53 protein-coding genes (1 of these 53 only partly in view) are annotated in these 56,878 nt (G+C 73.2%); 34 read left to right on the top strand and 19 right to left on the bottom strand.

Annotated elements, in window-relative coordinates; genetic code table 11:
* Positions 1–5: 5 nt before the first annotated feature.
* The 3 genes from ACQPYE_RS14680 to ACQPYE_RS14690 all read right to left on the bottom strand — a co-directional run bounded on the left by ACQPYE_RS14680 (position 6) and on the right by ACQPYE_RS14690 (position 3,282).
* Entirely contained in the window at positions 6–773 is a 768-nt protein-coding gene (locus ACQPYE_RS14680) for an IclR family transcriptional regulator (protein WP_498721730.1), read from the bottom strand.
* A 176-nt stretch (positions 774–949) separates the two neighbouring features.
* Positions 950–1,846 carry a bifunctional helix-turn-helix transcriptional regulator/GNAT family N-acetyltransferase gene (locus tag ACQPYE_RS14685; RefSeq protein ID WP_498721731.1) on the bottom strand — a complete coding sequence of 299 codons (897 nt, stop codon included), beginning with the start codon at positions 1,844–1,846 and terminating at the stop codon, positions 950–952.
* Between the two features lie 38 nt (positions 1,847–1,884).
* Entirely contained in the window at positions 1,885–3,282 is a 1,398-nt protein-coding gene (locus ACQPYE_RS14690) for a bifunctional phosphatase PAP2/diacylglycerol kinase family protein (protein WP_498721732.1), read from the bottom strand.
* A gap of 117 nt (positions 3,283–3,399) precedes the next feature.
* Here ACQPYE_RS14690 and pafA point away from each other — a divergent pair, with 117 nt between their 5' ends.
* The 3 genes from pafA (at position 3,400) to ACQPYE_RS14705 (ending at position 6,286) form a co-directional block, all read left to right on the top strand.
* Positions 3,400–4,758 carry a Pup--protein ligase gene (gene pafA / locus ACQPYE_RS14695; protein ID WP_498721733.1) on the top strand — a complete coding sequence of 453 codons (1,359 nt, stop codon included), beginning with the start codon at positions 3,400–3,402 and terminating at the stop codon, positions 4,756–4,758.
* 99 nt (positions 4,759–4,857) lie between these two features.
* Positions 4,858–5,418, top strand: a complete 561-nt coding sequence (locus tag ACQPYE_RS14700) for an ArsR/SmtB family transcription factor (RefSeq protein ID WP_498721735.1) — start codon at positions 4,858–4,860, stop codon at positions 5,416–5,418.
* The gene (locus ACQPYE_RS14705; protein ID WP_498721736.1) at positions 5,411–6,286 is read left to right on the top strand and encodes an SRPBCC family protein; all 876 of its coding nucleotides are present in this window, start codon (positions 5,411–5,413) and stop codon (positions 6,284–6,286) included. Before ACQPYE_RS14700 ends, ACQPYE_RS14705 begins: the two co-directional genes overlap by 8 nt.
* On the opposite strand, the gene ACQPYE_RS14710 is transcribed toward ACQPYE_RS14705, so the two are convergent.
* Together ACQPYE_RS14710 and ACQPYE_RS14715 are read right to left on the bottom strand one after the other, a co-directional pair.
* The gene (locus ACQPYE_RS14710) at positions 6,273–6,902 is read right to left on the bottom strand and encodes a response regulator (protein WP_498721737.1); all 630 of its coding nucleotides are present in this window, start codon (positions 6,900–6,902) and stop codon (positions 6,273–6,275) included. The genes ACQPYE_RS14705 and ACQPYE_RS14710 overlap by 14 nt on opposite strands.
* On the bottom strand, positions 6,899–7,660 hold the full coding sequence (locus ACQPYE_RS14715; protein ID WP_498721738.1) for a sensor histidine kinase: 762 nt from the start codon (positions 7,658–7,660) through the stop codon (positions 6,899–6,901). The genes ACQPYE_RS14710 and ACQPYE_RS14715 overlap by 4 nt, the downstream gene beginning before the upstream one ends.
* Positions 7,661–7,664: 4 nt before the next feature.
* On the opposite strand from ACQPYE_RS14715, the gene ACQPYE_RS14720 reads away from it, so the two are divergent.
* The 7 genes from ACQPYE_RS14720 (at position 7,665) to ACQPYE_RS14750 (ending at position 12,648) form a co-directional block, all read left to right on the top strand.
* Complete coding sequence (locus tag ACQPYE_RS14720) at positions 7,665–7,877, top strand: heme-binding protein (RefSeq protein ID WP_498721739.1); 213 nt, start codon at positions 7,665–7,667, stop codon at positions 7,875–7,877.
* Between the two features lie 173 nt (positions 7,878–8,050).
* Positions 8,051–9,037 carry a helix-turn-helix transcriptional regulator gene (locus ACQPYE_RS14725; RefSeq protein ID WP_498721740.1) on the top strand — a complete coding sequence of 329 codons (987 nt, stop codon included), beginning with the start codon at positions 8,051–8,053 and terminating at the stop codon, positions 9,035–9,037.
* Positions 9,034–10,005 carry a helix-turn-helix transcriptional regulator gene (locus ACQPYE_RS14730; protein ID WP_498721741.1) on the top strand — a complete coding sequence of 324 codons (972 nt, stop codon included), beginning with the start codon at positions 9,034–9,036 and terminating at the stop codon, positions 10,003–10,005. The genes ACQPYE_RS14725 and ACQPYE_RS14730 overlap by 4 nt, the downstream gene beginning before the upstream one ends.
* Before the next feature lie 18 nt (positions 10,006–10,023).
* A complete protein-coding gene (locus ACQPYE_RS14735) occupies positions 10,024–10,290 on the top strand; it encodes a bacteriophage holin (protein ID WP_498721742.1) in 267 nt (88 codons plus the stop codon).
* A 34-nt stretch (positions 10,291–10,324) separates the two neighbouring features.
* Positions 10,325–10,645 (top strand): Sec-independent protein translocase subunit TatA, encoded by a 321-nt coding sequence (gene tatA, locus ACQPYE_RS14740; RefSeq protein ID WP_498721743.1) that lies wholly within the window; start codon positions 10,325–10,327, stop codon positions 10,643–10,645.
* Between the two features lie 120 nt (positions 10,646–10,765).
* Positions 10,766–11,719 carry a twin-arginine translocase subunit TatC gene (tatC, locus tag ACQPYE_RS14745; protein WP_498722914.1) on the top strand — a complete coding sequence of 318 codons (954 nt, stop codon included), beginning with the start codon at positions 10,766–10,768 and terminating at the stop codon, positions 11,717–11,719.
* A 44-nt stretch (positions 11,720–11,763) separates the two neighbouring features.
* Entirely contained in the window at positions 11,764–12,648 is an 885-nt protein-coding gene (locus ACQPYE_RS14750; protein WP_498721744.1) for a diacylglycerol/lipid kinase family protein, read from the top strand.
* 31 nt (positions 12,649–12,679) lie between these two features.
* On the opposite strand, the gene ACQPYE_RS14755 is transcribed toward ACQPYE_RS14750, so the two are convergent.
* Positions 12,680–13,165, bottom strand: a complete 486-nt coding sequence (locus ACQPYE_RS14755; protein ID WP_498721746.1) for a hypothetical protein — start codon at positions 13,163–13,165, stop codon at positions 12,680–12,682.
* 151 nt (positions 13,166–13,316) lie between these two features.
* Between ACQPYE_RS14755 and ACQPYE_RS14760 the strand changes: the two genes are divergently transcribed.
* The 3 genes from ACQPYE_RS14760 (at position 13,317) to ACQPYE_RS14770 (ending at position 18,264) form a co-directional block, all read left to right on the top strand.
* Entirely contained in the window at positions 13,317–16,082 is a 2,766-nt protein-coding gene (locus ACQPYE_RS14760; RefSeq protein ID WP_498721747.1) for a DEAD/DEAH box helicase, read from the top strand.
* A gap of 128 nt (positions 16,083–16,210) precedes the next feature.
* Positions 16,211–16,921, top strand: a complete 711-nt coding sequence (locus tag ACQPYE_RS14765; protein WP_498721748.1) for a DUF4333 domain-containing protein — start codon at positions 16,211–16,213, stop codon at positions 16,919–16,921.
* A gap of 131 nt (positions 16,922–17,052) precedes the next feature.
* Positions 17,053–18,264: a GNAT family N-acetyltransferase gene (locus ACQPYE_RS14770; RefSeq protein WP_498721750.1), complete on the top strand. Its 1,212-nt coding sequence runs from the start codon at positions 17,053–17,055 to the stop codon at positions 18,262–18,264.
* A 312-nt stretch (positions 18,265–18,576) separates the two neighbouring features.
* Here the strand turns inward: ACQPYE_RS14770 and ACQPYE_RS14775 are convergent, their stop codons facing one another.
* Positions 18,577–19,548 carry a 5'-3' exonuclease gene (locus tag ACQPYE_RS14775; protein ID WP_498721752.1) on the bottom strand — a complete coding sequence of 324 codons (972 nt, stop codon included), beginning with the start codon at positions 19,546–19,548 and terminating at the stop codon, positions 18,577–18,579.
* 359 nt (positions 19,549–19,907) lie between these two features.
* On the opposite strand from ACQPYE_RS14775, the gene ACQPYE_RS14780 reads away from it, so the two are divergent.
* Both ACQPYE_RS14780 and ACQPYE_RS14785 read left to right on the top strand, forming a co-directional pair.
* The gene (locus tag ACQPYE_RS14780; RefSeq protein ID WP_498721754.1) at positions 19,908–21,035 is read left to right on the top strand and encodes a M24 family metallopeptidase; all 1,128 of its coding nucleotides are present in this window, start codon (positions 19,908–19,910) and stop codon (positions 21,033–21,035) included.
* 2 nt (positions 21,036–21,037) lie between these two features.
* Positions 21,038–21,478 (top strand): winged helix-turn-helix transcriptional regulator, encoded by a 441-nt coding sequence (locus ACQPYE_RS14785; RefSeq protein WP_123747832.1) that lies wholly within the window; start codon positions 21,038–21,040, stop codon positions 21,476–21,478.
* 62 nt (positions 21,479–21,540) lie between these two features.
* Here the strand turns inward: ACQPYE_RS14785 and ACQPYE_RS14790 are convergent, their stop codons facing one another.
* Entirely contained in the window at positions 21,541–22,290 is a 750-nt protein-coding gene (locus tag ACQPYE_RS14790; protein ID WP_498721755.1) for an aminotransferase class IV, read from the bottom strand.
* 78 nt (positions 22,291–22,368) lie between these two features.
* On the opposite strand from ACQPYE_RS14790, the gene ACQPYE_RS14795 reads away from it, so the two are divergent.
* Both ACQPYE_RS14795 and ACQPYE_RS14800 read left to right on the top strand, forming a co-directional pair.
* The gene (locus ACQPYE_RS14795) at positions 22,369–23,415 is read left to right on the top strand and encodes a GlxA family transcriptional regulator (RefSeq protein ID WP_498722915.1); all 1,047 of its coding nucleotides are present in this window, start codon (positions 22,369–22,371) and stop codon (positions 23,413–23,415) included.
* A gap of 16 nt (positions 23,416–23,431) precedes the next feature.
* Positions 23,432–24,058 (top strand): DJ-1/PfpI family protein, encoded by a 627-nt coding sequence (locus tag ACQPYE_RS14800; protein ID WP_498721756.1) that lies wholly within the window; start codon positions 23,432–23,434, stop codon positions 24,056–24,058.
* Positions 24,059–24,267: 209 nt separating this feature from the next.
* Here the strand turns inward: ACQPYE_RS14800 and ACQPYE_RS14805 are convergent, their stop codons facing one another.
* A complete protein-coding gene (locus ACQPYE_RS14805) occupies positions 24,268–25,212 on the bottom strand; it encodes an RNA polymerase subunit sigma-70 (protein ID WP_498721758.1) in 945 nt (314 codons plus the stop codon).
* Between the two features lie 99 nt (positions 25,213–25,311).
* On the opposite strand from ACQPYE_RS14805, the gene ACQPYE_RS14810 reads away from it, so the two are divergent.
* The 4 genes from ACQPYE_RS14810 (at position 25,312) to ACQPYE_RS14825 (ending at position 32,818) form a co-directional block, all read left to right on the top strand.
* On the top strand, positions 25,312–26,514 hold the full coding sequence (locus ACQPYE_RS14810) for an MFS transporter (RefSeq protein ID WP_498721759.1): 1,203 nt from the start codon (positions 25,312–25,314) through the stop codon (positions 26,512–26,514).
* A 74-nt stretch (positions 26,515–26,588) separates the two neighbouring features.
* Complete coding sequence (locus tag ACQPYE_RS14815) at positions 26,589–27,743, top strand: MFS transporter (RefSeq protein ID WP_498721760.1); 1,155 nt, start codon at positions 26,589–26,591, stop codon at positions 27,741–27,743.
* Between the two features lie 368 nt (positions 27,744–28,111).
* Positions 28,112–29,437: a GGDEF domain-containing protein gene (locus ACQPYE_RS14820; protein WP_498721761.1), complete on the top strand. Its 1,326-nt coding sequence runs from the start codon at positions 28,112–28,114 to the stop codon at positions 29,435–29,437.
* A 114-nt stretch (positions 29,438–29,551) separates the two neighbouring features.
* Positions 29,552–32,818 carry a tetratricopeptide repeat protein gene (locus tag ACQPYE_RS14825; RefSeq protein ID WP_498721762.1) on the top strand — a complete coding sequence of 1,089 codons (3,267 nt, stop codon included), beginning with the start codon at positions 29,552–29,554 and terminating at the stop codon, positions 32,816–32,818.
* On the opposite strand, the gene ACQPYE_RS14830 is transcribed toward ACQPYE_RS14825, so the two are convergent.
* The 3 genes from ACQPYE_RS14830 to ACQPYE_RS14840 are packed head-to-tail and all read right to left on the bottom strand — an operon-like array spanning position 32,796 to position 35,774.
* Entirely contained in the window at positions 32,796–33,359 is a 564-nt protein-coding gene (locus ACQPYE_RS14830) for a DUF4865 family protein (protein WP_498721764.1), read from the bottom strand. The two genes, ACQPYE_RS14825 and ACQPYE_RS14830, sit on opposite strands and share 23 nt — an antisense overlap.
* A gap of 11 nt (positions 33,360–33,370) precedes the next feature.
* Positions 33,371–34,312 carry a P1 family peptidase gene (locus ACQPYE_RS14835; RefSeq protein ID WP_498721765.1) on the bottom strand — a complete coding sequence of 314 codons (942 nt, stop codon included), beginning with the start codon at positions 34,310–34,312 and terminating at the stop codon, positions 33,371–33,373.
* 10 nt (positions 34,313–34,322) lie between these two features.
* Positions 34,323–35,774: a pyridoxal phosphate-dependent decarboxylase family protein gene (locus ACQPYE_RS14840; RefSeq protein WP_498721766.1), complete on the bottom strand. Its 1,452-nt coding sequence runs from the start codon at positions 35,772–35,774 to the stop codon at positions 34,323–34,325.
* A gap of 19 nt (positions 35,775–35,793) precedes the next feature.
* Between ACQPYE_RS14840 and ACQPYE_RS14845 the strand changes: the two genes are divergently transcribed.
* Positions 35,794–37,089, top strand: a complete 1,296-nt coding sequence (locus ACQPYE_RS14845; protein ID WP_498721767.1) for a carboxylesterase family protein — start codon at positions 35,794–35,796, stop codon at positions 37,087–37,089.
* Positions 37,090–37,390: 301 nt separating this feature from the next.
* On the opposite strand, the gene ACQPYE_RS14850 is transcribed toward ACQPYE_RS14845, so the two are convergent.
* A complete protein-coding gene (locus ACQPYE_RS14850) occupies positions 37,391–39,079 on the bottom strand; it encodes a DEAD/DEAH box helicase (RefSeq protein WP_498721769.1) in 1,689 nt (562 codons plus the stop codon).
* 527 nt (positions 39,080–39,606) lie between these two features.
* Between ACQPYE_RS14850 and ACQPYE_RS14855 the strand changes: the two genes are divergently transcribed.
* From ACQPYE_RS14855 to ACQPYE_RS14875, 5 genes are all read left to right on the top strand, one after another.
* The gene (locus ACQPYE_RS14855) at positions 39,607–39,948 is read left to right on the top strand and encodes a histone-like nucleoid-structuring protein Lsr2 (RefSeq protein WP_498721770.1); all 342 of its coding nucleotides are present in this window, start codon (positions 39,607–39,609) and stop codon (positions 39,946–39,948) included.
* A gap of 315 nt (positions 39,949–40,263) precedes the next feature.
* Entirely contained in the window at positions 40,264–40,971 is a 708-nt protein-coding gene (locus ACQPYE_RS14860; RefSeq protein ID WP_498721772.1) for an AfsR/SARP family transcriptional regulator, read from the top strand.
* Positions 40,972–40,979: 8 nt separating this feature from the next.
* Positions 40,980–41,744 carry an AfsR/SARP family transcriptional regulator gene (locus tag ACQPYE_RS14865; RefSeq protein ID WP_498721773.1) on the top strand — a complete coding sequence of 255 codons (765 nt, stop codon included), beginning with the start codon at positions 40,980–40,982 and terminating at the stop codon, positions 41,742–41,744.
* 167 nt (positions 41,745–41,911) lie between these two features.
* Positions 41,912–42,898 (top strand): Gfo/Idh/MocA family protein, encoded by a 987-nt coding sequence (locus tag ACQPYE_RS14870; RefSeq protein WP_498721774.1) that lies wholly within the window; start codon positions 41,912–41,914, stop codon positions 42,896–42,898.
* Between the two features lie 394 nt (positions 42,899–43,292).
* The gene (locus ACQPYE_RS14875) at positions 43,293–44,327 is read left to right on the top strand and encodes a LysR family transcriptional regulator (protein ID WP_498721775.1); all 1,035 of its coding nucleotides are present in this window, start codon (positions 43,293–43,295) and stop codon (positions 44,325–44,327) included.
* Positions 44,328–44,489: 162 nt separating this feature from the next.
* Here the strand turns inward: ACQPYE_RS14875 and ACQPYE_RS14880 are convergent, their stop codons facing one another.
* A complete protein-coding gene (locus ACQPYE_RS14880; RefSeq protein ID WP_498721777.1) occupies positions 44,490–45,062 on the bottom strand; it encodes a P-loop NTPase family protein in 573 nt (190 codons plus the stop codon).
* 230 nt (positions 45,063–45,292) lie between these two features.
* Here ACQPYE_RS14880 and sbnB point away from each other — a divergent pair, with 230 nt between their 5' ends.
* From sbnB to ACQPYE_RS14895, 3 genes are all read left to right on the top strand, one after another.
* Positions 45,293–46,315 carry a 2,3-diaminopropionate biosynthesis protein SbnB gene (gene sbnB, locus ACQPYE_RS14885; protein ID WP_498721778.1) on the top strand — a complete coding sequence of 341 codons (1,023 nt, stop codon included), beginning with the start codon at positions 45,293–45,295 and terminating at the stop codon, positions 46,313–46,315.
* A 36-nt stretch (positions 46,316–46,351) separates the two neighbouring features.
* Entirely contained in the window at positions 46,352–47,323 is a 972-nt protein-coding gene (gene sbnA / locus ACQPYE_RS14890; protein WP_498721779.1) for a 2,3-diaminopropionate biosynthesis protein SbnA, read from the top strand.
* Positions 47,324–47,534: 211 nt separating this feature from the next.
* On the top strand, positions 47,535–48,125 hold the full coding sequence (locus tag ACQPYE_RS14895) for a hypothetical protein (protein ID WP_498721780.1): 591 nt from the start codon (positions 47,535–47,537) through the stop codon (positions 48,123–48,125).
* Positions 48,126–48,137: 12 nt separating this feature from the next.
* On the opposite strand, the gene ACQPYE_RS14900 is transcribed toward ACQPYE_RS14895, so the two are convergent.
* The 3 genes from ACQPYE_RS14900 to ACQPYE_RS14910 form a co-directional block, all read right to left on the bottom strand.
* Positions 48,138–49,220 (bottom strand): LCP family protein, encoded by a 1,083-nt coding sequence (locus tag ACQPYE_RS14900; RefSeq protein WP_498721781.1) that lies wholly within the window; start codon positions 49,218–49,220, stop codon positions 48,138–48,140.
* Entirely contained in the window at positions 49,217–49,720 is a 504-nt protein-coding gene (locus tag ACQPYE_RS14905; RefSeq protein ID WP_498721782.1) for a SigE family RNA polymerase sigma factor, read from the bottom strand. The genes ACQPYE_RS14900 and ACQPYE_RS14905 overlap by 4 nt, the downstream gene beginning before the upstream one ends.
* A gap of 171 nt (positions 49,721–49,891) precedes the next feature.
* Positions 49,892–50,860: a Gfo/Idh/MocA family protein gene (locus tag ACQPYE_RS14910; protein ID WP_498721783.1), complete on the bottom strand. Its 969-nt coding sequence runs from the start codon at positions 50,858–50,860 to the stop codon at positions 49,892–49,894.
* A 150-nt stretch (positions 50,861–51,010) separates the two neighbouring features.
* Here ACQPYE_RS14910 and ACQPYE_RS14915 point away from each other — a divergent pair, with 150 nt between their 5' ends.
* Both ACQPYE_RS14915 and ACQPYE_RS14920 read left to right on the top strand, forming a co-directional pair.
* Positions 51,011–52,243 (top strand): DUF4032 domain-containing protein, encoded by a 1,233-nt coding sequence (locus ACQPYE_RS14915; RefSeq protein WP_498721784.1) that lies wholly within the window; start codon positions 51,011–51,013, stop codon positions 52,241–52,243.
* Between the two features lie 22 nt (positions 52,244–52,265).
* Positions 52,266–53,264 (top strand): YdcF family protein, encoded by a 999-nt coding sequence (locus tag ACQPYE_RS14920; protein ID WP_498721785.1) that lies wholly within the window; start codon positions 52,266–52,268, stop codon positions 53,262–53,264.
* Between the two features lie 56 nt (positions 53,265–53,320).
* Here ACQPYE_RS14920 and ACQPYE_RS14925 read toward each other — a convergent pair whose 3' ends face one another.
* Positions 53,321–55,171, bottom strand: a complete 1,851-nt coding sequence (locus tag ACQPYE_RS14925; protein ID WP_498721786.1) for a S9 family peptidase — start codon at positions 55,169–55,171, stop codon at positions 53,321–53,323.
* Positions 55,172–55,264: 93 nt separating this feature from the next.
* On the opposite strand from ACQPYE_RS14925, the gene ACQPYE_RS14930 reads away from it, so the two are divergent.
* On the top strand, positions 55,265–55,801 hold the full coding sequence (locus tag ACQPYE_RS14930; RefSeq protein WP_498721787.1) for an ArsR/SmtB family transcription factor: 537 nt from the start codon (positions 55,265–55,267) through the stop codon (positions 55,799–55,801).
* 76 nt (positions 55,802–55,877) lie between these two features.
* On the opposite strand, the gene ACQPYE_RS14935 is transcribed toward ACQPYE_RS14930, so the two are convergent.
* Positions 55,878–56,822: an EamA family transporter gene (locus tag ACQPYE_RS14935; protein WP_498721789.1), complete on the bottom strand. Its 945-nt coding sequence runs from the start codon at positions 56,820–56,822 to the stop codon at positions 55,878–55,880.
* A gap of 41 nt (positions 56,823–56,863) precedes the next feature.
* On the opposite strand from ACQPYE_RS14935, the gene ACQPYE_RS14940 reads away from it, so the two are divergent.
* A protein-coding gene (locus ACQPYE_RS14940) for a MarR family winged helix-turn-helix transcriptional regulator (RefSeq protein ID WP_498721791.1) crosses the window boundary here: on the top strand, positions 56,864–56,878 show its beginning. It continues 483 nt past the right edge of the window; 15 of the gene's 498 nt are visible here — the first part of the coding sequence; the start codon lies at positions 56,864–56,866; its stop codon lies off the right edge, out of view.

Genomic DNA, 56,878 nt, shown 5'->3' on the forward strand with positions numbered 1-56,878 from the left:
CCGCGTCACCAGGGGATGGCGCCGAGCTCGCGCGAGATGGACCGCGCGGCCTCGCGCACGTAGGACACGAGGTCCGTGCGCGGCTGCTTGTCCTCGTCGCACAGCCGCTCGACCGGCCCGGAGATCCCGACCGCGCCCACGGTCACCAGCCGCCGGTCCCGGATGGGTGCGGCCAGCGACACCTCGCCCTCGACCAGCTCCTCGACCTCGGACGCCCAGCCGCGGTGCCTGACCTGCTCCAACGCGTCGCCGAGCCGGTCGAGGCCGGTGATCGTGGCGGCGGTGTAGGCCTTGAGGGGCTCGGCCTCGGCGAGGCCGAGGCCGACCGGGTCGTCGGCGAGCAGGACCTTGCCCAGCGCGCTGGCGTGCGCGGGGAGCAGCGCGCCCACTTCGAGGACCTGCCGCGAGTTGTCCGGGCGGAAGACGTGGTGCACGACCAGCACCTGGTTCTCGTGCAGGGTGCCGATGCGGACGCTCTCCATGCTGCGCGAGGCCAGCGAGTCCGACCAGTTCAGCGCGCGGGTGCGCAGCTCGTTGCCGTCGAGGTAGCTGCTGCCGATGTGGAACAGCGCCGCGCCGAGCCGGTACTTGCCCGTGTCCGGCGACTGCTCGACGAACCCGACCAGCTGCAACGTCCGGAGGATGCCGTGCACGGTCGGTTTGGGCAGCCCGAGGGCACGGGCGAGCTCCGCCACCCCCATCTGCCGCGCGCCGCTCGCCAGCAGCCGCAACACCGCGGCTGCCCGTTCGATGGACTGGATGGGACCGGGCACGCGATCACTTTACCGCGTCACCGTTCGACCATGTCGAACCACGATGCCCGCCTTCGGGTCAGCGGCGTTCCGGGGCCGGCCCGAGCGGGCATCGGCACTCGGGCGGCATGTCGACGCCGTCCGCGATCCGCTCGATCGTGTCCAGCGCGGGCAGCCGCCGGCGCGACGGTGTGGCGTCACAGCTCCAGCGACCAGGTCTGCGCCTCCACGTCGCACCCGAACAAGCGTTCCGGCGTGCTCCCGACCATCCGGAAACCGGCCTTCTCGTAGAGGTGCCGCGACGCCGCCAGTCCCGCCACGGTCCACAGCTCCACCCGCTCGTACCCGACCCGGCGGGCGAAGCGGAGGCACTCCTCCACCAGCCGCGCGCCGATGCCCAGCCCGCGCGCGGCCGGTTCGACGAGGAGCAGCCGGAGCTTGGCGGTGCGGTCGTCCACCCTCACGCAGAAGATCGAGCCCACCGGTTCGCCGTCGACCTCGGCGATCCACGCCGCCTCGTGGTCGGGGGAGTGGCGCCGCCCGTACTCGCCCACCACCCCCGCCACCAGGGCCTCGAAGGTCTGGTCGAAGCCGCACTCCTCCGCGTACCGGACCCCGTGCCGGTTGACCACCCAGCCCAGGTCGCCCGGCCGCAACGGCCGCAGCAGGTACGCCCGGGGCACGCCGGTGAGAAGGCGTTCGACCTTCCGCATCGCCGCCGCCAGCTCGACCCGGTCCGACGGCGGCACCCGGTCCAGCAGCGCGCCGATCTCCGCCTCGGACCGGGCGTCCAGGTCGGCGAACACCGACTCGCCGCGCGGTGTCAGGGCGACGACGTGGCGGCGCGAGTCGCGCTCCGACGCCGTGCGGGTGACGAGGCCGTCCCGGTCGAAGGAGGACAGGATGCGGCTCAGGTAGCCGGCGTCCAGGGACAGCGCGGTCCGGAGGTCGGCCGCCTCGCGCGCGCCCGCGGCCAGCTCGAACAGCACCCGCACCTCGGTCAGCGAGTACGGCGAGGCCAGGTAGCCGCGGTCGAGCACGCCGATCACACCGGTGTAGAAGCGGTTGAACGCGCGGACGTCCGCGACCGTCATCGTTGACTCCCTCAACAAAAACGTTGACAGAGTCAACCTTATCCCTGGGGTCGGTAGATGGCCAGGGCCGCCGGCCGTGACCGGAACTCGAAGGTGGACCCGGTGGGGCCGACCTCGCCGTCCGTGGCGATCGCCACCGCGCCGTCGAGCAGCCGCACGTCCAACCAGCGCGTCTCCAGGTGCGCGTAGGTCCGGCTGCGGTGCAGGGAGCCGAGCATCGCGCCGAGGAAGAACCGCGCCCGCGAGAACCGGGTGTCCGCGCGGATGTACCGGACGTCCATCAGGCCCGCGTCCAGGGCGGGCCGCATGGTCGGCGCGAAGCCCTTCGGCCGGTACGGACCGTTGCCCACGAACAGCATCCACACCAGCCGCCGCTCGCCGTTGAGCTCCACCCGCATCGGCCGCGACGTGCGCAGCACCCGGGCCAGCGCGATCGCCGCCGCCGGCCACTTGCCCCACTTGTCCTGCAACTCCTCCCTCAGCCGCACCATGTCGGGGTAGCCGCCGAGGCTCGCGGTGTTGACGAACCAGCGCGGCCCGTCGCCGTCGACGGACACCGCCGAGAGGTCCACCAACACGCCGTCGCCGTCCGCGACCGCCCGCGCGGTGTCGTCCAGCCCCTGGACGCCCACGTCCCGCGCGAAGTGGTTCAGCGTCCCGGCCGGCACCAGCACCAGCGGCAACCGGTGCGCCGCCGCCAGCGCGGCGACCGCCGCCACCGACCCGTCGCCGCCCGCCACCCCCAGTGCCTGCGGAGCGTGATCGGCGATCACCGTGTCGAGATCCTCGATTCCCACGATCGTGGCTTTGGGCCATTCGTGCACGATCCGGTCCGTCGGGTCGTCCGCGCCCATGCCCGCGCTCGGGTTCACCACGACCACGAGACCCTCGCCGTCGACCAGGGCCGCCAACGACCGGTGCTCGCGCGCCGTCGCGGGCTCGGTCCGCCCCAGCGGCCACCACCGCCTGGTCAGGAGGGCCGCGCCGACCCCGATCGCGGCGCCGGCGGCCACGTCGGACGGCCAGTGCACGCCCGTGTGCACCCGCGAGTACGCCACCGCCGCCGCGACCGGGGCGATCGCCACCGCCAACGCGGGCGACTCCATCGCCACCGCCGTGGTGAACGCCGCCGCCGACGCCGCGTGCCCGGACGGGAACGACGACGACGTGGGGCGCTTGGTCAACCGCCGGGGCGCCGACAGCAGGTCGGCGGCGGGTCTGCGCCGCGGGAACAGGCGCTTCGCGACCAGGCTCGCGGAGAAGCTCGCGCCCCCGATCGCGGCCGCCCCGCGCAACCCCGCCCGCCGCGTCACCCCCTTGCGCACGGCCAGCACGGCCGCCACCACGAGCCACAACGCGCTGTGGTTGGCGGCGCGCGACAACCTCTTCATCCCCACGTCGAAGGAGGAGGCGCGCAGTCCCCCTGTTCGGGTCATCAGGGCAAGGTCCAGGCGGTTCACTCGTCGGAGCACAACAGGAACGTTATCCGCGAAAACGGCGCGACGCCCGATTGGATCACTGAGGAAAGCTCTGAATGCGCCTACTGTTAGGGGATGCAGCGGCGGATCTTCGGCATTGAGACTGAGTTCGGGGTGACCTGCACCTTCCACGGGCAGCGCAGGCTGTCCCCGGATGAGGTCGCGCGTTATCTGTTCCGCCGGGTCGTCTCGTGGGGACGCTCGTCGAACGTCTTCCTGCGCAACGGCTCTCGGCTCTACCTGGACGTGGGCTCGCACCCCGAGTACGCCACGGCGGAATGCGACGACCTCGCCCAGCTCGTCACGCATGACAAGGCTGGTGAGCGGATCCTCGAAGACCTGCTCGTCGACGCCGAGCGCAGGCTCGCCGACGAGGGCATCGGGGGAGACATCTTCCTGTTCAAGAACAACACCGACTCCGCGGGCAACTCCTACGGTTGCCACGAGAACTACCTGGTCGCGCGGGCGGGGGAGTTCTCCCGCATCGCCGACGTCCTGCTGCCGTTCCTGGTGACCAGGCAGCTCATCTGCGGTGCGGGCAAGGTGCTCCAGACGCCGCGCGGAGCGGTCTACTGCCTCTCGCAGCGGGCCGAGCACATCTGGGAGGGCGTGTCCAGCGCCACCACCCGGTCCCGTCCGATCATCAACACCCGCGACGAGCCGCACGCCGACGCGGAGCGCTACCGCAGGCTCCACGTGATCGTCGGCGACTCGAACATGTCCGAGGTGACCACGCTGCTCAAGGTGGGCAGCGCCAACCTGGTGCTCGAGATGATCGAGCAGGGCGTCCAGTTCCGCGACTTCAGCCTGGACAACCCGATCCGCGCCATCCGCGAGATCAGCCACGACCTGACCGGCAGGCGCACCGTGCGGCTGGCGGGCGGCAAGGAAGCCTCGGCGCTGGACATCCAGCGCGAGTACTACGAGCGCGCGGTGGAGCACGTGGCCAAGCGCGCGCCGGACCCCATGGCCGAACGGGTGCTGGAGCTGTGGGGTCGCACGTTGGACGCGGTCGCGTCGGAGGACCTGTCCAAGATCGACCGCGAGATCGACTGGGCCATCAAGTACCGGCTGATGGAGCGCTACCAGGCCAAGCACGACATGGACCTGTCCAACCCGCGCATCGCCCAGCTCGACCTCGCCTACCACGACATCCGGCGCGGCCGGGGCATCTTCGACCTGCTCCAGCGCAAGGACCAGGTGGAGCGGGTGACCGACGACGTCGAGATCGAGGCCGCCAAGGACACCCCGCCGCAGACCACGCGGGCCAAGCTGCGCGGTGACTTCATCGCCGCCGCGCAGGCCGCGGGCCGCGACTTCACCGTCGACTGGGTGCACCTGAAGCTCAACGACCAGGCGCAGCGCACCGTGCTGTGCAAGGACCCGTTCCGCGCCGTGGACGAGCGCGTGGAGCGGCTGATCTCCTCGCTCTAGCCGGGCGGGGCACGACGGGGCGACCCCGGGCCACGTGGTCCGGGGTCTCTCTCGGTCCGATTGACAAAATAGTTTTTTACGTACAAGATAATTTTTGCGATGAGAGACGTCCTGTACCTGGAGCAGATCGAGCAGGCCGAGGCACTGCTCAAGCCGCACCGCATCGACGTGCTGCGGCAACTGGCCGAGCCGCGGTCGTGCACCGAGGTGGCCGCCGCGCTCGACCAGACCCCGCAGCGGGTCTACTACCACGTGAAACGCCTGGTCGAAGCCGGTCTCGTGACGCAGGTGGCCGAGCGTCGCGTGCGCGGCGTCACCGAAGGCGTGTACCAGGCGAGCGCCCGCTCGTACTGGCTGTCGCCGGGACTGGTCGGCCACCTCGGGCTGCGCCGCGCGCAGGACGAGCTGAGCCTGGGATACCTGCTGGACCTCGTGGAACAGGTCCAGGCGGACATCGCGGGCCTGGACCGGACCCGGCCCGAGCTGCCGTCGCTGGGCGTGTCGGGCGAGATCCGGGTGCGGCCCGAGCAGCGGCAGCGGTTCTTCGACGACCTGAAGACGACCTTGCAGGACTTGTTCGCCCGCCACGGCGGCGCGGAGGGCGACGCCTTCCGGCTGGCCGTGGCGTGCTACCCGACGGAGGAGCAGACCGATGAGTGAGACCGTGGTCCAGCGCGCCCGCACCACCGCGCCCGTCGACCGGGTGCGCCGGGCCCTGACCGACGCCGGCGAGCTGGCCACGTGGCTGGCCGAGCACGCGGCCGTCGAGCTGCCCGACCGGTTCGAGTTCTGGGGCCGCCACACCCCCGAGGGCGACGCGCCGCACCAGGCGTTGCGGCACGTGGACGAGGACTCGCTGCGGTTCGACTGGACGATCGGCGGCGAGGACACCACCGTCGAGATCCGCTGGGCCGAGGAGGACGGCGACACCGTGGTCACGGTGTCGCAGAGCCACTTCCCGGGCTGGGACGTGGCCGTCGCGGAGACCAGCGTCCTGGGCTACCTCTACACGTACTGGTGCCTGTCGCTGGCCAACCTGGTCGACCACGTCGAAGGCCGCCCGCTCACGCCGAAGGTGGACTTCGCCACGACCGAGATGCGCGGCGAGGTGCTGATCGGCGCCCCGGTCGACGCGGTGGCCCACTCGCTGGTCGACGCCGAGGAGTACTCGCGGTGGTTCGGCGCGAAGATCGACATCGAGGCGTGGGAGGGCGGCCGGGTCGCCATGGGCGGCTTCGACGTGAACCCGCAGCCCGCGAAGGTGGTCGACTTCGAACCCGGCAAGCGGATGGGCGTCGACTGGGACGGCATGGTGTCGACCTGGGAGCTGGCCGAGTCCGCCGGCGGCACGCGGCTCACGTTCGTGCAGAGCGGGTTCGACACCGGCCGGCCGCCCTACGGCGCGTGGGCGGGCTGGCTGTCGGGCGTGGCGGAGCTGCGCCGGTTCCACGAGCTGGCCGACTGGCGGCCCATCTGGCTCCGGCCGGACGTGCCCGGCCTGCCCGAGGGCATGCTCACCGGGGGCTGAGCCGGATCAGCTTCAGCTCCACGGCGGTCCGCACGGCCGCCGTCCTGGTCTCCGCGCCCAGCTTGTCGAAGATCCGCACCAGGTGCGTCTTCACCGTCGCCTCGCTGATGAACAGGGCCTTGGCGATCTCGCGGTTCGACAGGCCGCGGGCGAGGTGGTCGAGGATCTGCACCTCGCGCTTGGTGACCGCGGGGGTGGCCGCCGGCCGGAGCAGGCGGCGCGCGATGTCGGGGGACAGCACGGTGCGGCCCGTCGACGCCTGGCGGACCGCGGCGGCCAGCTCGTCCGGCGGGCAGTCCTTGAGCAGGTAGCCGGTCGCGCCCGCCTCGACCGCGCGCACCACGTCCGCGTCCGAGTCGTACGTGGTCAGCACCACGACCTGCGGCGGGTCGGGCAGCGCGCGGACGCGCCGGGTGGCCTCCACACCGTCGATGCCCGCGCCCAGCTGCAGGTCCATCAGCACCACGTCCACGTCCCGGGTCGCGGCGAGGCGGACCGCGTCCTCGCCCGTGGCGGCCTCCGCGACCACCTCGAAGTCGCGGGACAGCAGGCCGGCCAGGCCGAACCGGACCACCGGGTGGTCGTCCACCACCAGCACCCGCAACGGCCCGGTCACGGCGTCGGCACCCGCACGGCCAGCGCCGTGCCCTCGCCCGGCGCGCTCTCCACCGCCACCGTGCCGCCCAGCTCGGCGACCCGGTCGCGGATCGCGGCCAACCCGTAGCCGCGGCCCGGCTCCGGGCGGATCGCGGCCGGGTCGAACCCGCGGCCGTCGTCGCACACGTCGAGCGTCACCGCGTCACCCAGGTACGTCAGCGTGATGACGGCGGTGGTGGCCTCGGCGTGCTCGCGGACGTTGGCCAGCGCGCCCTGCGCCACCCGCAGCAACGCCACCTCCACCGGCACCGTCAGCGGGTACGGCTCGCCCTCCACCTCGACCCGGTCGCACAGGGCGCGCAGCGCGTCGGTCAGCGTGCGGCCGGTCAGGGGCGAGAGGTCGCGGACGAACCGGCGCGCCTCGGCGAGGTTCTCCTTGGCCACCTCGCGGGCGCGGGCGGTGTCGCCGAGCTCTAGCAGCAGGGCGATGCTGGACAGGCCCTGCGCCAGCGTGTCGTGGATCTCCCGGGCCAGCCGCTGCCGTTCCCGCAGGGCGCCGGCCTGCTCCAGCAGCAGGCGGCGGTCGAAGAACACGGCGGCGGTGATCACCGCGACCCCGATCGGGCCCAGCACGGGCGCGGCGGTGTCGCGGTGCGGACGGCGACGACGATCACGGTCGACGCGGCCGTCCGGGCGGCCCAGGCGGCGCTGGACGCGGCCGAGGAGGAAGGGCGCCGGGCCGCAGAGCGAGGAGTCGGCGCGCCGCAAGGCGTTCACGTCGGTGTCGTTCAACGCGCCGACGTCGGTGCTGGCGGGTCGCGTCACCGGCGCCGGCGCGACGCTGCGCGACATCCCCGGCACGCTGTTCCTGGCCGGCGGCGTCCCCGTGGTGGCCGACGGCGGGCCGGTAGCGGGCATCGGCGTCGGCGGCGCGCCCAGCGGCGACCTGGACGAGCGCTTCGCCCGCGCCGGCCTCGCCGCGATCGGCGGCTGACCCTGCCCGGTGCCTGACCTGCGCGAACGGGGCGTCTCCCGGGCGGAACACGGCCTGGGTGACGCCCCGAAGGGCGTCGGGGCGCGGTCCGGCAATCGGCTGAATGGACCATTCACCCGCATTCAGGGCGGGGATGGCGTCACCGGGTGTTCGTCCGGGGTTAGGGTTCCGGTGTGGCCATCGCACGTGCCGAACGGCTCGTCAACCTGGTGCTGTGCCTGCTGTCGACCCGGCAGTACCTGACCGCCGAGCGCATCCGCGCCATCGTCCCCGGCTATGCCGACGCCCCGACGGACGAGGCGTTCTTCCGCATGTTCGAACGCGACAAGACCGAGCTGCGCGACCTCGGCGTGCCGCTGGAGACCGGCCGCAGCACGGGCTTCGAGGCGATCGACGGGTACCGCATCGCCCGCCGGGACTACGAGCTCGGCGACATCGACCTGGAACCCGACGAGGCCGCCGCCGTGGCGCTCGCCGCCCGGCTGTGGGACTCGCCGCAGTTCACCGGCGCCGCGCACGGCGCCCTCATCAAGCTCCGCGCCGCGGGCGTCGACGTCGACCAGGACGTCCACGTGCCGGTCGAGCCGAAGGTCCGCACCAGCGAACCCGCGTTCCCGCCGCTGCTCGCGGCCGTGCAGGAGGGGCGCGTGGTCGAGTTCGACTACCGCCGCCCGGCGCCGGTCGAGGTGCGCGCCCGCACCGTCGAACCGTGGGGCGTGGTCGCCTGGCGCGGCCGGTGGTACCTCGTCGGGCACGACCGCGACCGCGACGCGCCGCGCTGCTTCCGGCTGTCCCGCATCGTCGGCGACGTCCGCGTGGTCGGCAAGGCCGGCGCGGTGCGCCGGCCCGACCAGTTCGACCTGCTGTCGTTCGTGGTCCGCAACCAGCCCGCCGCCGACCAGCCGCCCGCCACCGCGAAGCTCTGGGTGGCCCGGGGCCGGGCGCAGGGCGTGCGCCGGCGGGCCGAGGTCGTCGGCGCCCGGGACTTCGACGGCGAGCCCGGCGACGTGCTGGAGATCGAGCTGAGGTTCCCCGACTCGGCCGCCGGGTGGATCGCGGGCTTCGGCCCCGACGTGGTGGTGCTCGAACCGGAAGTGCTGGCCAAGACCGTGCGGGAGAAGCTGCTCGGCGCGCTGCGCGGCGCGGGGGTGCGCGCGTGAACGCCGCCACCGACCGGCTGCCCCGGCTGCTCGCCCTCGTGCCCTACCTGCTGGCCCGCCCCGGCATCCCGATCGACGAGGTCGCCGCCGACTTCGACGTCACGCCCAAGCAGATCCGCAAGGACCTCGAACTGCTGTGGATGTGCGGCCTGCCCGGCTACGGCCCCGGCGACCTGATCGACCTGTCGTTCGAGGGCGAGACGGTCACCGTCACCTTCGACGCGGGCATGAGCCGCCCGCTGCGGCTGACCGCCGCCGAGGCGACGTCGCTGCTGGTCGCGCTGCGCGCGCTGGTCGAGACGCCCGGCGTGGCCGACCAGGACGCCGTGCGGCGCGCGGTGGCCAAGATCGAGGCCGCTGTCGGCCAGGCGCAACCCGCCGGCGTCGCCGTCGGCCTGGCCCTGCGGGAAGCACCCGAGACATCCCGTCTGCGGGACACCATGTCCGACGGTGTGCTGCGCAAGCGCGCGCTGCACCTGCGCTACTACACGCCGTCACGGGACGAGATCACCGAGCGGGTCGTGGACCCGATGCGGATGCTGCTGGTGGAAGGCCGCAGCTACCTGGAAGCCTGGTGCCGCGCGGCGGACGGCGTGCGGCTGTTCCGCCTCGACCGGATCGACGCCGTCGACGTGCTCGACGAGCCCGCCGCCCCGCCGCCGCACGCCACGCCCACCGACACGTCGGAGGGGTTGTTCCAACCGGACCCGTCGCAGCGCACGGCCGTGCTGGTGCTCGAACCGGACGCCCGCTGGGTGGCCGAGTACTACCCGACCGACGGCCTGGTCGAACTCGCCGAAGGCCGGGCCAGGGTGCTCATGCGGTACGCCGACACGGCCTGGATGGTGCGGCTGCTGCTCGGGTTGGGCGGTGAGGCGCACGTGGAACAACCACCCGACCTGGTGGCCGAGGTCACCCGGCAGGCGGAGGCGGCGTTGCGCCGGGCGGATCACCTCCCGGCAACCTAGGGCAAGTACGGTGGTGCCGTGCCGTACTTGCCGAGCCTCGTGCTGATCGTCCTCGGGGTGGCCGTGCTCGTCCCGACGGCGGTCCGGGTCATCCGATCCTTGCGCCGCTTCCGCGTCGCAAGCACTCTGGTGGGTGACAGGGTCGGCGATGGCGTCGGTCTGCTGCGGGCGCGCTCTGCCGCGCTCGGGGTGGCCCTCGCCGAACGGCGTCCGGATCACGCCCGTGAGGGCAAGCCCCGCGTACCATCGGTGGACCGGGGGAGACAGGAGGACAACCGTGCCTAACCTCGGACCAACCGAGCTGATCATCATCGCCGTGGTGATCATTCTGCTCTTCGGCGCGAAGAAGCTGCCCGACATGGCGCGCTCCATCGGTCGTTCGGCGAAGATCCTCAAGGCCGAGACCAAGGGCCTGCGCAGTGAGGACGACCCCCAGCAGCAGGGCACGACGACGGCGCAGCAGGTCCCCGCGCCGCAGCAGCTGCCCGTCGCCCAGCCGCAGGTGGTCCAGCAGCCGGTCGCGCCGCCCCAGCAGGTCGCCCAGCCGGTGGCGCAGCCCGTGCAGCCGCAGGTGACGCAGGTGGCCCCGCCCATCGAGCAGTCCGCGCAGAACTTGCAGAACAAGCAGAACACCAACTAGAGCCGCGTCGACGAGAGCCTAAGGACGGTCCGCACGGTGGGGGCAAGTCCGGTCCGGTGGTGGGCCCAGCGCAGGGAGCGCCGCAAGATCACGAGTCGCCGGGCCAACCCCGACGGCACCATGTCGTTGAAGCACCACCTCTACGACCTCCGGCACCGCCTGGGGTTGGCATTGCTGTTCATCGCGTGCGGCGCGATCTTCGGCTTCTTCTGGTGGAGCTGGCGGCCCCTCGGGCTGCCCAGCCTCGGCTCCATCGTCATCGACCCGTACTGCGAGATCCCGGAGACGCTGCGGCTCACCCAGGAGGGCAAGGGCTGCCAGCTGCTGCAGACCAAGCCGTTCGAGGCCTTCATGATCCGGCTGAAGGTCGGCGCCGGCGCGGGCATGGCGTTGACCGCGCCGCTGTGGCTGTACCAGCTGTGGCGCTTCATCTCACCGGGCCTGTACGCCAAGGAGCGGCGCTTCGCCGTCGTCTTCGTGGCGTTCGCGTCGGTGCTGTTCGTCGCGGGAGCCACGCTGGCGTTCTACGTCGTGCCGCAGGGCCTGGCGGTGCTGATCGGCTTCGGTGACGGGCAGTTCCTCACCGCCCTCACCGCCGGCGAGTACATCAGCTTCGTCATGACGCTGCTGCTGATCTTCGGCGTGAGCTTCGAGCTGCCGCTGGTCGTGGTGATGCTCAACCAGGTCGGCGTCGTCAGCTACGCGAAGCTGCACAAGTGGCGGCGCGGCATCGTGTTCGGCCTGTTCATCTTCGCCGCGGTCGCCACACCGGGCACCGACCCGATCTCCATGGTGGCGCTGGCCGTGGCACTCGTGCTGCTGTTCGAGCTGGCCATCCAGATCGCCCGGGTGCACGACCGGCGGCTGGAGCGCAGGCGCAAGGCCGAGGGCCTGGACGACATCCCGGACGACGAGGCCGCGCCGTTCGACTACACGCCGACGGCGGTCGAGGAGCCCTCGCCCGAACCGGCGCCGTCACCGGAGCCTGTGCCCACGCCGGAGCCTGTGCCCACGCCGAAGTCGGCGTCCGCGCCGGAGCCGCCCGGCCGGGTGCGCTACGACGACGTGACCTGAGCGAGATCACTCGATCCGGTGAAGCCTTTGTAGGCTTCGCGACCATGTCGACGTCAACGCGGGCGGCCCTGCTGGTGTGCCCCGCCTCGGGCAAGGGCAGGGCCGCCCGCATGGCCGGCACCGTCGCGGAACGGTTGCGCGGCGCGGTCGACCGGCTGGACCTGCACGTGGCGCCCACCGCCGAGGGCACCACCGAAGCCGCGCGCCGGGCGGTGGCCGACGGCGTGGACGTGCTCGTGGTCCTCGGCGGCGACGGCGGCGCGCACCTGGCCCTCCAGGCGTGCGCGGAGTCCTCCACGGCACTGGCCGTGGTGCCCGCCGGCACCGGGAACGACCTGGCCACGGCCCTGGGCGCCACCTCGGTGGACGACGTGGTGACCGCGTTGCGCGAGGGCCGCCGCGCCAAGTTCGACCTCGGGCGCGTGGAGCACGGCCCCTGGTTCGCCACCGTGCTGTGCGCGGGCTTCGACTCGGCGGTCAACGAGCGCGCGAACGCGATGCGCTGGCCCGCCGGACCCCGCCGCTACGACCTGGCGATCCTGGCCGAGCTGGCGGCGCTGCGGCCGCGACCGCTCGTCGTCGAGACCGAGGACGACGTGCTCGAACTGGACGCGCTGCTGGTCGCGGTCGGCAACACCACCAGCTACGGCGGCGGCATCCCGGTGTGCCCGGACGCCTCCCCGACCGACGGCCTGTTCGACCTGACCGTGGTGGGGGCCGCGCCACGCCGCACGCTGCTGCGGATGCTGCCCACGCTGCGCACCGGCCGGCACGTGGACCACCCCGCCGTGCGCACGCTCCGGGCCCGTTCCGCCCGGCTGTCCGGGCCGCCCTGGGTGGCCTACGCCGACGGCGAGCGGCTCAGCGGCGTGCCGTTGACGACCACGTGCGTCCCGGGGGCGCTCACCGTCGTCACCGGCGCCGGCTGAGCAGGCGTGATCGGCGCCGGCCGGGCACGCGTCACCGGTGCCGGCTGAGCACGTCGCGCTTGCGCCACGAGGCGTGCGGCTCGACCGTGCCCCGGTCGAACAGCCAGCCGGCGACGGCCAGCACCCCGCCGGCGGCGTCCAGCGGCGTGTCGTACGCCGACTCGACGGTCTCGATCTCGTGCCTGCCGCAGTCCCGGATCGCGTCGCAGCGGACCGAGATCTCGCCGTCCACCTGCCACGGCGGAGGGGGCTTGACCACGTCGCGGTGCGGATCGCGCGGCAGCGAGACGTGCACGTGGAAGGCCACCTCCTCGAACTCGGCGAGGGCCGACAGCCCCGCGTAGGGCGCGCCGGGCAGGTGGTCGAACACCAACCCCGCGCCCGGTCTGCCGAGCCGGTCGGCCAGCCGCTCGATCCGCGACTCGGCCAACCTCAGCACCGCGAGCACCGGGTCGACCTCGGCCAGGTCGGGGAACACCCACCTGAGATCGCCCTCCGACAACGGGATCGCTTCCACGGCTGTCGAGTCTGCCGCATGCCTCGCCCCTATGGTCCCTATAGCTTCAGTGTTGATTAAAGGAAGCCATCGGGGGCGCGTCGCGACGATGTTCCGGGGTCCGCTGCGGATCTGAAGCGATTTTGTCGGTCCCATATGACAGCCTGGACAGGTGTCAAGCACTCCGCGGTCTCCAGCCGACTCGTACGCGGACTTCCGCCGCCGCTCGTCCCGACCCAAGCTGGCCGACTTCCTGGGGGTCATCTCGTTCGAACTCGACCCGTTCCAGGAACGCGCCTGCGAGGCGTTGGAGGACGGGCACGGCGTGCTGGTCTGCGCCCCGACCGGCGCCGGCAAGACGGTCGTCGGCGAGTTCGCCGTCCACCTGGCCCTGTCCGAGGGCCGCAAGTGCTTCTACACGACGCCGATCAAGGCCCTGTCGAACCAGAAGTACGCCGACCTGGTCGCCCGCTACGGCGCCGCCAAGGTCGGCCTGCTCACCGGCGACACGTCGGTCAACGGCGACGCGCCCATCGTCGTGATGACCACCGAGGTCCTGCGCAATATGCTGTACGCGGGCTCCTCCACGCTGAACACCCTCGCGTACGTGGTCATGGACGAGATCCACTACCTCGCCGACCGGTTCCGCGGCCCGGTGTGGGAGGAAGTGATCCTGCACCTGCCCGAGTCCGTGCGGCTCGTCGGGCTGTCCGCCACCGTCAGCAACGCCGAGGAGTTCGGCGAGTGGCTGGTCGAGGTGCGCGGCGACACGACCGTCGTGGTCGACGAGCACCGGCCCGTGCCGCTGTGGCAGCACATGATGGCGGGCGGCCGGATGCTGGACCTCTTCGCCGGAGAGGGCCCCGACGGGCACACCCGCATCAACCCGCAGCTGCTGCGGCACACCGAGGACCTCTCCCGCTTCCACGTGCCGTGGAGCCGCAACCGCAACAACAAGGACCAGCGGGGCCGGCCGCCGCGCGGCTCGGGGTTCAAACCGCCATCACGGGTCGACATCGTGCAACGGCTCGACGGCGCGGGCCTGCTGCCCGCCATCGACTTCGTGTTCAGCCGCGCCGGCTGCGACGCCGCCGTGCTCCAGTGCGTGCGGGCCGGGCTGCGGCTCACCTCGGTCGACGAGGTCGAGCGGATCCGCGAGGTCATCGAGGCGAAGACCAAGGACCTGCCCCAGGGCGACCTGATGGTGCTGGGCTACTGGGAGTGGCGCGAAGCCCTGGAACGCGGCATCGCCAGCCACCACGCCGGCCTGCTGCCCGCGTTCAAGGAAACCGTCGAAGAGCTGTTCGTCAACGGCCTGGTCAAGGTCGTGTTCGCCACCGAGACCCTCGCGCTGGGCATCAACATGCCCGCGCGCACCGTCGTGCTCGAGAAACTGGTCAAGTACAACGGCGAGGCCCACGTCGACCTCACCCCCGGCGAGTACACGCAGCTCACCGGCCGCGCGGGACGGCGCGGCATCGACGTCGAGGGCCACGCCGTGGTGGTGTGGCAGCCCGGCGTCGACCCGAAGGCCGTCGGCGGCCTGGCGTCCACCCGCACGTACCCGCTGCGGTCGTCGTTCCGGCCCGGCTACAACATGGCCGTCAACCTGGTCAACCAGCTGGGCGCGGCGGCGGCCCGGGACATCCTGGAGCAGTCCTTCGCCCAGTTCCAGGCCGACCGGTCGGTGGTCGGGCTGGCCCGGCGGATCGAGCGCAACCGCGAGGCGCTCGGCGGCTACGCCGAGGCGATGACGTGCCACCTCGGCGACTTCACGGAGTACGCGTCGCTGCGCCGCCGGGTTGCCGAGCGGGAGAAGGCGTTGGCGCGGCAGAACACCTCGGCGAAGCGGGCCGAGGCCGCGCAGTCGCTGGAACGGCTGCGCAAGGGCGACGTGATCGCCGTGCCGTCCGGGCGGCGGTCCGGGCTGGCCGTCGTGATCGACCCGGGGCTGGAACCGCTGGGCGAGGCGCGTCCGTTCGTGGTGACCGAGGACCGGTGGGCCGGCCGGCTGTCGTCCGCGGACTTCCCCCTGCCGGTGGAAGTGCTCGGCAAGATGAGGCTGCCCAAGCAGGTCGACACGCGGTCGCCCAAGTCGCGGCGCGACCTGGCGGCGTCGTTGCGCGCCACCGGGATCGTCGCGCCCGCCATGCGCAAGCGCCGTTCGACGGCGGACGACGACGCGGAGCTCGCCACGTTGCGGCGGGCGTTGCGCGCCCACCCGTGCCACGGCTGCGAGAAGCGCGAGGAGCACGCCCGCTGGGGCGAGCGGTACCACCGGCTGCTGGCCGAGACCGAGCAGGTGGAGCGCAAGGTCGCGGCCACCACGCACTCGTTGGCGCGCGAGTTCGACCGCATCCGCGGCCTGTTGCGCGAACGCGGCTACCTGCACGTCGAGGAGAACGGGCCCGGCGAGGAAGTCACCGCCCACGGCAAGCGGCTGACCAGGCTCTACAGCGAGTCCGACCTCCTGGCCGCGGAATGCCTGCGGCACGGCGTGTGGCGCGACCTCGACCCGGCGGAACTCGCCGCGGTCGTGTCGGCGCTGGTGTACGAGGCGCGCCGGGACGGCCCGCTGGAAGCCAGGCTGCCACCGGGCAAGGTGGCCGACGCGCTGACCGCGACCGCGCGGCTGTGGGCGGAACTGGAGGACGACGAGCGCAGGCACCGGCTCGACCGGACCCGGCAGCCCGACCCGGGGTTCGCGTGGGCCGTGTACCGGTGGGCGCGCGGCGAGTCGTTGGAGAAGGTGCTGTCCGCGGCGGAGGAGAACGGCTCCGAGCTGGGCGCGGGCGACTTCGTGCGGTGGTGCCGGCAGGTGATCGACTTCCTGGACCAGATCCGGGACGTCGTCGGCGGCGGTGATCCGGTGGGCGCCGCCGCGCGGAAGGCGGTGGACGCGTTGCGCCGGGGAGTGGTGGCGATGGCCACCGTTTGACAAAGCTTTGCGGGGCGGGTGGGTACTGTCAGCACACCTGTGGTTTGATCGCGCCCGCAAGCCTTGAACAGCTTGTCCAGATCGTTGTCCAGACCGACCTTGTCCAGACCGACCGTCGGAGGCCGAGCATGACCAGTCCGTACGGACCGTCCGGAGGGAACGACCCGCAGCCGCAGTGGGGCCAGCAGCAACAGCCCTACGGTGGTGGGTACCCGGGCACGCCGTCGGGTGGTTTCCCCGCTCAGCAGCCCAATCCTTACGGGCAGCCGGATCCCTCGCAGCAGCAACAGCAACAGCAGCAGTGGGGGCAGCAGCCGGGTCAGCAGCCGTACACGCAGCAGTACCCCGCCGGGTACGACCCGAACAACCCGCAGTCGAACCCGTACGGGCAGCCGCAGCAGGGTCAGTACGGCCAGCAGCCGGGGCAGTTCGGCCAGCCGGGTCAGCCCGGCCAGTTCGGTCAGCAGCCGGGCCAGTACGGGCAGCCGGGGCAGTACGGCCAGCCGCCCGCGCCGAAGAAGTCCAGCGCCGTGCTGTGGGTCGTGGTCGCGCTGGTCGTGCTGGTGGTCGCGGCCGTCGGCATCACCGGTTTCGTCGCGCCGGGGTTCTTCAACACCAAGGTCTTCGACCAGGCGGCCGTGCAGAACGGCGTCGTCGGCGTGCTGAAGGACGACTACAAGATCTCCGACGTCGAGGGCGCGACCTGCCCCGCCGAGCAGGAGGTCAAGCCGAACACGACCTTCGAGTGCAAGGTGAAGGTCGGCGGCAAGGACAAGACGGTCAAGATCACCGTGAAGACCGAGGACGGCGAGTACGAGGTCGGCCAGCCCGCCGGCTGACCTCCCGGTCCACGCCTGAGGCCACCCCCGCTCTCTCGACGCGGGGGTGGCCTCGTGCTCTGTCGTGGACGTGCATTCTCGGGCGATGGAACTCGTTAGCGGTGCGAGCGACTCTGAGGCACCATGCCGGGGTGACCGACCACGACATCCGCGTGCTGGACGACTCCCGGTACCGGACCGCCCACACCCTGTTCCGCGGCACGCTGCACCACACGCCCGCACCCGACGACCAGTGGAAGTTCGCCCAGGAGTCGTACCACGAGGGTCGCGCGTTCGGCGCGTTCGCCGACGGGGAGATGATCGGCACGCTCCAGTCGTTCCCGTCGCGGCTGGCCGTGCCGGGCGGGGCCGTCGTGCCGCACGCCGCCGTGAGCCGGGTCGGGGTTCGGGCGGACTGGACGCGCCGCGGTGTGCTGAGCGCGATGCAACGGGCGCAGCTGCGGGCGCTGCGGTCGGCCGGCGACGTGGTCGCCACCCTGCGCGCCTCCGAGACCGCCATCTACGGCCGGTACGGCTACGGCGTCGCCACCAGGTACCGGTCCCTGCGCATCGACCGGCTCAAGGCCGCGCCGCGCACGCGCCCCGTCGGCCGGGTGCGGCTGGTCGAGGGTGAGGCGGGGGAGCGGATCGCGCGGGGGCTGTTCGACGAGCTGTCGCCGGGCCGGGCGGGCACGATCGCCCGGTGGCCCGCCTGGTGGAGCCTGAACGTCCGGCGCGTGGCGGCCGAGGAGAACGTCAAGATCGCGGTGCGCTCCGGCGCGTCCGGCGACGACGACGGCTACGTGGCGTTCAAGGTCGCGCCCGGCAGGCACGACTCGAACGAGGACAAACCGACCACGCTGATGGTCCTGGACCTGTGGGCCCGCAACGCCGAGGCGTGGGCCGACCTGTGGCTGTTCGTGCTCGGCGTCGACCTGGTGGCGGAGATCTCGGCGTTCGGCAGGCCGCTGGACGAGCCCGTGCAGTGGCTCCTGGGCGACCGGCGCGCGTGCCGGGTCACCGACGAGGCCGACGAGACGTGGCTGCGCCTGCTCGACCTCCCCGCCGCCCTGGCCGCCCGCACGTACCGCCACGCCGAGCCGGTGGTGCTCGGCGTGCGCGACGCGTACCTGCCGGAGAACGCGGGCTCGTACCGCGTCACGCCGGACGGCGTGACGCGCGTCGACGACGCGCCCGAACTGGTGCTGGACGTGGACGTGCTCGGCTCGGCCTACCTGGGCGACGTGTCCTTCACCACCCTGGCCAACACCCGCCGCCTGGACCTCATCGCCCCCACCGCCGCCGCCCGCGCCGACGCGCTGTTCGAAGTCTCCACCCCACCCTGGAGCGGCACCTTCTTCTAACCCCGCCCGCGCCCCGCCCGCTCTTCCAACCCCGCTCGCGCCCTGCCTGCTCTTCCAACCCCGCCCGCGCCCCGCCCGCTCTTCCAACCTCGCCCGTGCCCCACTCGGCCCCGGCCTCAGCCACCACCCGGCCACCGCGCCCACCAACCGCCTCCGCCAGCGCCCCGCCGTCGTCGCGAGCAATCGCGCTCCGGCGCCGGCGGTTCGGGGCCCGCACCGGTGATCGCCGCCCGGTGATCACCGACGCGGCTCGGCACACGTGCTCCGGTGACCGAGGTCCGCTGGGCGGGCTGGTGGCTGGGGTTGGTGCGGCTAGCGGCGGTCCAGCGCGGACAGCAGCCTGGGCAGCGAGCTGCCCAGGCCCCAACGGCGGGTCAGCTCGGCGACGCGGTCCGGATCGGCGGGGGCCGACGGCACGACGTCCGAGCGGTCCATGACGATCTTCGCGTCGGTTGCCACGTTGACCACGGTCGGCGCGACGGCGAGGTAGTCCTGGGCGTTGAGCAGGGCGGTGCGGGCGCGGGTGGTCAGTTTGCGGTCGCGGCCGTCGTGCACGGCGTCGAGGACGGCTTGCAGCGAACCGAACTCGCTGATCAGCTTCGCCGCGGTCTTCTCGCCGATGCCGGCCACGCCGGGCAGGCCGTCGGACGGGTCGCCGCGCAGCACGGCCATGCCCGCGTACGCCCGTCCGGCGTCGTGCACCGGCAGCGCGTACTTGGCGGCCAGCTCCTCCGGCCCGAGCAACTCGGCCTTGGCCCAACCGCGGCCGAGGTACAGGACTCGCACCGGGGTCGGCTCGTCGCGCACGACCTGGAACAGGTCGCGGTCGCCGGTGATCACCTCGACCGGGTCGGCGGCCTCGCGGGCGGCGAGGGTGCCGATGACGTCGTCGGCTTCGTAGCCGTCGGCCTCGGCGGTCGCGATGCCCACCGCGTCCAGCACGTCGAGGATGATCGGCACCTGCGGGGTGAGGGTGTCGGGCACCTCTTCCTCGCCGTCGGTGGCTCCCTCGGCGACGCGGTGCGCCTTGTACGACGGGAGCGCGGCGACGCGGAACTCCGGGCGCCAGTCGGCGTCGAGGCAGGCGACCAGGCGGCTCGCCTTCCGGTCGGTGATGACCTTCGCGATCGTGTCGACGAACCCGCGCACCGCGTTGACCGGTGTGCCGTCCGGGGCGGTCATCGACTCGGGCAGCGCGTAGAACGCCCGGAAGTAGAGGCTGGCGGCGTCCATCAGGACGAGCGGGTTGCTCACCCGGGACAGCTTGCCAGAGACCTCCGACATCGCGGACCGGTCTGGCTGGTCCTGTGGACAACCCCGGATTCCCGGCCCAGCAGGGAAGGAGGGGAGGGCTGATGTGGGGGAGGCGGGGTGGAGGAGGAGGGGGAAGGAGTGGGGAAGGTGTGGAGGTGGGGAGGGGCTTGGGCATGGGGGTGGTCGCGGCGGGCCTCGTTGTTTCAACCGACGTTTCAGGGGGCTGGAAACGGCGTTATTTTTTGTTGGATTTTTAATGATCACCCGGTCGTGGTTGGGGTCGGCGGGAAATGGCAGGTGAGGTGGGGTGCTGCCCCGAAAGGGGGATAGGGCGGGCGGCGCGGTGGCTTGTGGCGTGGGACGGGCGCGGCACCACTAGGCTGCCCTGCATGTCGACCCAAGTTGGGCCCGTCGACGTGGACGCCCTGCGCGCGCGCCTCGACCGGGCTACCGCTGCCGCCGCCATCGCGGGCGTTGACGCGTTGCTCATCGCGCCCGGTTCGGATCTGCGCTACCTCCTCGGCGCGGGCGGCACGTCGTTCGAGCGGTTGACCTGCTTGGTGCTGCCCGTCGGCGGGTCGCCGGTGCTGGTGGTGCCCAAGTTGGAGCAGCCCGGCTACGACGGCGTCCCCACCGACGAGCTCGGGGTCGAGGTCGCCACCTGGGTCGACGGCGAAGACCCGTACGCCCTGGTCGAGAAAGCCCTGAAGGGCAACCGGACCGCTGTCTCCGACATGATGCCCGCGCTGCACGTGTTGCGGTTGCGGGACGTCGTCGGCGCGGAGCAGGTGTTGGCCGGGCCGGTGTTGCGCGAGCTGCGGATGCGCAAGGACGAGGCGGAGGTGGCCGCGCTGCGCAAAGCGGGCGCGGCGATCGACCGGGTGCACGCGCGGATGGCCGAGTGGCTGCGCCCCGGTCGCACGGAGGCCGAAGTGGGCGCCGACATCGCCGCCGCGATCGTCGCCGAGGGTCACGTGCTGGCCGAGTTCGTCATCGTCGGCTCGGGCCCGAACGGCGCGTCACCGCACCACGACCTGTCCGACCGCGTGATCGAGGCGGGCGACGTGGTGGTGGTCGACATCGGCGGACCCGTCGCGGAGGGCTACAACTCCGACTCCACGCGCAACTACGTGCTCGGCGAGCCGCGTGACGCGGACGTGTGGGAGACCTACGCGGTCCTGCAGGCCGCGCAGCGGGCCGCGGTCGAGGCGGTGCGGCCCGGCGTCACCTGTGAAGCGGTGGACGCCGCCGCGCGCGACATCATCGCCGACGCGGGTTTCGGCGAGTACTTCGTCCACCGCACGGGCCACGGCATCGGGCTGGACGTGCACGAGGACCCCTACATCGTCGGCGGCAACGACCTGCCGATCGAGCCGGGCATGGCGTTCAGCGTCGAACCGGGCATCTACCTGCCCGGGCGGTGGGGCGCGCGGATCGAGGACATCGTGATCGCCACCGCCGACGGCGTGGAGAGCGTCAACAACCGACCGCACGAGCTGGTGGTGTTGCCGACGTGACCCTGGAGCCGATCGACCGGGCGATCCTGCGCGAACTGGCCGCCGACGGCCGGTGCAGCTTCACCGACCTCGCGGAACGGGTCGGGTTGAGCGTGTCCGCCGTGCACCAGCGGGTGCGGCGGCTGGAGCAGCGCGGCGTGGTGCGCGGCTACGCGGCACGGCTGGACGGCGACGAGGTCGGCCTGCCGCTGACCGCGTTCATCTCGCTGACCCCGATCGACCCGGCGGCTCCGGACGACTACCCGAAACGGCTGGAGCACCTGCCGCAGATCGAGGCGTGCTACTCCGTCGCGGGTGACGCCTCGTACGTGCTGCGGGTGCGGGTGGCGTCGCCGACGGCCTTGGAGGAGCTGCTGAGGCAGATCCGCGAGGTGGCGAACGTGTCCACCCGCACCACGGTCGTGCTGTCCACGCCCTACGAGGACCGGCCGCCCGCCGTCTGATCCGCGCGGGAAGCCGGTAGTCGATCACGCGCAGAAGGTGCGGCGGGCGTCGGCGGGTCTGCTCAGACGGGGTCGCCGGTGATCGCGTCGTAGGCGGCCTGGACGCGGGCGAGCGCCGAGTCGTCCACGGTGAACTCGACGTCGTCGATGCGTGACACCACGACCACGCCGATCGAGTTGGTCAGGAACGCGCCCCGGTAGCGGCCCACGTCGGCCGACCGCACCGGCTCGCGCCGCGACGGCAGCTCCCGCTCCAGCAGCTGCATGGTGATGCCGTGCAGCCAGTCCGCCCGAGGCCACACCACGCCGTCGCCGTCGTCGAAGAACGCGATGTTGGCGATCGAGCCCTCCACCACCAGACCGCCGGCGGTGAGCAGCGCGTCGTCGTAACCGGCCCGCTCGGCGCGGCGGGCGTGGTGGCGCTGGCCGAAGCCTCCGATGTGCTTCACGTGCGGCAACGGGCGGGTGTAGTCGACGGACATCAGGCGTTGGGGCGTCGTCGGGGGAGTGACCGGCGGGCGCACCACGACCATCACCGACGGCGCGTCCAGGCCGAACACGACGACCCGCACGGCCGCGTCGCGCACGTCGTCGGCCAGCGCGTGCGAGATCAGGGCGCGGACTCGGTCGCCGTCCAACGGCGCGTCGTACAGCTCCCGGTTCGCCTGGTCGAGCCGGCGCAGGTGCAGGTCGAGGCCCTTCACCCGGCGGTCGCGGACCTGCATGGCGGTGAAGTGCCCGTAGTTGGCCAGCAGGCCGGGCACGAAGTCCTCGGCGGTCGGCGGCTCGCCCTCGATCTCGATCCTCGGCACGGGCACGACCGTAGCGTGGCGGGAATCGAGGGTCGGCGGTCGTTGCCGCCGTCCCGGGAGCCGGAGAGGGTGGGCGGTGTGGAGCGCGAGGTGCTGGTGGTCGGGTACGACGGTGCGGCGCTGACCGACATCGGTGGCCCGGCGGACGTGTTCGCCGGGGCGAACCGGGCGCTGGCGGCCGACCGGACGGGCGACGGCTACCGCGGCGACGACGGTCACCGGACGGGCGACGGCTACCGGGACAGCGACGGTCGCCGGGACGGCGGTGGCTACCGGGTGAGGTTGGCGGGGATCGGCGGCGGGTTCGAGGTGACCGGGGGGTTGCGGATGGAGGCCGAGGACCTGCGGGAGGTGTCCGGAGGGGTGGACACGGTCCTCGTGGTCGGTGGCTTCACGTTCGCCGACGCGGCCCGTGACGTCGAGCTGCGGCACCACCTGCGGCGGGTCGCGGGTGGCGCGCGGCGGGTGGCCGGCGTGTGCACGGGCGCGTTCGTGCTGGCGGCGGCCGGGTTGCTGGACGGCGCGCGGGCCACGACGCACTGGGCGTTCTGCGACCGGCTCGCGGCCGACCACCCGTCGGTGGACGTGGTGCCGGACGCGATCTACGTGCTGGACGGGCGGCTGGTCACGTCCGCCGGCGTCACCGCGGGCATCGACCTCGCGCTGGCCCTGGTGGAACGCGACCACGACGCGGCGCTGGCCCGGCTGGTCGCCCGCTGGATGGTGGTGTTCCTGCAACGCCCCGGCGGCCAGTCGCAGTTCAGCGTCCGGTCGCGGGTGCCGCCGGTGCGGGAGCCGGGCCTGCGGGCCGTGCTCGACGCGATCACCGACGACCCGGCGGCCGGCTGGACGGTCGAGGGGATGGCCCGCCGCGCCGCGATGAGCTCCCGGCACTTCGCCCGCGTGTTCCCGCGCCGGGTCGGCGTGTCACCCGCCCGGTACGTCGAACGGGTCCGGGTCGAGGCGGCGGCGGGGTTGTTGGAGGCCGGTGACGAGGGGTTGGACGTCGTCGCCAGGCGCACGGGTTTCGGCTCGGCGGAGACGCTGCGCCGGGCCTTCCTGCGGGTGCTCGGCGTGACGCCGGGTGGTTACCGCGACAGGTTCCGCACCACCGGTGCGGCATGACGACAGGGGGAACGACGTGGACGTGGCTTTCGTGCTCTACCCGAAGATGACCGCGCTGGACCTGGTGGGGCCGTACGAAGTGCTCGGCCACCAGCCGGAGGTGACCTCGCACTTCGTCGCCGCCTCACTCGAACCGGTGACCACCGACGCCGGGTTGACGATCGTGCCGACGACCACGTTCGCCGAGCCGGTCCGCGCCGACGTGATCGTGGTGCCCGGTGGCGGTGGCTGGGCGGAGGTGTTGGCGGAGGGCGTGGTCGCGGCGTGGCTGCGCGTGGCGCACCCGACCGCGACCTGGACCACGTCGGTGTGCAGCGGGTCGACGCTGCTCGCGCAGGCGGGTGTCCTCGACGGCCGTCCGGCGACCACGCACTGGGCGTTGCGCGACGAGCTGGCCTCCCTGGGCGCGGTGGTCAGCACGGACCGGGTGGTGGTCGACGGGTCCGTCGTGACCGGCGCCGGGGTGTCCGCCGGGATCGACCTGGCGCTCACCCTCGTCGGGCTGATCTGGGGTGACGAGCGGGCCCGGTTCACGCAGCTGCTCATCGAGTACGACCCCGAGCCGCCCTACCGGGCCGGTTCCCCCGAGTCGGCGCCCGCCGAGCTCGTCGCCCTCGCCCGCGGCGTGTTCGCGGGGCGTTGACCGGGTCACCGCGGCCAGCACGGCGGGCTGCCCGCCGTGCCGGCGCAGGACCCGCAGCGGCAACCCGGCCAGCGCCAGCACCGAGCCCTCCGCGAACAGCTCGCCGTCCAGGTCGAGCGTGCCGCTGAGCACGATCACCAGCGCGTCGCGCCACTCGTCCGGGTCGTACGGTTCGGCGGTCGCCACGGTCACCAGCCGGACGTCGAAGCTCACAGCGTCGCCGGGAGGCCGAAGAGCGGGAACAGGGCCGACGGGAACGTGGTGATCTCCGCGATCGCGCCGTCCTCGATCCGCAGCACGTCCAGCGCCACCGGCCGGAAGTGCTCCTCGCCGGGCTTGCGGGCGTAGTTGGCCAGGGCGGGCTGCCGGTTCGCCCGCGTCTCGACCACCTTCCACTCGCCGAACGCACCCGGGCCCACCATCACCGACGCGCTGATCTCCACCACGGCGTCGCGGCCGAGGTGCCACTCGGGCTGCGGCGGCATCGTCCAGGTGACGTCCTCGCGCAACGCCGCGGCCATCAGGTCCATGTCGCAGCGCTCGGTGGCCTCGACGAGCTTGCGGACCACCGCCTTCTCCTTCGGGTTCGGCTCGCCCGACCAGTCGGCACGCCGTTGCGGCAGGTGCTTGCGCATGGTGACGCGGGCGCGTTGCAGCGCGCTGTTCACCGCGGGCACCGTGTCCTCCAGCAACGCCGCCGTCTCGCTCGCCGGCCAGCCGAGCACGTCCCGCAGCACCAGCACCGCCCGCTGCTTGGCCGGCAGGTGCTGCACCGCGGCCAGGAACGCCAGCTCGATCGTCTCCCGCGCCACCACCTCCGCGTGCGGCTCGGCGTCCAGCAGGGCGTCCGGGAACGGCTGGAGCCACGGCACGTCGGCCACCGGCACCTGCTCGGTGACGCCGTGCGCGGGCCGGCGGTTGATCACGTCGAAGCACGCGTTCGTGGCGATCCGGTACAGCCAGGCGCGGAACGACGACCGGCCCTCGAACGTGTCGCGGGCGCGCCACGCCTTGAGGAACGTCTCCTGCACGAGGTCCTCCGCCTCGTCGAACGAGCCGAGCAGCCGGTAGCAGTGCACCCGCAGCTCGTGCCGGTGCCGCTCGGTCTCCCGCGTGAAGTCGACCGTCATCCGCTCAACCTCGTTCATGGTCACCCTCCGGGCTTGTACGGTGGCGTGCCGGTCGCACGCCGCACAAGTCGAGACTCGGCGGGCCCGGGAAACTCATCGGTCGGCGCGGGATCGGGGGAGCGGGTGGTCGGGGGCACGGGGTTCCGCGCGGTGTTCGCGGTGCCGGAGTTCCGGGCGCTGTGGTCGGCCGCGGTGCTGTCGACCGTGGGCGACCAGCTGGCCCGGGTGGCGTTGTCGGTGCTGGTGTTCCAGCGCACCGGGTCCGCGGCGTGGACGGCGCTGACCTACGCGTTGACCATGCTGCCCGCGCTGGTGTCGGGGGTGCTGCTGACGGGGCTGGCCGACCGGTACCCGCGCCGGACCGTGATGGTGGCCGCCGACGCGGTGCGGGCCGTGCTGCTGGCCGTGATGGCGGTGCCGGGCGTGCCGCTGCCGGTGGTGGCGGCGTTGCTGGTGCTGTCGCAGCTGGCCGAGCCGCCGTTCGCCGCCGCGCAGGGCGCGCTGCTGCCGTCCGTGCTGGGGGAGGAGTACGAGGCGGGCCAGTCCGTGCACCTGATCACCCACCAGGCGGGGCTGCTGCTGGGGTTCGTGGGTGGCGGGCTGGTGGTGGCGTGGCTGGGCACGTCCGGCGCGCTGCTCGCCGACGGGGTGACGTTCGCGGTGTCGGCGTTGCTGCTGCGGTTCGGTCTGCGCCACCGCCCGGCGCCGGCGTTCGTGCCCGCCGCGCGGGCGCGGATCCGGGCGGGTGCCGCGCTGGTGTGGCGGGACCGCCGGCTGCGGCTGCTGGTCGCCCTGGGGTGGCTGGCGCTGTTCACGGTGGTGCCGGAGGGGCTGGCCGCGCCGTTCTCGGCGGAGGTCGGCGCGGGCGCGGCGGGTGTCGGCCTGCTGCTGGCCGCCGACCCGGCCGGGATGGTGCTGGGCACGGTGCTGCTGCGCTTCCTGCCCGTTTCGACGCGCGTGCGGTTGCTCGGGCTGCTCGCGGTGGCCACCGCGTTGCCGCTGGTCGGGTACCTGTTCGCGCCGGGCCTCGTCGGCGCGGTGGCGTTGCTGGCGTTGAGCGGGGTGTTCAGCGCGTACCAGGTGACGGCGGGCGCGACGTTCGTCCGCCTGGTGCCGGACGAGCAGCGCGGCCAGGCGTTGGGCTTCGCCCGCAGCGGCCTGGTGGCCGCGCAGGGCATCGGTGTGGCCGCGGGCGGCCTGCTGGCGTCCGCGACGGGCTCGGCGGGCGCCGCGATCGCCGTGGCGGGCGTCGCGGGCACCGTCCTGGCCCTCGCCGTGACCACCGCGTGGTCCCGCGTGGCGCCGGCCGCGGTGGCCGAGCGTTGAACTCAGGCGTTCTGAACGTAGGACACGGTCGTTCTGGAGGTAGGACTCTCGAGGGCTGGAGGTAGGACTCTCGCGTGCTGTGGCGCAATCGGTCGTTCCTGGTGCTGTGGGCCGGGCAGTCCGTGTCCCTCGTCGGGTCCCAGGTGACGGTGGTCGCGGTGCCGCTGGTGGCGGCGTGGGCGTTGGGCGCGGGCGCTTGGGAGGTCGGGGTGGTGACCGCGTGCGGGCGGTTGCCGTACCTCGTGTTCGGGTTGCCGGCCGGGGTGTGGGTCGACCGGTTGCCGCGGCGGGTGGTGGCCGGGGTGTGCGCCGTCGGGCAGGCGGTGAGCCTGGGGGTCGTGCCGGTCGCGGCGGGGCGGGGGCTGCTGTCGGTGGGGTTGTTGGCCGTGGTGGCGGCGGTGGCGGGGACGTTCGCGGTGGTCGGCGACATCGCCGGGTTGGCGCTGGTGCCGATGGTGGTGCCCGCCGGGCAGCTGACCCGGGCCCAGGGCGTCGTGGAGGTGGGGCAGGCGACGGCGCAGGTGGCCGGGCCCGCGCTGGGCGGGTGGCTGGTCGGCGCGGTCACGGCGGCGGGCGCGGTGGCGGTCGACGCGATCAGCTTCCTGGTCGCGGCGGTGGCGTTGGCGTGGGTCCGGGTCGTCGAGCGCCCGCAGGCCGGCGCCGGCGTGTGGGCCGGGGTGCGGGCGGTGTTCGGCCACCAGGGGTTGCGGCGGGTCACGTTGTGCACCGCGACGCAGGTCTTCTGGTTCAACGCCTTCACCGTCGTGGTGCTGCTGCACCTGGTGTCGGCGTTGGGGCTGTCGGCGGCGCAGGCGGGGCTGACGCTGTCCGTCGGGGCCGTCGGGGGACTGCTCGGCGCGCTCGTCGCGGCCCGGTTGGGCGAGCGGTGGGGCCGTCGGCGGACGATGGTCGCCGCCATCCTCGTCACCGGCGCGGGGCAGGCGGCGGTCGCGGCGGACCAGCTGGTGATCGGCGCGGTGGCGGTGATGTGGTTCGCGCTCCAGGTCTACAACGTGCACCAGGTGCCGGTGCGCTACGAGGCGACGCCCGCCGCCCTGCACGGTCGGGTCAACGCGACCATCCGCACGGCGGTCTGGGGCACCGCGCCCGCCGGCGCGCTGGTGGGCGGCCTGCTCGGCGACGCCGTCGGCCCGCGGGCGACGCTCGTGCTCAGCGGCCTGGGCGTCGCGACGGCGTGCCTGTGGCTGCTCCGGGCACGCGTCGGGTGAGCGCGCCGGCCGCGGGAGTCGGGGTGCTCGCCGCGGCCCGCGCGTGACCTCGGGTGGTGTCGTTCACCTTCGTGGGAACCCGTCTTCACCAGATCTTGTCGCGCATGGCGGCGCACCTCCCCTCGACGTGGCACTCGGCGGGAACACCGGCAGCAGGGGGATCACCAGATCTTGTCGCGCACGACCACACCTCGCCTCCGTCTCGACACGGCCTCCGAGCAGCGGTCTCACCAGATCTTGTCGCGCACCGCGATCACCTCCAGTGGGTCGCGTCACCCCGGTAGCGGCTGACATCGCCACAGGTCACCATTACCGTGACCCTCCGTCCGGACACCATGACGGTCCGGGTGAGACAGTCGTGAGGAACCATGGGCAGAGCGCGTTCGACGTCGTCGGGCGATCGACGCTGGTCACTATGGTCCCTGCCCGGGCAGGCCCTGGTGTACGTGCTGTCGGTGGATCTGCTCGCCGTTCTCGCGCTCGCCGCGACCACCGCGTGGCCCGTGCCCGCCGGCTCGTGGACCACGTTCGCCGTCCTGGCCGGCTGCGCCGCGCTGCACCTGCACTGCTCGCGCTGGATCGAGCGCATCCGCCGCGACCACAGCCACCTGCCGCACGTCGACCTGTGCAGCATCTGGATCCTGGCCGGCGCCCTCGTGCTGCCGCCCTCGCTCGCCGTCGCGCTCGTCGTGCTGATGTACGCGCACCGCTGGTGGGTCGTCGGCCGCTGGGACGCCTCGCGCCCCCCTCACCGCAACGTGTTCACCACGTCGATGATGGTGCTGGCCACGCTCGCCGCGAGCGGCGTGGCGGGGCTCACCGGCCTGCGCGAGCACCTGCTCGCCGGTCGGCCCGGCGGCGCGCTCGACCTCGTCGGCCTCCTCGGCGCGGGCGCGGCGCAGTGGCTGGTCAACACCGCCCTGGTGGCCGCGGTGATCCTGCTGACCGTGCGGCCCCGCTCGGTGAAGGACGCCATCGGCAGCGGCGCGGACAACCTGCTCGAAGCGGGCCAGCTCGCGATGGGCGGCTTCGTCGCCCTCGCCGTGGCGTGGTGGCCCGGGTTCGCGCTGCCGATGGTCGTCGCGGCCGTCGCGCTGCACCGCACCGTGCTCATCCACCAGCTGGAGCTGGCCGCCCGCACCGACGCCAAGACCGGCCTGCTCAACGCCGAGGCCTGGCACCTGCAGGCGACGCTGGAGCTGCGACGCACCCGGCAGCAGCCGCCCGGCGCGCGGGTCGGCCTGTTCATGATCGACGTGGACCACTTCAAGGACATCAACGACACGCACGGCCACCAGACCGGCGACCTCGTGCTGCGGCGCATCGCGGCGGCGTTGGAGAGCGCGGTCCGGCGGGGCGACTCGGTGGGCCGCTTCGGCGGCGAGGAGTTCGCCGTGCTGCTGCCCGGCGTGGACCACGAGGAGGCGACGGCGATCGCCGAGCGGGTGCGCTCGGAGGTCCACCGGGTGCTCGTGGACGTCGGCGACGGCGGCGTGGTGGCGGGGCTCACGGTCAGCATCGGCACCGCGGTGTGGCCGGAGGTCGCCGAGGACACCGTGTCCGGGCTGCTCGCGGCGGCGGACTCGGCGCTGTACGAGGCGAAGCGGCTGGGCCGCGACCAGGTGCAGTCGGCGGGCGGTCACCGCCGCGCCCGGTGGACGCCCGCGGCCCGCTCCGAGCGCCCCGGGGTGTAACAACCGCGACTACCCGCGCGGATCCGCTACAGGTCAGGCCCTCCGGTGGCGTAGTTTCTGCCCGCCACCTCCGACACGGTGGACACCCTCCTCGCCTGCAAGGGTCGTGAGCCAGTGGACCTCGGTGCCCCGCACGGCATCCGCTTCCGCTTCGAAGCGGGGCTGCTGCGTGCCGTCCTGCTCGACGTGCACGGCAAACCGCCCGTCGACGCGGGCGAGGAGCTGACCGCCGAGGCGGGCGCCCGCGACCTGCTGGTCGAGGAGACCCGGGACGGGCACGTGCGCGCGGTGCTGCGGCAGCGGTTCGACCTGCCCGCGCCCGCGCGGTGGCGGCTCGCCGTGGACGCGCCCGCCACCGAGACCGCCGACGGGGTGTCGTTCGCCCTGCCGGACTCGGTGACGCTGCTGGTGTCCGGCTCGGCGCCGTGCGAGGTCGTGCCCGGCGGCGTCCGCGTGCTGCTGCCCGCCGGCGAGTCCGACCTGGACGTCACGGTGATCAGCGAACCCGTGTTCGAGGTCGGGGACACGGTCGTGGTGTGCCGCCCGGACCAGCTGCGCGAGGCCGCGGTCGTGGTGTCGTGCCTGCCCGCGGACCGCGTCACGCCCGTCGTCGCGCTGAGGCCCGGCGACTCCTCGTCGCACCGGCACGACCGGTTGGTGGCCCACCTGCTCGGCACGATGGGCGTGCGCCGCGTGGTGTTCCTCGCCGAACCGGACGGTGCGCTGTTCGCCGACCTGCCCGACCACCTGCACCTGCCGTGCGAGGACCCGGTCGGGCTCACCGCCAAGGCGTGGGAGCTGCTGCGCGGTGTCGGCGAGCCCGAACGCACGCTCGACGTGGCGCCGGACGCCGACTTCGTCGCTGCCCTGTTCACCGCCCTGCGCGCGGGCGCGGCGCTGCGCGTGGACGAGGACGCGCCGCCGGTGCCGTTCGCCGAGCACAACCCGGACGACGGCGACGAGGCCGTGCTGGTCGAACGCACCGGTGGGGTGGACGGCCTGATGGCCGCCGTCTACGCGCACCACCGGGGCGCCCGGCTGGTGGTCGTCCCGGCGCCGGACCTGGCCGTGGTGGGCGCGGTGGTGGCCGAGGAGCAGGAGCGGGTCACCGCGGCGGCGGGCGCGATCGGCGACGCGGTCAAGGGCATCGGGTTCGTCGAGGCGCTGTGGCGGTACCTGTCCAGCGGCGGGCACGACCCGTACGCGGCGGTGGAGGCCGTGGTCACCGCGCAGGTGCCCGCCGAGGCGGTAGCGGAGGTGGGCGACCGGCGGCTGACCGCGTTCACCGCCGGCCTGCCCTACCCGTTCGTGCACACCGAGGACGTGAACTGGGCGCGCAAGCCGATCGGGCACGTGGTGGCCGACCCGGCGCTGGTCGTGCTCACCGAGCTGCACCGCGCGGGCGTGGCGCGCGAGCCCGGCGCGTTCAGCCTGGTGTTCGACTCCGGCGCGTTCCAGGAGCACCCCGGGACGGCCGCGTCACCGGTCCACCACACCCACCCGATCGTGCTGTCCGAGCGGGACGCCTCGCCGGACGCGCTGCGCGCGCTGGTCGTGGACCTGCCGGTCGAGCTGGTGTTCTTCAACTGCCACGACGCCGACGACGCGATCGTGCTGGGCGGGCACGCGCTGCCGGACGACGACCTCCCGGTGACGCTGCGGCACCGGCCGATCGTGTTCAACAACTCGTGCCGGTCGTGGACGCGGTTGGGCCGCGAGTTCGTCCGCGCCGGCGCGCGCGGCTACATCGGCACGCTGTGGACCATCCCGCCGAACCTGGCCGCCGGGTTCGCCCGCACCGTCGTGCGGCGGCTCACCGCCGAGGAGACGCCCGCCGCGCGGGCCATCGTCAACACCGGCACGCCGGGCGGTCTCGAGCGCTCCTACCTCTACGTCGGCACGGTCAACGGCCGACTGGACGAGTGGCGCGACCGGTCCACCACCGACGTCGAGGCCGCGTTGACGGGGTGCGAGCTGCTGGCCGCCGCCGTCCGCGACCGCGCCGGCCCGCTGGCGCCCGTGCTGCGCCGGGAGCTCTCCGCGCTGCGCGAGGTCGCCGACACGGGCGAGGCGACCGGCACCCCGGCCTACGCCGACGTGCTGCTGGCCGAGCTGGGGCTGGAGGACGACGACGAGCGGGCCGCCGTCCTGGTCGAGCGGGTCGACGCGCTGCTGACCGGGCTCGACCTGCCCGAGGACGAGCTGGAAGCCCTCTGGGCGACCAGGTTCGAGCTGACCGGCGCCCGCGCCGAGCGGCGTGGGGAATACGGGGCCGCGCTCGCGGACTTCGAACGGTGTGTGGGCTTGGGCGACGCGTGCCGCGACCGAGCGGACGTCCTGCTGCGGATGGCGAGGCTGCTGATGCGCGAAGGCAGAACCGACGAAGCCGGACAGGCTGCGCGGCTGGCGTACGAGGAGCACCGGGCGCGGGGTGACGGACCGGGGCAGCTGGAGTCGATCGCCGTGCTCGACGACCTCGGCGACGCCGACCCCGAGACCGCCGTCCGGTACGCCGTCGAGGGCCACGACCTGGCCGAGGAGCTGGGCGACCGCGCCCGGCAGGCCGAGTTCAAGCTCGCCGAGTGCGACCGGCGCCGTGAGCGCGGCGAGCTCGTCGAGGCGATCGAGGCCGGGTCGCGGGCCGTGGAGCTGTTCCGCGACCTGGGCGACGGCCGGCGGGAACTGGCCGCGTTGCGCCGGCTCGGCGCGTGCCACCGCGACCGGGGCGACCTGGAGACCGCGCAGCACTACGCCGCCGTGGGCCTGGCCCGGGCCGAGCAGGTGGGCGCGGCGGCCGAGGTGGCGTCGTTCCACGACGACCTGGGCGGCGTGCTGAGCGCGCGCGGCGAGCACGGCCAGGCGTTGGGGCACTACCGGCACGCCGTGGAGAAGCTGGTCGCGACCGGCGCGTGGGAGCGCGGCGCGGAGCTGCTGCCGCACCTGGCCGTCGGCGCGGTCCGGGCGGGCGACCCGGAGGCGCTGTGGACCGCGGCCCTGAGCGGCGGCCTGATCTGCGAGGTCGCGCCGCGCGAGGTGTGGGCGTCGGTCGTGCCGCTGGTGGTCGACTCGATCAAGCGGGCCATCGAGACCGGGCCGCTGGAGCTGACCGAACGGGGCATGACCGACTTCGCCAGCGCGGTGACCGCGGGCAAGCGGGAGGACATGCCGTTCCAGGTCGGGCTGCTCGCGGACGTCGTGGTCGTGCTGCTGGCGTGGCTCATGGACCGCGCCGACCAGGGCATCGTCGCCTTCGCCCGCGAGCTGGACCGCACCAGCGGCGGTGTGTTCGACCTGGTCGGCTACCTGGCCGTGCCGTACGCCGACCGCGCCCGCAACCCCGGGACCGGCCGGTCGCGGCCTACCAGTGGCGGCCCGCGCTGAGGTCGTCCAGCTCGGGGCGTGACAGGTGCAGCACCTGGAACCGGACCTCGGCCTCGGGCGCGGTGCGCCACAGGCTGAAGTGGACCAGTTCCCAGTTCCGGGGGTCGATCGCCACCGCGGTCGAGTGCAGCGCGGGGTCGTCCTTGAGCCGCGCGAGGTCGTCGAGGGCCTGGTCGATCGCCTCGGTCGGGTCCGCGTCGGCGGCCAGGCGCCACGTGCGCTTGGTGGCCGCGGTGGCGTCGTCCGCGGCGCCGCGCTCGAACGCGAGGCCCGCCCAGTGCTGCACGGTCGGGCGGCCGAAGTCGGCGCTCAGGCCGCGGAAGCCCGGCCCCCACAGGAAGCTGTTCATGCCCTCGGCGGTGCGCCACAGGTAGAACGGCGCGTACTGGTTGACCGGCGAGCCGTCGACACCGCGTTCCCGCACGCAGTAGGCCTTGAGCCCCAGGCCGGGGAACGCGTCCAGCGCCGAGCCCCTGGTGGCGACCCGGGTGCGGATGACGTCCATGTCGTAGTCGGCGGGCAGGGTGATCTCGTAGTGCATCGCTTGCATGGTCAGGTCCCCCGGTACTCGGCTGCGGTGCGTGGGTAGAGCTCGCGGTAGGCCGCGAGGTGGCCCCAGGGCGTGGTGACGGAGTCGGCTCGGAGCAGGCCGTGGACCAGCGCCCGGGCGAACACCGCGCGGGCGGCGGCGAGCACCGGGGCGGGGTCGGCGTCGTGGGTCCCGGTCGAGGCGGCGAAGACCGTGTCGCCGTCGGTCAGGCCGTGGGCCGGGCGGACGGCGGTCGCGAGGCCGTCCTGGGCGGCGTCGGCGAGGGCGAACAGGTGCGGCAGGCGGGCGTTCGTGGCGACCACGCCGATGACCGTGTTGAACGGCTGGGCGTGCCCGTCCCTCCGGGCCGCTCGCAGGTCGTCGCCCCGGTAGGCCGGGAACTCGCCGGGCAGGCCGAGGTGCGCGGCGAACGGCAGACCGGTGGCGACGTCGACCGACGGGCCGACCGCGTTGAGCACGGCCACCGCGCCCACGACCACGCCACCGGGCAGCGTGGCGCTCGCCGTGCCCAGGCCGCCCTTCAGCGTCGCGTTGAGCGCGCCCGTGCCCGCGCCGACGTTGCCCTGGGCGAAGTCCGCGCCCGCGCCGCGCACCGCCTCCGCGCCCTCCTCCTGCCCCGGCCGCGCGTGGAAGTCCCCGCCGCGGCCGAGGTCGAACAGCGCGGCGGCGGGCACGAACGACCCCAGCTCGCGCGCCGCGCCGTCAGCCGCCGCGAGCCCGTACGCGCTACCACCGGTCAACACCACGCCACGCACGTCCCGTCCGCCGTGGCGCGGGTCGAGCGCGGCCGTGTCCCGCGTCGCCGGCGCGCCACCACGAACCTCCACAGTGGACAACGTGCCGGTCGGGAACAGCACGGCCGTCGTGCCGGTCAACGCACCGCCACCGTTGCGCGTGGCGTGCCCGACCAGCACACCCGGCACGTCGGTGATCGCGTTCCGCACGCCGTCGATGCTACTTGTCCACCGTGATCGGGATCGCGGAGGCGAGCAGGCGGGCACCGAGTTCGCGGACGACGGAGGCCAGCAGGTCGACGTCCTCGTCCGTGGTGCGCCAGTTCACGATCGCCGGGCGCAGGGCGACCATGCCCCGGTACGCGGTGGTGCCCGCGTAGACGCGGCCGTCCTCGACCAGGGCTTCGCCCAGCCTGCGGTTGAGGTCGTCCAAGTCCTCCTCGGGCACGCCCGGTGGGCGGTAGCGGAAGCAGACGACGAAGACGGTGATCGGGGCCAGCAGTTCGAGGTCGGGGGATTCCTCGATGCGGCGGCCCAGGCGCAGGGCGAGGTCCTGGTGGCGTTCGACCATGGCCCGGTGGCCGTCGCGGCCGTAGGCGCGCAGCGTGGCCCAGATGGGGAACGCGCGGGCGCGTCGGGACGACTCGGGGCCCAGGTTGTTGTAGTTGACGGACTCGTCGCCGGGCTCGGGCAGGTAGGCGGCGTTCCAGGTGCCGAACGCGCGACCCAGCGCCGACCGGTCCCGCACGAACGCCATGCCGCTCTCGTACGGCACGTTGAGCCACTTGTGGCCGTCCGCGGCCACCGAGTCGGCCCGCTCCACCCCGCGCACCAACCCGGCCGTGCGCGGTGACAGGGCGGCGAACAGGCCGAACGCGCCGTCCACGTGCAGCCACGCGCCGTGCCGCTCGGCCAGGTCCGCCATCTCGTCGAGCGGGTCGAAGTCGCCGCCGTTGACCTCGCCCGCGTTGCCGATCAGCACCGCGGGCCCCGACGACGCCAGCTCGCGGTCCAGCGCGGCCACGTCGAGCCGGCCCGCGTCGTCACGGGCGAACGTCCGCACCGAGTCCCGGCCCAACCCCAGCAGTTGCAGCGCCTTGCGGCTGCTCGGGTGCACGTACCCGCTGGAGAACACCGGCATGCGCGGCAACCCGGCCAGGCCGTCGGCGGTCACGTCCACCCCGTGCCGCTCCGCCCACCAGTGCCGCGCGCACGCCAACCCGGTCAGGTTCGCGAACGTCGCGCTCGGCGTGAGCACCGCGCCGTGCGACAGGGGCAGCCCGAACAGCTCCTTCAACCACCGCAGCACCACCGTCTCGGCGCGCGCGGCCAGCGGCGAGGCCACCCACATCCCGCCCGCCTGGTCCAGCAGCGACGTCACCCAGTCCGCCGCCTGCGCCGCCGGTGTCGCGCCGCCGACCACGAGGTGGAAGAACCGGGGGCCGGACGAGTGCGTGGCGGCCCGCGTCCCGATCCGCACCAGGTCCGCGACGGCCGCGATGGTGCCGTCACCGGCCTCCGGCAGCGGTCCGTCGAGGTCATCGAGCAGGTGCGCGTGCGTGGCGTCGCGCACCGGCAGGTGCGGCAGCGCGTCGAGGTACGTCCCGGCGGCCCGCGCCACCATCCCCAACGCCTCCGCGGCGTCCTCTCGAGCGTTCAGCGGATCACCCATCATGGCAGGGTAGGCGCTGATGACACGACGTGGACAGTTCCGCGGCCGGGCGGTCGACGCCGAGGTGGACGCGTTCCTCGGCCTCCGGTACGCGGAGCCGCCGTTCGGGGCGCGCCGGTTCGCCGCGCCCGTCCCCGCCGACTTCGCGGGCGACTGCCTGGAGTTCGGCCCGATCGCGCCGCAGTCCGCGCGGTTGCCCGGCGCGCCGACGTGGCGGCCGGGCGACGAGGACGTGCTGACCCTCAACGTCTGGACGCCGTCCACCTCGGCCGGGCCGTGGCCGGTGCTGTTCTACGTGCACGGCGGGGCCTACGCGTTCGGGTCGTCCGCCCAGCCCGACTACGACGGCGCGGCTCTGGCCCGGGCCGGGCTGGTCGTGGTGACGTGCAACTACCGGCTCGGGTTCGAGGGCTTCGGGCACGTGCCCGGCCACCCGGACAACCGGGGCCTGCTCGACCAGCGGACCGCGCTGCGGTGGGTGCGGGACCACATCGCGGTGTTCGGGGGAGACCCGGGCAACATCACCGTGGGCGGGCAGTCGGCGGGGGCCGGGTCGGCGTTGTTCCTGGCGGCGTGGGAGCCGGTGCGGCGGGTCATCGCGCACAGCGTGCCGAACCGGGTCTGCACGCCGGCGTTCGCGCGTCGGGTCGCGCGGTGGATCGACGCCGGCACACCGGAGTCCGCGGTGGCGTCGGCCGACGCCCTGGCCGCCGCGCAGCGCACCGGGCCGTTGAGCTACGACCCGGTGCTGTTCGGGCCCGTCGCCGACGCGCTGCCCGCGCTGCCCCCGGAGACCGACGCCCTGCTGTGCCACACGGACGTCGAGTACGCGCTGTTCGACGCCGTGGGCACGTTCCGGCCGCCGGCGGACCTGCGGGCGTTCGGCCGCGCCTGGGGCATCCCGGACCACGTCGTGGCCGCGTACGAGCACTTCGAGGACGCCCACGTGCGGCTCGCGGGCGACTTCGTGTTCGCCGAACCCACCACCAGGCTGGCCGAGGCGCACAGCCGGGCGTTCCTGGCGCGGTTCACCCGGCGGCCCGCCTGGCACGCGGCGGACGTGCTGTTCTCGTTCGGCAACCTCGGTGGAGCCGGCCAGGGAGGTGGGTTCAGCCTGATCGGTGGTCCTGCCGGTGACGACGAGCGCGCGCTCTCCCGGCGGATGCTCCGGGCGTGGGTCGACTTCTGCACGACCGGCGACCCCGGCTGGACCGGCGTTCGGCACTGGGGCGACGAGGTCGAGGCCCGGCGTGAGCCGTGGCGCGGAGTCGACCTCGCCGTGCCCGTCGACCACCCCGTGCAGCCGGTCACCTGACCGCCTCTCGCGCGGCGGGCGTCCCGGCGTTGGTTCGCGGTGCGAACGAGTATCGTGGCCGCGCGGTCCGGGTCGGGCTGACGCCCGAGGGCAGCCGGCTCGCCGACGAGTTCTACGCCGAGACGTGGGTCAGGCGGCGGCGGGGTCGACGCCGAACAGTTCCACGAACACCTCCGCGTGCCGCATCACGTACCCGGCCATCGTCGCCCAGCGCGTGGACAGTGATCAGTAGTTCGTCCTACGAACCGCAATAGTTCGTAGGACGAACTGGCACATCACTGTCGAGGTGTGCGAGGGGTGGTCAGCGCGGGTCGTCGCGCTCCCGCCGCACGGTGACCTTGCGGCCCTTGATGGTCGCGCCCCGCAACGACGCGATGACCTGCTGCGCGGCCGAGTCCGGCACCTCCACCAGCGAGAACCGGTCGGCGATCTCGATCGCGCCGATGTCGCGGCCGTTGAGCCGCGCCTCGCCCGCGATCGCGCCGACCAGGTCCTGCGGCCGGATGCCCGAGCTGCGGCCCGCGCCGACGAACAGCCTGGTCATGCCCGCGGACGGGCGGCGCGGCTTGCGCGGCTCACGGCGTTCGCCGCCACCCTCGCGGCCACGGCGGTCACCGGACGGTCCGGACCTCGGCACGTACTCCGGGATCTCCTCCTCGTCCGCCGCCGCGCCGGTGGCCTCGTGCGCGAGCTTGACCGCCGCCAGCGCCACCTCCATGACGTCGAACTCGTCGGTCAGCGTCTCCACCACGACCCGGAAGCCCTCCAGGTCGTCCTCCAGCAGGCTCTCGTGCAGCGCGGCGCGGGTCAGCTCCAGCTTGCGCGCCCGCAGGTCCGCGATCGTCGGGACCTTCTCCATGTGGATGCGCTGCTTGGTGACCCGCTCGATGGTCTTGAGCATGCCGTGCTCGCGCGGCTCGGCCAGGGTGATCGCCACGCCCTCGCGGCCTGCGCGCCCGATCCGGCCGATGCGGTGCACGTAGGACTCCGGCGCGGACGGCACGTTGTAGTTCACGACGTGCGTCAGCTGCTCGATGTCCAGGCCCCGGGCCGCCACGTCGGTGGCCACCAGCAGGTCGGCCGTGCCGTTGCGCAGCCGCGCCATCACGCGGTCGCGCTGCTCCTGGCTGATGCCGCCGTGCAGCGACTCGGCCCGGTAACCGCGCCCGTTGAGCGTCTCGGTGAGCTGGTCGACCTCGTCACGCGTGCGGCAGAACACGATCGCCGCGACCGGCGCCTCGACGTCCAGCACCCGGCCCAGCGCGGCCGGCTTGTGCGCGCGGGGCACGACGTACGCGCTCTGCCGCACCTTCGGCGCCTCGCCCGGCTCGGCCTGCTCGCGGCCGATGGTGATGCGCACCGGGTCGGACAGGTGCGTGCGGGCCAGGCGGTCGATGCGGCCGGGCATGGTTGCGGAGAACAACACGGTCTGCCGACCCGACGGCGTCTCGGCCAGGATCGTGTCCAGGTCCTCGGCGAAACCCATGTCGAGCATCTCGTCGGCCTCGTCGAGCACGACGACTTCCAGGTGCTCCAGCTTCAGCGTGCCCCGGCTGAGGTGGTCGACCGCGCGGCCCGGCGTGGCCACCACGACGTCCACGCCCTGCTCCAGCACCCGCAGCTGCCGACCGATGGGCTGGCCGCCGTAGATCGGCAGCACCCGCGCACCCAGCTCCCGGCCGTACCGGTGCACCGCTTCGGAGACCTGCACCGCCAGTTCCCGCGTCGGCACCAGCACGAGCGCGAACGGCGCCCGCCGGTCGCGCTCGCCTGCCGCCATGCGCTCCAGCACGGGCAGCGCGAACGCGGCCGTCTTGCCGGTGCCGGTGGCGGCCTGTCCGAGCAGGTCGCGGCCGGCGGTCAGCGGTGGGATGGCTTCACGTTGGATGGGGGTGGGCTCCTCGTAGCCGAGGCCGGACAGCGCCCGGAGCAGTTCGGGGCGCAACCCGAGGTCGGCGAAGCTGGTCCGGTCGTCGGGCTCGTCGTTCATGCCCTCAAGTCTCGCTGATCGCCCTCGAACCGCTCGGTGAGGGGGTCGCGTGAGGCGGCCGGTCCGGGATTCCGCGGTCACCGCGAATCCTGTCGCACCCGTCCGGCTCGGGTTCCGGGCGGCGGCGCGCGCCGGTCGCGCGGTTCGCGACGCGGTCACGCCGTCAAGGGTCGAACGCACCACGAGGGATATCGGTGGTCGAGTCCGCGGATCGCGGTAATCGACGGTCGACGGCCGGGCCGCCGTGCGCCGGACCGAAGTGCCGGTAATGCGGGAATCGGGCCGCGGGCGGACGTGGCGGAATTCCGGTGACGTCATCGGACGAGCCGCGGCGACCGCTCGGGGGAACGCCGGTGCGACCGATCGCCACGACCGGCGCCGGGGATTTGCCCGGAGGAAACACCTCGGTCGTCCGCTATACCTCTCCTATACTTGGCGATCCGCTTCCCCGCCCATGGTCAACTTCCCGGTAACGTGCCGTGGGATCGACACCGAGCGTGAGTGTCCGACCTGGGGAAGTGGTGCGCGTGGCGGTGGACGACTTGGACGGGCACTCCGGGCACGACGTCCGGCCGGTCTCGTTCGGCCTCGACGGCGTGTGGTTCGAGATCCGCCTCGGCGCCGCCAACGCGGCCGTCCTGCGTGCCGTCCTCGACCGGTTCGTGCGGGTCGCGCGGCGGGTGCCCGGCGGCGCGCCGGCACCGGTACGCAGCGCCGATGCCCCCCTGGCGCAGGTCGTTCGGCAGTGGGCGCGCGAGCACGGCTACCGGATCTCCGACCGCGGCCGGCTGTCGGAGATCGTGCTGGAGGCCTACGAACGCGCCCACCCCGGCCGTCGGCACGCGGACCGGTCGCCCCGAACTCCTTGATCACCCGCGGCGGCCGGGCGACCGTGACGCGCGGTGACCGTGACCGCCGTGGGGCCCAAGTCCGGCGGGCGCCGCCACCGCGCCCGGAGTCAGGCGCTGCCCTGATCGGCGGCATACCGCGACGGCACGCGCCAAGTGGTCCAAATGATATTTCCCCCCATCGTGACCGGCTGGGCACCATGTCACACGCTTTGGTCGGGAGATTTCAGGGTTCGACTGCCGGCTACCGCGCTCTGCGTCGTCTAGAGACTGGGGGTCGTGACCATGCGGGTGCAGATTCTCGGTGCTGTCGCCCTCGCACGTGAGGATCGTCGGATGGGTGTCGCCGCTCGTCAGGTGCGCACCCTGCTCGCGCTGCTGGCGCTTTCACCGGGCGCCCCCGTTCCGTTCGACCAGCTGGTCGAGGAATTGTGGGCCGGCAAACAGATGGGAAACGCCCGCAACGCGCTCCAGGCGAATGTGGTGCGGCTGCGCAAACTGCTGGAGCAGTTCGCCGACGTGCCGGGCGACTGCCTGGTCCGCACGGTGAGCAGCGGCTACGTGCTCGACCTGCCCGCCGCGGCGGTCGACGCGCACCTGTTCCGCGAGCTGGCCGACCTGGGCTCGGCCCTGGTGCCGCACCGCCCCGACGAGGCGATCGACCTGCTGGAACACGCGTTGCGGCTGTGGCAGGGGCCGGCGCTGTTCGACGTGAGCGACGGCACGAGGTTCCGCATCGAGGCGGCCCGGCTCGACGAGCGCAGGCTCGGCGCCCGCGAGGACCTCATCGCCGCCAAGCTCGCCAACGGCGAGGACCGCGGCGTGGTGCCCGAGCTCAAGCAGCTCGCGGCCGAGTACCCGGAGCGGGAGCGGTTCAGCGAGCAGCTGATGGTCGCGCTGTACCGCAACGGCAGGCAGACGGAGGCGCTGGACGTCTTCCACCACACGCGCAGACGTCTGGCGAGCGAGCTCGGGTTGGAGCCCGGTCGCGCGATGCGACGGCTCTACCAGGCGATCCTCGTCCACGACCAGGTACTGCTGTAGGAGGCGAAGTGCTGGAGTTCCGGGTCTTGGGACCGGTCGAGGTGCACCACGACGGGCAGGAGGTGCCGCTGGACGGGTCGAAACCGCGCACCGTCCTCACCGCGTTGCTGCTCGCCGACAACGGCGTCGTCTCCGACACCCAGATGAGCGATTTCCTGTGGGGCGACCACCCGCCCGCCACGTTCAACGCGCAGATCTACACCTACGTCTCGCGATTGCGCAAGACGCTGCGGCGCGAGGTCGGCATCACCCGCCGTTCCCGCGGCTACGAGCTGCGGCTCGCCGAGTGCGCGTTCGACCTGCGGGAGTTCGAGGAGCAGGCGGCACGGGGCCAGTCCGCGCTCGCCGCCGGCCACTACGAGGACGCGGCCCGGCTGCTGCGCGCGGCGTTGCGGCTGTGGCGCGGTCCCGCGTTGACGGGCGTGTCGGAGCACCTGGCGGACGCCGAGGCGCCGCGGCTGGAGGAGACGCGGATCGCCGCGCTGGCCGGCCGCGTCGAGGCCGACCTCGCGTTGGGCAGGCACGCCCAGCTGCTGCCCGAGCTGACCAAGCTCGTGCGCCGGCACCCGTTGCAGGAGCGGTTCCGCGCCCAGCTCATGACCACGTTCTACCGCTGCGACCGGCAGGCCGACGCGCTCGTGCTCTACGAGGAGGGCCGCCGGATGCTCGCCGACGAGCTGGGCATCGACCCCGGCTCGCTGCTGCGCGAGGTGCACCTGGCGATCCTCACCGCCGACCCCGTGCTGGCGTCGCCACGCCGGGTGGCGGTCTAGCCGGGTGTCCGAAGTGGACCGGGCAGCGGCGCCGCGGCGGTGACGGAGGACGGCCGGCTGCGGCCGGCTCTGGTGCGGTGTACTGAGCGTTGAACTCGGGGGTCCTGAACGTAGGACTCACGCGTTCTGGGTGTAGGACTCGCGGTGAAGCGGTTAAGGTGCTGAGGGTGAAGCCGCTGCGTTGGGGTGTCCTCGGGGCCACTGGGCACATCGCGAGCCGGGTGGTGCCGGCGATCCACCGGACGGCGGGCAACGCGGTGGTGGCGGTGGCGAGCAGGGCGGGGCGGCGCGCGAAGGCGGTAGAGGTGGCGCGTCCGTTCGGGGCCCGCGTGCACGACGGGTACGACGAGCTGCTGGCCGACCCGGACGTCGACGCCGTGTACATCGCGCTGCCCAACACCCAGCACGTGCCGTGGACGTTGCGCTCGCTCGACGCGGGCAAGCACGTGCTGGTGGAGAAGCCGATGGCGTTGTCCGAAGAGGACTGCGTGCGCGTCGAGCGCGCCGCCGCCGACCTCGTGGTGATGGAGGCGTACATGTACCGCTTCCACCCGCAGCAGCGGCGTGCGGCCGAACTGCTGGCCTCGGGCGAGATCGGCGAGCTGCGGGTGGTGCGGTCGGCGTTCGCCTACCCGACCGCGGTCGAGGACAACATCCGGTTCGACCCGGCGCTGGGCGGCGGCGCGACCTGGGACGTCGGCTGCTACGCGTTCGACGTGCCGCTGTGGGCGTTCGACGCCGAGCCGCGCGCGGTGCGGGCCCGGTTCCACTCGCGGGAGGTCGACCTGAGCGCGGTGGCGACGCTCGACTTCGGCGACGGCCGGTGGGCCGTGATGGACTACAGCCTCGAGTACGGGCCGCGCGCGACCTACGAGTTCCAGGGCACGCGCGGATCGATCTCCGTGCGCAACGCGTGGACCCGTCCGGACGAGGAAGGGCTGATCACGGTCGTCACGCTGGACGGCGTGCGCGACGAGGCGGTGCCGGCCTCCGACGCCTACGAACACCAGGCCGCCGCTTTCGCCGAGGCGGTCCGCGAGCGGATCACGCCGCTGGTGTCGCCCGCGCACTCGGCGCGCACCGCCCGGGTGGGCCAAGCGCTCGTCCGGTCGGCCGCGACCGGCGCCGAAGTGGACCTCCGCCGCCGGCCGTGACACGTCAGCCCGCCGCTTTCCACCGGCGGGGTGCGCGGCGTCGCTGCGAGCCCTTGCGGATGCGGGTCTTCATCAGGCTGCGCGCGGGCCGTCAACACCTTGCGGGCGCAATGCGGTCGGACGACATCAACCACCCCCTTGAATCGGAGATAGATTCACGTTCTTGCTCGCCACGCGGGGACCTATCGCTGTGTGCGGAAGGGCGAAGTCACCGTTTCCGTAATTTCTGTTGAAGACACAACGAATGGTTGGCGGTCGCGTGAACTCCTCCTCTCGCGTTCACCCCGTGGGGTAGGTTGGAACGGCCGCCCGGCACGAACGAGGCGGGTGCGGGAAATCCCCGAACCCGCCGGAGTTAGTGGACCCCGAGTAACGACGCGAAGGGGTTGGATGCATGCACCTGGAGATACGTCACGCCAGGGTGGTCACCACCCTTGCCGAGGCCGGCAGCATCTCGAAGGCCGCGGCGAAGCTGTCCCTGCCCCAACCGAGCCTCACCGCCCAACTGAGACGGATCGAGAAGGCGGTCGGCGGCGACCTGTTCGTGCGTTCGGCCTTCGGGATCACTCCGACGCCGCTGGGGGAGCGATTGATCCCGATGCTGGCGGATCTCGCCACCAGGGCCGACGCGGTGGTCGCGGAGGCGTCCTCGCTGTCCTCCGGAATTCTCCGCATCGGCAACGCCGAATGGACACCGGTGACGCTGCGGCGCGCGTTGCAGTCGTCACTGCCCTCGGTCGAGGTGCAGACGGTGACGCTCGACCCGGCCCTCGGCGTGGACGCGGTCAGCCGCGGCGAGCTCACCGCGGCGCTCGTGCCCAGCCCGGAAGCGGTGGACGGGGTGCGGGACCTCGATCCCGCGCTGGCCAAGGAGATCATCGTGCGCGAGCCGATCTGGCTGGCGCTGCCGCGTGATCACGCGCTCGCGCGCAGGACTACGGTGAGCCGAAGGCACATGCTGTCGCTGAGCTGGGTGCACCACGTGCCCGGGCACTGGTTCCACGTCGTCGAGGAGCACCTGTTCCGCAGGCTCGACCACCCCACGCCGGAGGTCATGCACTACGCGGGCGGGCACGCCGAGGCGATGAGCTGGGTGCGCGACGCGGGGGCGGCGGCGTTGGCCACGCCGACCGGGTCGACGTCGGACGTGAGCCTGGTGGCGATGACCGAGCCGTTGCGCAGCAGGCTGCTGCTCGTGTGGCGGCCGGGGTCGATCCACCCGAACACGCTGCGGCTGCTGATCGACGCGTTGCGCCGGTACTACTGCGAGTACGCCCGTTCGATCCCGCGCTACTGGAACTGGATGACCGAGCGGCCGACCGACTTCCCGGAGCTGGCCGCGTTCCTGCCGCGCCCGACCCGGTGGTGGCCGCGCGATTCGGCCGGTGACCAGCCACAGGCCCAGTCCTCCCGCACCGCCGCCACCTGAGCCCCGCGAGTCCTACGTCCAAGGTTCGAGAGTCCTACGTTCGCGACCCCCGAATTCAACGCTCAGACACCCCGCACCGGGACGTGAGCGTTGAATTCGGGGGGCCTGGACGTAGGACTCTCGAACCGCGAACGTAGGACTCGCGGGACTTGAGGGCGACGGTCACCGGGGAGTCGGGTCGGGGCGACCCGTTCCGGGTGGGCGTCGGCTCACCGCGGCGAACCCCGCCAGCCACCGCGCCACCCCGGCGGCCGACCGCAGCCGCACCCAGGGCACCCCGGCCCGCGCCAGCTGGCCGGGGTACTCGGCCCGGTGCCTGCGGCCGGCCTTCACGGCCCACACCAGCACCGAGTCCCGGCCCACCAGGAACGCCGGCCGTTCCCGGTTGCCGTTCCACAGCACGGTCCGGCGCGCGATCCGGGCCGTGCTGCGGCGCGCCAACCGCGGCAGGGCCACCCGGAGCGGCAGGTCCAGCCACACGATCAGGTCCGCCCGGTGCCACAGCACGTCCGCCGTCACCGAGGCCAGGTTGCCGTCGACCACCCACGCCGGCCCGTCCGTCACCGCCGCCACCCGCGCCCGGATCTCGTCCGCCGGTGGCGTCGTCCAGTCCGGGCCGTGCTGGATCGCGTCCAGCTCCACGTGCGGGCCACCCACGAGAGGCGCCAGCTCGCGCGCCAACGTCGACTTGCCGGCGCCGCTCACGCCGAGCACCACGATCCGCCGCGGGGTCATGCGCCCAGCCTCCCAGCAGGGGAGGTGACCGAGCCGGCCCGCTCTCACCGGGCTGGAGGCCCACCGCGGTGGTGCCGCACGGCGACGGGTCCGACAGCTGTGGGTTCCCCCTGTCCACCGCCGTCAGTGACGTGTCAGCGGGTTGTCAGCCGTGTTCGCGAGGATGTGGTCGAGAGCGCTTCCCGGTCGGTCGGGCCGCTCACCGGGCTTGACGAGAGAGGGACGACAACGTGGCACCTGCCTTCGCGGTGATTTCGGGCGCTCAGGTCGACGAGGTACTGCGAGGGCGCGAGAAGCACGTGCTCGAACTCGTCGAGGCGGCCTACCGGTGGCACGGTGAAGGCGCCACGATCAATCCACCGTCCTACTTCCTGCGGTTCCCCGAAGACCCCTCGTCGCGGATCATCGCGCTGCCCGCCTCCATCGGCGGCGACATCGGCGTGCACGGGGTGAAGTGGATCTCCAGCTTCCCCGCGAACGTCGCCGCAGGCCTGCCGCGCGCGTCCGCGGTGCTGATCCTCAACGACCGCGAGACCGGCTACCCGATCGCCTGCCTGGAGAGCTCCATCGTCAGCGCGGTGCGCACCGCCGCGTCCGCCGCGCTGGCCGCGGACTGGCTCAGCCGAGGCCGGCACCGCCCCGCCAGGGTCGGGTTCGTCGGCACAGGCCTGATCGCCCGCTACATCCACACCTACCTGACCGCGACCGGGTGGAGCTTCGACCAGGTCGGCGTGCACGACCTGAGCGCCGACTCCGCGAACGGCTTCCGCGAGTACGCCCTGGACGCGGGCGACGGCGCGGTGGAGGTCCACGACAGCGCCGAGAGCCTGATCCGGTCGAGCGACCTGGTCGTGTTCGCCACCGTCGCGGGCACGCCGCACGTCACCGACCCGGCGTGGTTCGACCACAACCCGCTGGTGCTGCACGTGTCGTTGCGCGACCTGTCGCCCGAGGTGATCCTCGCGTCCGCGAACGTGGTGGACGACGTCGAGCACTGCCTGAAGGCGAACACCTCGCCGCACCTGGCCGAGCAGCTCACCGGCAACCGGGAGTTCCTGTCCGGCACGTTGCACGACGTCATGACCGGAGCGGTGACGCCACCGGCGGACCGGCCGCTGGTGTTCTCCCCGTTCGGCCTGGGCGTGCTGGACCTGGCGGTCGGCAAGCACGTCTACGACGAGGTGTCGCGGGCGGGTCGGCTGGCCGTGGTCCCGGACTTCTTCCACGACCTCGACCGCCACGGCAAGCGCTGAACCGCCTGACCGTGCACCTCGCCTAGGAGTCGGCGCATGCCAGTGATATCGACGCCCCAGGATTTCAACGTGGACGACCTCTACGTGGACCTCCGGCGGCTCTCGGGCCACCCGCTGTACCTCAAGTGCGAGGGGTTCAACTTCGCCGGGTCCATCAAGCTCAAGGCCGCCAACGAGATGGTGTCCGCCGCCGTGCGCGCGGGCACCCTGCGCGAGGGCGCGACGCTGGTGGAGAGCTCGTCGGGGAACCTCGGGGTGGCGCTGGCGATGGTGGCGGCGAGCCGCGGCTACCGGTTCCTGTGCGTCACCGACGCGCGCTGCAACCCCGCCACCAGGCAGCTGATGGAGGCGTTGGGCGCGCGGGTGCACGTCATCACCGAGCCCGACCCCCAGGACGGCTACCTCGGCGCCCGCATCCGCTACGTCAAGCAGGTGTGCGAGGACGAGGGTTTCGTGTGGCTCAACCAGTACGCCAACCCGGCGAACTGGATGGCGCACTTCCAGAGCACCGGCCCGGAGATCCTGAAGAGCTTCCCCGAGGTCGACGTGGTGTTCATCGGCGCGGGCAGCACCGGCACGCTGATGGGCTGCGCGCGGTACTTCAAGGAGAACAAGCCGTCGGTGCGGGTCGTCGCGGTGGACTCGGTCGGCTCGGTCACCTTCGGCACGCCCGCGCTACCGCGACTGCTGCCGGGCCTGGGCACCAGCGTCCGCCCGCCGCTGCTGGACGAGTCGTTCGTGGACGAGGTGCTGCACGTGGCGGAGCGGGACACCGTGCGCGCCTGCCGGTCGTTGCTGCGGCACGGCTTCCTGTTCGGCGGCTCGACCGGCACGGTGATTTCCGGCGCGGCCGACTGGCTCGCGCGCAACCGGCCCGACGGCGACGTGATCGCGGTGGCGATCGCGCCGGACCTCGGCGACCGCTACCTGGACACCGTCTACCGGGACCAGTGGATCAGCGACAGTTACGGCGCGGACCTGCTCGCCGAGGACGCCACGCCCGCGTAAAGCCTGCCGTGACCCGACGGCCGCCCCTGTCCGCCGGTCGCCGCCCGTGGTCGAGATCGCGGAGTTCCGCACCCTGATGTCGCACTGCCCGACCGACTGCCAGACCGACTGACCGCGCGTGGGCGGGCCGGCCGGCCTTACGGCAGTTGGAGAACCACGATCGCCCCGGCGGCCCCTGTCGCCGGGGCGATCGCGCGCTAGCCTCGGGGAGGTGGCCCGGTTCTCGCCAGTGATCACCAGGTACGCGCCGGAGAACTTCGACCTGTGGCCGGTGTCCGGCGACGGCGGCTGGCTGCACCTGGACGGGAGGGTGGGGCAGGACGACGTCGGCTCGGTGCTCTGCGCGATGTACCTGCACAGCGGCGGCCGGGACGCCCGGACCGCAGCCGCGGCCGTGCACGAGCTGATCGGCTTCGACACCCTGTGCGGGCGTGGCGGGCTGCTCCTCGACGGCGACGACGGCGTGCGCGTCGAACCCGTCGGCACCGACCTGTTCGAGTGGCGCACGTGGTTGCACGCGCTGCACCGCGCGCCGGTCGACCTCGGCCACCCTCCCGCGCCGTGGGTCGAGTACGTCGGCGTGGACGTGGTCCGCGTGTGGGTGCACGAAGGACGCGACGTGCCGCACGTGGACGTGCCCCGGACCGCGCTGCCCGCGATGCTGCGCGCCGCGCAACGCGACCTGGCCGACTTCCTCGGCCCGTTGCGCAGCTGGGCCGGCGTCCACTCGCCCCACCAGGTGGAGCTGCTGGTGGCGAGCGTGGACGCCGGCCTGCAGATCACCGAGCCGTTGCCGCTGTAGCCCAGGCCGGGATCAGCGCACGCAGTCGACGGGCGGCGAGGTCCGACCGGGCGCCTCGGTCTCCGTGGCGGGTGGCGGGACGGAGTGGCCGCCGGTGGGCGTGCCGGTGGCACCGTCGGCGAGGAAACCCGCCATGAACGTCCGCACCGCCACCGGGTCGACCTGGTGGCCCCGGCCCCCGTCGACGTCGACCTCGTCGCCGAGCGGGATGATCGCGGTCCGCACGGTGGGGGTGAGCCGCCCGGCGAGGTCGAGCACGTCCAGGCCGGGGTCGACGCGCACGCTGGTCGCCACCAGTTGCGCCAGCCGGGCGACCTGCGCCGGCCCGGCCTCGGCCACCTTCGCCGCGAGCGAGCGCAGGAACGCCTGTTGCCGCAGGATCCGGTCGAGGTCGCCGTTCGCGAGCCCGTTGCGCTGCCGCAGGAACGCCAACGCCTGGGCGCCCGAGACCGACTGCGGCCCGGCGGGCAGGTCGATGCCGGAGAGCTCGTCGCGGGCCGGGCGCCGGAGGCAGACGGGCACGCCGCCGACCGCCTCGGACAGCGTGCTGAACGCCGCCATGTCGACCGCCGCGTAGTGGTCGACCGGCACGCCGGTCAGCGACCCGACGGTCCGGACGAGCGACTCCACGCCCGCCGAGTCGCCGTCGCGCCCCTCGGCCCGCGCCGCCTCGTGGGCCCGGGCGTAGGCCGAGTTCAGCCGGCCCCGGCCCACGCCGGGGATGTCGACCAGGGCGTCCCCGGGCAGCGCCGCCGCGCTGACCACGCCGTCGACGCCGACCTTCGCCAGCACGACGGAGTCGGTGTTCGCCGCCCCGTCCAGGCCGATCAGCAGCACGGTCCGCGCGGTCGTGGTCGCGGGGGGCGCGGCCGGATCGGTGGTCGGCGGCGCCGCGCTCCGGTCCACGGTCAGCGGCACGACCACCGCGACGGCCGCGGCGACGACGGTCAACCCGGCCGCGGCGAACAGCGCGAAGGGCCGCCGCCGGGTCCGCTCGCCGTGCAGGTTCGCCAGCACGGTCCGGCGGTCGACGGCCTGGCCGGCCTCGGCCGAGATCGCTTCGCGGATGAGGGCCTCTTGCCGGGTGTCGGTCATCGCAGCACCTCCGACGGCGCGTTCTCGTTGACCCGCAGCGTGTGCAGCGCGCGGGAGATGTGGCTGCGGACGGTCCCCTCCGTGCAGCCCAGGATTGCGGCGATCTCGGCGTCGGTGCTGTCCTCGTAGTAGCGCAGCACGAGCGCGGCCCGCTGCTTGCGCGGCAGCACGGCGATCCGGGCGCGCATCGCGTCCCGCTCGGCGTGGCGCACGGCCGGGTCGGCGACCGCGGGGGCCAGGTCGTCGAGCACGACGTGGGTGGAGGACACGTCCCGGGCCGCCCGGCGGCGACGCCACGACAGGTACTCGTTGGTCACCATCCGCTTGACGTACAGGTAGGGCACGTCGACCGCGCCGATCCGTGCCCACTTGTGCCGCGCGCGCACCAGCACCTCCTGGACGATGTCCTGGGCCAGGTGCTTGTCGCACGTCAACGCGGTGGCGTACCGCAGTAGTCGATCAAGACGCTCGGTGACGAACTGGTCGTAGTCGGCCGGCACGTCGCCCCCTTCCGCCGCTCTCGGGTTTCCGTTGCGGACGGGAAACCCTCCGGAGGACGTCCCCCGTTGAACCACTCGGGTGTGACCTGTGACACTCTCTGCCCACGGCCCGTGCCGAAGATCGGCCCGACCGGCGTGGTCCGGCGGGAACTCCGACCACTCGTCGCGCGGTCAGGCGGACGTCCCCGGTCCGCCGAGGCCGGCGGTGGCGTGCAGACCGGTCAGGGCCGCGGCGGCGGTGAAACCGAGGATCGGGTCCGGTCGGTCGGAGAGCAGGCTCGCGTACAGCGGCCGGTAGTGCGCGACCTTGCGCGGCGTCCGACCGTCACCGCCGTGCTCGGCCAGCAGCTCCCCACCCCGGCACGCGAACCCGGTCATCGCCGTGTGATCCAGCCACACCTCCACGTCACCGCAGGTGAAGACGGTGGACTTGCTGCTCGCGCCGGTGCGCCAGGTGGTGTGCAACCGGGCCGTGCCCACCGCGCCGCGGGACCGGAACGACGCCACGGCCCAGCAGCTCGTGCGCTCGTCCCGCAGCGACGTCACCTCCACGACCCGCACCAGGCGGGCCAGCACGGTGAGCTGGTTGATGCCCGAGTCCGTCCACGCCGAGATGTAGGACGTGAACGCCTGCTCGCCCTTGAGCACGTACGGGTCGGTGAACGCCGACGTGACGGCGGTGACCGGCCCCCACTCCGGGTGGGCGGCCACCAGGTCGGCCGCCCACCGCACCTCGGGCGAGAACGCGAAGTGGTGCGCGGTGAACAGCCGGTCGTGCGAGCCGGGCAGGTCGCCCAGCCGGTCCACCGACGCCGGGTCCGGCGCCAGCGGCTTCTCCACCAGCACCCGCGCGTCGGAGCCGGTCAACACCGACGCGGCGAGGTCGGCGTGCGAGTCCGCCGGTGTGGCGATCACCACCAGGTGCGGCCGGTGCGCTGCCAAGGCCTCGTCGAGGTCCCGGTGGTGCGCGGGGACCGCGCCCCGGAACACCGGCGGCTCGGCGTGCGGGTCGACGGTGAACACGAGGTCCACCTCGGGCCGTTCGGCGAGCACCTCCAGGTGCGTCCGGGCGATGGCGCCGACCCCGACCAACCCGACCCGTGTCCGTCCCTCGACCGGTTGCACTTCGGCAGCGTCCACACCCGGCAGTATCCCCGCGCCCCGCACGACGCCGATCGGGCGGGGCCGCCGCCTTCTTGATCGTGACGACCAGGACACATCGCGTGGCTCGGCGGCACCGCGACGAGGTAGTTTCGGCCTCGTCCGGCGCGCACCAGCCACGGGGAGCACATGCGATTCCTCTTCCGCCCACCCGCCAGCGAGGCCGGTGGACTGCTCTCCCTGCCGTGGGCCCAGCCGTTGGAGGAGTGGGACGAGAAGCTGCTGCTGACCGTCCCGCAGCGGGGCATCTCGCGGCACGTCGTGCGGTTCGTCGCCAGCGAGGGCCGCGTGTACGCGCTCAAGGAGATCGCCGAGTCGCTGGCCCGGCACGAGTACGCCGTGCTCGGCGACCTGGAGGGCGAGGGCATGCCCTCGGTGTCGGTGCTCGGGCTGTGCGTCGACCGCCCGGACGACCAGCAGGCCATCCTGGTCACCCGCTACCTCGACCACTCGATGTCCTACCGCTACCTGTTCTCCAGCCCGCGCGGCGAGCACTCGGCCGAGCGCCTGGTGGACGTGCTGGTCGAGCTGCTGGTGCGGCTGCACCTGTCCGGCACGTTCTGGGGCGACTGCTCGCTGTCGAACACGCTGTTCCGGCTCGACGCGGGCAACCTGGCCGCCTACCTGGTGGACGCCGAGACCGTCGAGCGCCACCCGCAGCTGTCCGCCGGCCAGCGGACCTACGACGTGGACCTGGCCCGTGAGCGCATCGGCGGCGAGCTGATGGACCTGGAGGCCGGCGGCCTGCTGCCGTCCGACATCGACCCGATCGAGGTCGCCGACAGCGTGCCCCGGCGGTACGCCGCGCTGTGGGACGAGGTGACCCGCGAGGAGTTCTTCCAGCTCGACGAGCAGCGCTACCGGGTGGCCGAGCGCCTGCGCCGGCTCAACGACCTCGGCTTCGACGTGGACGAGGTCGAGCTGGTCACCTCGGACAGCGGCGCGCGGCTGCGGGTGGACATCCGGGTCGCCGAGATCGGCCAGAGCCGCCGCGAGCTGTTCAAGCTCACCGGCCTGGAGGCGCAGGAGGGCCAGGCCCGGCGCCTGCTCAACGACCTGCGCTCGTTCCGCGCGTACCTGGAGCAGCGCGACGGCGCGCCCGTGCCCGAGACGACCGCCGGCCACCTGTGGCGCAACGAGGTCTACGACCCGGTGGTCGCCGCCGTGCCGCCCGACCTGCTCGGCGTGCTGGCGCCGGCGGAGCTGTTCCACGAGGTGCTGGTCCACCGCTGGTTCCTGTCCGAGAACGCGGGCCGCGACGTGGGCACCACCGCCGCGCTGCGCTCCTACCTCGCCACCGTGCTGCCGGAGCAGGAGGCGTCGGATCGGGACAGCTCGCCCGGGGACGACGACTTCGAGTGACCGGCCGTCTACATTGGCCGGCATGATCTTCGGGATCGCGGCGCTCGTGCCCGCCCTGTTCTTCGTGGTCGGCGTGATCCGGGACCGGCGGCGCCTCGGCAACGCGGTGTGGCTCGGCGTGACGCTGGTGCTCCTCCTGCTGTGGCTGGTGTTCCGGGCCTCGGCGACCGGCGGGTGGCCGGCCGTCGCCGTCGGGTACGCGTTCGTGGCCGTGCTGCTGGGGCTGGGTTTCGTGCTGCCGGGCGCGCTGGTCGCCAACGGCGTGCTCATGCTGCGCCGCGAGGGTCTCGGCCTGGCGAACCTGCTCTCGCTGCTCGCCGGGCTCGCGATCTTCGGCCTGGTGGTCGCGTTCGGGTTCGCCACCGCGCACACCGGGCCGGTGGTCGACGCGGTGATCGGGTCGCTGCTGATCGTCTCGGCCTACGTCGCGTTCCTGTTCGTCAGCCTGCTGCTGTACTCGATCGCGTACGGCAGCGTCGGCCGCCGCACGGGCTTCGACGCGATCGTGGTGCTCGGAGCGGGCCTGATCGGCGACCGGGTGCCGCCGTTGCTGGCCGCGCGACTGGACCGCTGCCTGCACCTGTACCGCCGGGAGGTGGCCGCGGGCCGCACGCCGCTGCTCGTCGTCTCGGGCGGGCAGGGGCCGGACGAGGCGGTGTCCGAGGCGGCGGCGATGCGCGACTACCTGCTGCGCCGGGACGTGCCGGACGAGCTGATCGTGCTGGAGGACCGCGCGACGACGACCGAGGAGAACCTGTCCTACAGCGCGAAGCTCCTCGCCGAACGGCGGTGGACGGGCCGTGCGGTCGCGGTGACCAACAACTTCCACGTCTTCCGCGCCGCCGTGCTGGCCCGGCGGCTGCGGCTGCGCATGCAGATCATCGGCGCGCCGACGGCGTGGTACTTCCTGCCCAGCGCGTTCCTGCGCGAGTTCGCCGCCCTGCTGGCCCAGAACCCGGTCGTGCACACCGCCACGTGCGGCCTGCTGGTCGGCCTGCACCTGCTGCTGACCCTGTCCTGAGCCTCCGCGCGGCGGTCTCCCGCGGGGATCACGTCGGAGCACGCGGCGGAGGGGGTTCAGCGGAGGTGGTCGGTGAACCAGGAGACGATCAGTCCGATGGTCGCGGCGAGCCCTTCCCTGGCCCACTCGTGACCGACGCCGGGGTGCAGCACGAGTCGCGTCGGTTTGCCCAGCTCACGCAGCCTGCGGTACATCCGCTCGGACTCCGCCGGGTCGACGTTGGCGTCGTTCTCGCCGTGCATGAGCAGCACCGGCGCGGTGAGGCGGTGCGCGTTGCCGAGCGGGCTGCGCTCGGTGAGGACGGCCACGTCGGCGGGGTCGTCGGGATCGCCGATCCAGTCCACCGCCCGCTTGCGCCAGGTCGGCGGGAACCCCTCGATGTCGCTGAGCAGGTCCGACGGCCCGCACTCGCTCACACCGGCCCGCCACAGGTGCGGCAGCCTGGTCAGGCACGACAGCGCGGCGAACCCGCCGTACGACGCGCCGTGCACGCCCAGCCGCGTCGTGTCCGCCCAGGGCACGTCGTCCAGCAGCCGCACCGACGCCTCCAGGTCGGCCAGGTCGCCGCCGCCCCAGTCGCGGTAGATCAGCCGCTGGTAGCGCATCCCGCAGCCGGACGAGCCGCGGGAGTTCGGCGCCAGCACGCCGATCCCGCGCGCCAGCAGCGACTGCACCAGTGGGTCGAACATCGGCTTCGCCTGGTACTCCGGTCCACCGTGGACGGTCACCACCACCGGTGTCGCGCGGTCCGCGCCCGCCGACGGCGGCCGGTAGAGCAGGCACGGCACGGTTTCGCCGTCCGCGCTGGTCGCGTGCACGAGGGTCGGCGGCACGATCGCGTCCGGCAGCCGTGCGCCGCAGTCGGTCAGCTGCCTGGCCCGGCCGCCCGGCAGGTCCACCAGGAACAGGTCGGTCGCCCCGTCCGGCCGGCCGAGCTGGACCAGCAGGTCGCCGGCCGCGGTGAACCGCGGCGCGAAGCCGTCGAGGCCGAACTCGGTGACCGCGACACCGCGCGGGAGCCCGGTGACGTCGGCGGGTGGGCCGCCGACCTCCGCCCACCTCAGCCGCGTGCAGCCGTTCTCGTTGAGGCCCCACGCCAGCCGCGTGCCGTCCGGTGCGAGGGCCCCGCCCTCCACATCGGACTCGGGGGTGTCGAGCCAGGTCAGCCCGCCGTCCAGGGACAGCGTGGCGAGACCGAGGAAGTCACGGCCCTGGGTCGTGCACAGGTAGACGCCGGAGGAGTCGGGCAGCCACGCGAACGGGTGGTACTTCGCCGGGCCGTCGTGCGGGGTGAGCAGCCGGACCTCGTCGGTGGCGAGGTCGCACGCGAACAGGTCCTGCTCGGTGTTCTGGTGCAGCCGCAGCACGAGCAGCAGCCGCGCGTCGGGGGAGAAGGCGATGGGCAGGTAGCGGTCGTCGCCGCGCAGCACGATCCGCTCGCCGCCGGTGCGCAGGTCGCGCACCAGCACGTCGAACACCTCGCGGTCACGGGCGTTGGACGCGTAGGCGAGCAGCGACCCGTCCGGGCTGTAAGGCCGTCCGTTGCTGCCGTGCGGGGTGCCGATCTCGCACCGCACGCCCTCCTCGGCGACCAGCCACTCCACCTCGCCCGTCACCGGGTCGACCTCGGCCAGCCGGTGGTCCTCGCCGCCGTTCGGGTCCGTCAGCACCAGCAGCCGCGCGCCGTCCGGCCGCCACACGCACCGGCGGACCGACCCGGCCACCTCCACGTGACGAGGGGTTCCGCCCAGCGTCGACACCCACGGCTGCGGCCGGCCGGAGGCGTCGCCGACGAACACCACGCCCCGGCCGTCCGGGCTCGGCTCCGCGCCGGTCAACCACTCGAAGTCGGTCCAGCCCGCCGTGCCGCCGTGCTCCTCGCCGACCTGCCGCGCCGATCCGTCCACGCCGCCCCCAAGTGATTTCAAATTGTGCAATCAGTGACAGTGAACCAAATCGCCGGCGGACGCGGCAAGGGCGGGTGGGTTAGCCTCGGCGGCGTGCCGGTCCCGTCTGACCACCCCGCCCGCGACGCCACGGTCGAGGAGCTGAAGGTGCTCGCGCACCCGCTGCGGTGGCGCGTCCTGCGGTTGTGCTGGGACCGGGCGTTGACGAACAAGGAGCTGGCGGACCGGCTCGGCGTCGCGCCGGCGACCGTGCTGCGGCACGTGCGGGCGTTGGTGAAGCAGGACTTCCTGGTCGCCGAACCGGTGCGCAGCGGCGCGCGCGGCGCGGTGGAGCGGCCGTACCGGTCGACCGGCCGGACGTGGCGGTTGGGGCTGGTCGACGTCGAGGGCGAGGGCCTGGTCCAGCGGGTGGACCTGGCGATGCTCGCCGCGCACCGGGCCGAGGTGCTGGAGGCCGGGCCGGACGCCTACCGGGACACCGCCCGGGGTGTGCTGCGCCTCGGGGCGGAGTCGCAGGCGGAGCTCAACGCCCGGATGATCGCGCTGATCACCGAGTTCGTCGAGCGCGACGACGCGGACGGCGAGCCGTTGAGCTACCTGTGGTCGTTGGTGGCGCGTCCGGAGCGGTGAGCCCGGGTGCCCGATCGGACGATGGTTGTCCCCTTGGTCAGCCTTGGTTGCAGTCCACTGGGGACATCGGTGGATCTCACGTCATTCCGGGATGCGATGACGGTGTGGCGGCGCCGGCCGTGCGGCACTGAACCTGGTTCTCGGCGGCGCCGTGCCCGTCCCTCCGGGGGTGGGTCCGGCGTCCGGCGTGCTGCCCGAGCACCACGCCGGACAGCACGAGCACGAGTCCGAGCGCTTGGCGCGCACCCAGCGACTCGTCGGCCAGCAGCACGCCGAGCACGACCCCGGTGACCGGGTTGAGCAGGCCGATCAGCCCCACCGTCCCCGCGTCCAGGTGGCGCAGGCCGGTGAACCAGGCGACGAACGCGAGCGCGGTGGCGACCACGGACACGAACGCGAAGCCGAGCAGACCGGCGCTGGTGAGCGGCGGGGGAGCGCCCTCGACCACGAGCGCCGGCCCGACGAGCACCGCGCCACCCGCGAGGAGCTGCCACGACGTCACCGGCAGCACGTCCGCGCCCGCGCCCCAGCGCTTCGTGAGGACGTGCCCGAACGCGGACATGGCCATCGCGGCGACCGACACGAGGACCCCGATCGGGTCGACGGCGTTCAGGCCCGAGGCGAGCATGAGCACCACGCCGACGATGCCCGTGAGCGCGCCCAGCACCGCCCGGCCGCGTGGTCGTTCACCGAGCAGGGGCCACGCCAGGGCGATCATCACGACCGGCGACGTGGCCATGATGGTCGAGGCCAGGCTGGTCGGCAGCAGCTGCGCGGCGAGGTAGACGAGCGCGAAGAACGCGCCCATGTTCACCGTGCCGAGCACGAGCGACCGCCACCACCACGGGCCACGAGGACGTTCGCGGCACAAGAGGAGCAGCAGCACGCCGGCGGGGAGCGCGCGCAGCACCCCGCCCCACAGCGGCTGGTCGGCGGGCAGGAAGTGGTGCGTGACGTAGTACGTCGAGCCCCACGCGACCGGGGCGATGGCGGTGACCAGGCCCCACCGGACAGTTTCCACGGAAGACACTATAGCTTCCACGGAAGCTATAGTGTGGTGGCATGGAACTCGACCGC

It is taken from the genome of Actinosynnema sp. CA-299493 (assembly GCF_050946825.1).
Classification (GTDB): domain Bacteria; phylum Actinomycetota; class Actinomycetes; order Mycobacteriales; family Pseudonocardiaceae; genus Actinosynnema.

Bases quoted from the DNA above. Each gene is read 5' to 3' on its own strand.
- ACQPYE_RS14900 (WP_498721781.1), bottom strand. From the start codon at position 49,220: ATGACCGACACCCGGCAAGAGGCCCTCATCCGCGAAGCGATCTCGGCC.
- ACQPYE_RS14685 (WP_498721731.1), bottom strand. From the start codon at position 1,846: ATGACGGTCGCGGACGTCCGCGCGTTCAACCGCTTCTACACCGGTGTG.
- ACQPYE_RS14915 (WP_498721784.1), top strand. From the start codon at position 51,011: ATGCGATTCCTCTTCCGCCCACCCGCCAGCGAGGCCGGTGGACTGCTC.
- sbnA (WP_498721779.1), top strand. From the start codon at position 46,352: ATGCCAGTGATATCGACGCCCCAGGATTTCAACGTGGACGACCTCTAC.
- ACQPYE_RS14860 (WP_498721772.1), top strand. From the start codon at position 40,264: ATGGGTGTCGCCGCTCGTCAGGTGCGCACCCTGCTCGCGCTGCTGGCG.
- ACQPYE_RS14765 (WP_498721748.1), top strand. From the start codon at position 16,211: ATGACCAGTCCGTACGGACCGTCCGGAGGGAACGACCCGCAGCCGCAG.
- ACQPYE_RS14830 (WP_498721764.1), bottom strand. From the start codon at position 33,359: ATGCACTACGAGATCACCCTGCCCGCCGACTACGACATGGACGTCATC.
- ACQPYE_RS14920 (WP_498721785.1), top strand. From the start codon at position 52,266: ATGATCTTCGGGATCGCGGCGCTCGTGCCCGCCCTGTTCTTCGTGGTC.
- pafA (WP_498721733.1), top strand. From the start codon at position 3,400: ATGCAGCGGCGGATCTTCGGCATTGAGACTGAGTTCGGGGTGACCTGC.
- ACQPYE_RS14820 (WP_498721761.1), top strand. From the start codon at position 28,112: ATGGGCAGAGCGCGTTCGACGTCGTCGGGCGATCGACGCTGGTCACTA.
- tatC (WP_498722914.1), top strand. From the start codon at position 10,766: ATGTCGTTGAAGCACCACCTCTACGACCTCCGGCACCGCCTGGGGTTG.
- ACQPYE_RS14850 (WP_498721769.1), bottom strand. From the start codon at position 39,079: ATGAACGACGAGCCCGACGACCGGACCAGCTTCGCCGACCTCGGGTTG.
- ACQPYE_RS14690 (WP_498721732.1), bottom strand. From the start codon at position 3,282: ATGACCCGAACAGGGGGACTGCGCGCCTCCTCCTTCGACGTGGGGATG.
- ACQPYE_RS14750 (WP_498721744.1), top strand. From the start codon at position 11,764: ATGTCGACGTCAACGCGGGCGGCCCTGCTGGTGTGCCCCGCCTCGGGC.
- ACQPYE_RS14705 (WP_498721736.1), top strand. From the start codon at position 5,411: ATGAGTGAGACCGTGGTCCAGCGCGCCCGCACCACCGCGCCCGTCGAC.
- ACQPYE_RS14840 (WP_498721766.1), bottom strand. From the start codon at position 35,774: ATGGGTGATCCGCTGAACGCTCGAGAGGACGCCGCGGAGGCGTTGGGG.
- ACQPYE_RS14845 (WP_498721767.1), top strand. From the start codon at position 35,794: ATGACACGACGTGGACAGTTCCGCGGCCGGGCGGTCGACGCCGAGGTG.
- ACQPYE_RS14880 (WP_498721777.1), bottom strand. From the start codon at position 45,062: ATGACCCCGCGGCGGATCGTGGTGCTCGGCGTGAGCGGCGCCGGCAAG.
- ACQPYE_RS14780 (WP_498721754.1), top strand. From the start codon at position 19,908: ATGTCGACCCAAGTTGGGCCCGTCGACGTGGACGCCCTGCGCGCGCGC.
- ACQPYE_RS14875 (WP_498721775.1), top strand. From the start codon at position 43,293: ATGCACCTGGAGATACGTCACGCCAGGGTGGTCACCACCCTTGCCGAG.
- ACQPYE_RS14700 (WP_498721735.1), top strand. From the start codon at position 4,858: ATGAGAGACGTCCTGTACCTGGAGCAGATCGAGCAGGCCGAGGCACTG.
- ACQPYE_RS14775 (WP_498721752.1), bottom strand. From the start codon at position 19,548: ATGTCGGAGGTCTCTGGCAAGCTGTCCCGGGTGAGCAACCCGCTCGTC.